General features: G+C 68.4%; 54 protein-coding genes and 1 pseudogene. 28 read left to right on the forward strand and 27 right to left on the reverse strand.

The window, feature by feature from the left end; all coding sequences use genetic code 11:
• Positions 1 to 311: pseudogene (locus MKK84_RS28615) on the reverse strand (porin family protein); the annotation flags it as partial.
• A gap of 281 nt (positions 312 to 592) precedes the next feature.
• Entirely contained in the window at positions 593 to 1,363 is a 771-nt protein-coding gene (pgeF, locus tag MKK84_RS28620; RefSeq protein WP_243925682.1) for a peptidoglycan editing factor PgeF, read from the reverse strand.
• Between the two features lie 88 nt (positions 1,364 to 1,451).
• On the opposite strand from pgeF, the gene MKK84_RS28625 reads away from it, so the two are divergent.
• Positions 1,452 to 1,730, forward strand: coding sequence for a fibronectin-attachment protein (FAP) (locus MKK84_RS28625; RefSeq protein WP_243925461.1), 279 nt, complete (start codon positions 1,452 to 1,454; stop codon positions 1,728 to 1,730).
• Positions 1,731 to 1,742: 12 nt separating this feature from the next.
• Here MKK84_RS28625 and MKK84_RS28630 read toward each other — a convergent pair whose 3' ends face one another.
• The 9 genes from MKK84_RS28630 to paoA form a co-directional block, all read right to left on the reverse strand.
• On the reverse strand, positions 1,743 to 2,813 hold the full coding sequence (locus tag MKK84_RS28630) for a class I SAM-dependent methyltransferase (RefSeq protein WP_243925463.1): 1,071 nt from the start codon (positions 2,811 to 2,813) through the stop codon (positions 1,743 to 1,745).
• Positions 2,810 to 3,712: a prolipoprotein diacylglyceryl transferase gene (gene lgt / locus MKK84_RS28635; RefSeq protein WP_243925466.1), complete on the reverse strand. Its 903-nt coding sequence runs from the start codon at positions 3,710 to 3,712 to the stop codon at positions 2,810 to 2,812. Before lgt ends, MKK84_RS28630 begins: the two co-directional genes overlap by 4 nt.
• 83 nt (positions 3,713 to 3,795) lie before the next feature.
• Positions 3,796 to 4,692, reverse strand: coding sequence for a VOC family protein (locus MKK84_RS28640; protein ID WP_243925468.1), 897 nt, complete (start codon positions 4,690 to 4,692; stop codon positions 3,796 to 3,798).
• Complete coding sequence (locus MKK84_RS28645) at positions 4,689 to 5,591, reverse strand: SMP-30/gluconolactonase/LRE family protein (RefSeq protein ID WP_243925469.1); 903 nt, start codon at positions 5,589 to 5,591, stop codon at positions 4,689 to 4,691. The genes MKK84_RS28640 and MKK84_RS28645 overlap by 4 nt, the downstream gene beginning before the upstream one ends.
• A 9-nt stretch (positions 5,592 to 5,600) precedes the next feature.
• Positions 5,601 to 6,050, reverse strand: a complete 450-nt coding sequence (locus tag MKK84_RS28650; RefSeq protein ID WP_243925471.1) for a cupin domain-containing protein — start codon at positions 6,048 to 6,050, stop codon at positions 5,601 to 5,603.
• Positions 6,051 to 6,144: 94 nt separating this feature from the next.
• Positions 6,145 to 7,632 (reverse strand): replicative DNA helicase, encoded by a 1,488-nt coding sequence (locus MKK84_RS28655; RefSeq protein WP_243925472.1) that lies wholly within the window; start codon positions 7,630 to 7,632, stop codon positions 6,145 to 6,147.
• A gap of 269 nt (positions 7,633 to 7,901) precedes the next feature.
• Entirely contained in the window at positions 7,902 to 10,124 is a 2,223-nt protein-coding gene (locus tag MKK84_RS28660; protein ID WP_243925474.1) for a xanthine dehydrogenase family protein molybdopterin-binding subunit, read from the reverse strand.
• A gap of 21 nt (positions 10,125 to 10,145) precedes the next feature.
• Complete coding sequence (locus MKK84_RS28665; protein WP_243925476.1) at positions 10,146 to 11,120, reverse strand: FAD binding domain-containing protein; 975 nt, start codon at positions 11,118 to 11,120, stop codon at positions 10,146 to 10,148.
• Positions 11,121 to 11,130: 10 nt separating this feature from the next.
• Positions 11,131 to 11,781 carry an aldehyde dehydrogenase iron-sulfur subunit PaoA gene (paoA, locus tag MKK84_RS28670; protein WP_243925478.1) on the reverse strand — a complete coding sequence of 217 codons (651 nt, stop codon included), beginning with the start codon at positions 11,779 to 11,781 and terminating at the stop codon, positions 11,131 to 11,133.
• A 256-nt stretch (positions 11,782 to 12,037) separates the two neighbouring features.
• Here paoA and MKK84_RS28675 point away from each other — a divergent pair, with 256 nt between their 5' ends.
• The 9 genes from MKK84_RS28675 to lptB all read left to right on the forward strand — a co-directional run bounded on the left by MKK84_RS28675 (position 12,038) and on the right by lptB (position 22,972).
• Entirely contained in the window at positions 12,038 to 12,868 is an 831-nt protein-coding gene (locus MKK84_RS28675) for an aldo/keto reductase (RefSeq protein WP_243925480.1), read from the forward strand.
• 137 nt (positions 12,869 to 13,005) lie between these two features.
• Positions 13,006 to 14,022 carry a quinolinate synthase NadA gene (gene nadA, locus MKK84_RS28680; protein ID WP_243925483.1) on the forward strand — a complete coding sequence of 339 codons (1,017 nt, stop codon included), beginning with the start codon at positions 13,006 to 13,008 and terminating at the stop codon, positions 14,020 to 14,022.
• Positions 14,019 to 15,542, forward strand: a complete 1,524-nt coding sequence (locus MKK84_RS28685; RefSeq protein WP_243925484.1) for an L-aspartate oxidase — start codon at positions 14,019 to 14,021, stop codon at positions 15,540 to 15,542. The genes nadA and MKK84_RS28685 overlap by 4 nt, the downstream gene beginning before the upstream one ends.
• Complete coding sequence (nadC, locus tag MKK84_RS28690; RefSeq protein ID WP_243925486.1) at positions 15,539 to 16,411, forward strand: carboxylating nicotinate-nucleotide diphosphorylase; 873 nt, start codon at positions 15,539 to 15,541, stop codon at positions 16,409 to 16,411. Before MKK84_RS28685 ends, nadC begins: the two co-directional genes overlap by 4 nt.
• A 160-nt stretch (positions 16,412 to 16,571) precedes the next feature.
• The gene (locus tag MKK84_RS28695; RefSeq protein WP_409566555.1) at positions 16,572 to 18,560 is read left to right on the forward strand and encodes a potassium transporter Kup; all 1,989 of its coding nucleotides are present in this window, start codon (positions 16,572 to 16,574) and stop codon (positions 18,558 to 18,560) included.
• A gap of 109 nt (positions 18,561 to 18,669) precedes the next feature.
• A complete protein-coding gene (gene htpG / locus MKK84_RS28700) occupies positions 18,670 to 20,502 on the forward strand; it encodes a molecular chaperone HtpG (protein ID WP_243925488.1) in 1,833 nt (610 codons plus the stop codon).
• A gap of 213 nt (positions 20,503 to 20,715) precedes the next feature.
• A complete protein-coding gene (gene lptC, locus MKK84_RS28705) occupies positions 20,716 to 21,435 on the forward strand; it encodes an LPS export ABC transporter periplasmic protein LptC (protein ID WP_243925490.1) in 720 nt (239 codons plus the stop codon).
• 2 nt (positions 21,436 to 21,437) lie between these two features.
• Positions 21,438 to 22,112, forward strand: a complete 675-nt coding sequence (locus MKK84_RS28710; RefSeq protein WP_409566556.1) for an LptA/OstA family protein — start codon at positions 21,438 to 21,440, stop codon at positions 22,110 to 22,112.
• Between the two features lie 8 nt (positions 22,113 to 22,120).
• A complete protein-coding gene (gene lptB / locus MKK84_RS28715; protein ID WP_243925494.1) occupies positions 22,121 to 22,972 on the forward strand; it encodes an LPS export ABC transporter ATP-binding protein in 852 nt (283 codons plus the stop codon).
• Here lptB and MKK84_RS28720 read toward each other — a convergent pair.
• Both MKK84_RS28720 and MKK84_RS28725 read right to left on the reverse strand, forming a co-directional pair.
• The gene (locus MKK84_RS28720) at positions 22,867 to 23,439 is read right to left on the reverse strand and encodes a hypothetical protein (RefSeq protein ID WP_243925496.1); all 573 of its coding nucleotides are present in this window, start codon (positions 23,437 to 23,439) and stop codon (positions 22,867 to 22,869) included. The two genes, lptB and MKK84_RS28720, sit on opposite strands and share 106 nt — an antisense overlap.
• On the reverse strand, positions 23,436 to 24,161 hold the full coding sequence (locus MKK84_RS28725) for an MFS transporter (RefSeq protein WP_243925498.1): 726 nt from the start codon (positions 24,159 to 24,161) through the stop codon (positions 23,436 to 23,438). Before MKK84_RS28725 ends, MKK84_RS28720 begins: the two co-directional genes overlap by 4 nt.
• Before the next feature lie 129 nt (positions 24,162 to 24,290).
• Between MKK84_RS28725 and MKK84_RS28730 the strand changes: the two genes are divergently transcribed.
• Together MKK84_RS28730 and MKK84_RS28735 are read left to right on the forward strand one after the other, a co-directional pair.
• The gene (locus MKK84_RS28730; RefSeq protein ID WP_243925500.1) at positions 24,291 to 24,569 is read left to right on the forward strand and encodes a DUF4258 domain-containing protein; all 279 of its coding nucleotides are present in this window, start codon (positions 24,291 to 24,293) and stop codon (positions 24,567 to 24,569) included.
• A complete protein-coding gene (locus MKK84_RS28735; protein WP_243925502.1) occupies positions 24,566 to 24,763 on the forward strand; it encodes a DUF2283 domain-containing protein in 198 nt (65 codons plus the stop codon). The genes MKK84_RS28730 and MKK84_RS28735 overlap by 4 nt, the downstream gene beginning before the upstream one ends.
• 96 nt (positions 24,764 to 24,859) lie before the next feature.
• Here the strand turns inward: MKK84_RS28735 and MKK84_RS28740 are convergent, their stop codons facing one another.
• Positions 24,860 to 26,011 (reverse strand): dimethylmenaquinone methyltransferase, encoded by a 1,152-nt coding sequence (locus MKK84_RS28740; RefSeq protein WP_243925503.1) that lies wholly within the window; start codon positions 26,009 to 26,011, stop codon positions 24,860 to 24,862.
• Positions 26,012 to 26,193: 182 nt separating this feature from the next.
• Here MKK84_RS28740 and MKK84_RS28745 point away from each other — a divergent pair, with 182 nt between their 5' ends.
• The 5 genes from MKK84_RS28745 (at position 26,194) to MKK84_RS28765 (ending at position 31,095) form a co-directional block, all read left to right on the forward strand.
• Positions 26,194 to 27,507, forward strand: coding sequence for an MFS transporter (locus MKK84_RS28745; protein ID WP_243925505.1), 1,314 nt, complete (start codon positions 26,194 to 26,196; stop codon positions 27,505 to 27,507).
• A 600-nt stretch (positions 27,508 to 28,107) separates the two neighbouring features.
• Positions 28,108 to 29,211 carry a helix-turn-helix transcriptional regulator gene (locus MKK84_RS28750; RefSeq protein WP_243925507.1) on the forward strand — a complete coding sequence of 368 codons (1,104 nt, stop codon included), beginning with the start codon at positions 28,108 to 28,110 and terminating at the stop codon, positions 29,209 to 29,211.
• Positions 29,212 to 29,307: 96 nt separating this feature from the next.
• Positions 29,308 to 29,508 (forward strand): hypothetical protein, encoded by a 201-nt coding sequence (locus MKK84_RS28755; protein ID WP_243925508.1) that lies wholly within the window; start codon positions 29,308 to 29,310, stop codon positions 29,506 to 29,508.
• Between the two features lie 237 nt (positions 29,509 to 29,745).
• Positions 29,746 to 30,276: a GNAT family N-acetyltransferase gene (locus tag MKK84_RS28760; RefSeq protein ID WP_243925510.1), complete on the forward strand. Its 531-nt coding sequence runs from the start codon at positions 29,746 to 29,748 to the stop codon at positions 30,274 to 30,276.
• Positions 30,277 to 30,474: 198 nt separating this feature from the next.
• Complete coding sequence (locus MKK84_RS28765) at positions 30,475 to 31,095, forward strand: DUF2147 domain-containing protein (RefSeq protein WP_243925512.1); 621 nt, start codon at positions 30,475 to 30,477, stop codon at positions 31,093 to 31,095.
• A 7-nt stretch (positions 31,096 to 31,102) separates the two neighbouring features.
• Here MKK84_RS28765 and MKK84_RS28770 read toward each other — a convergent pair whose 3' ends face one another.
• Together MKK84_RS28770 and MKK84_RS28775 are read right to left on the reverse strand one after the other, a co-directional pair.
• Positions 31,103 to 32,326, reverse strand: coding sequence for a serine hydrolase domain-containing protein (locus MKK84_RS28770; protein WP_243925514.1), 1,224 nt, complete (start codon positions 32,324 to 32,326; stop codon positions 31,103 to 31,105).
• Between the two features lie 52 nt (positions 32,327 to 32,378).
• Positions 32,379 to 32,888 carry a DUF427 domain-containing protein gene (locus MKK84_RS28775; protein ID WP_243925516.1) on the reverse strand — a complete coding sequence of 170 codons (510 nt, stop codon included), beginning with the start codon at positions 32,886 to 32,888 and terminating at the stop codon, positions 32,379 to 32,381.
• Positions 32,889 to 33,001: 113 nt separating this feature from the next.
• Between MKK84_RS28775 and otsB the strand changes: the two genes are divergently transcribed.
• The 3 genes from otsB to MKK84_RS28790 all read left to right on the forward strand — a co-directional run bounded on the left by otsB (position 33,002) and on the right by MKK84_RS28790 (position 35,386).
• The gene (gene otsB, locus MKK84_RS28780) at positions 33,002 to 33,745 is read left to right on the forward strand and encodes a trehalose-phosphatase (protein ID WP_243925518.1); all 744 of its coding nucleotides are present in this window, start codon (positions 33,002 to 33,004) and stop codon (positions 33,743 to 33,745) included.
• Positions 33,746 to 33,785: 40 nt separating this feature from the next.
• A complete protein-coding gene (locus MKK84_RS28785) occupies positions 33,786 to 34,190 on the forward strand; it encodes a DUF4260 domain-containing protein (protein ID WP_243925519.1) in 405 nt (134 codons plus the stop codon).
• A gap of 191 nt (positions 34,191 to 34,381) precedes the next feature.
• Entirely contained in the window at positions 34,382 to 35,386 is a 1,005-nt protein-coding gene (locus MKK84_RS28790) for a glucokinase (RefSeq protein ID WP_243925521.1), read from the forward strand.
• A gap of 53 nt (positions 35,387 to 35,439) precedes the next feature.
• Here the strand turns inward: MKK84_RS28790 and MKK84_RS28795 are convergent, their stop codons facing one another.
• Complete coding sequence (locus MKK84_RS28795) at positions 35,440 to 36,912, reverse strand: MFS transporter (RefSeq protein ID WP_243925523.1); 1,473 nt, start codon at positions 36,910 to 36,912, stop codon at positions 35,440 to 35,442.
• A gap of 157 nt (positions 36,913 to 37,069) precedes the next feature.
• On the opposite strand from MKK84_RS28795, the gene MKK84_RS28800 reads away from it, so the two are divergent.
• From MKK84_RS28800 to MKK84_RS28815, 4 genes are all read left to right on the forward strand, one after another.
• The gene (locus MKK84_RS28800) at positions 37,070 to 37,357 is read left to right on the forward strand and encodes a hypothetical protein (RefSeq protein ID WP_243925526.1); all 288 of its coding nucleotides are present in this window, start codon (positions 37,070 to 37,072) and stop codon (positions 37,355 to 37,357) included.
• Between the two features lie 93 nt (positions 37,358 to 37,450).
• Positions 37,451 to 38,392 carry a 2-hydroxyacid dehydrogenase gene (locus MKK84_RS28805; RefSeq protein WP_243925528.1) on the forward strand — a complete coding sequence of 314 codons (942 nt, stop codon included), beginning with the start codon at positions 37,451 to 37,453 and terminating at the stop codon, positions 38,390 to 38,392.
• A gap of 105 nt (positions 38,393 to 38,497) precedes the next feature.
• Positions 38,498 to 40,459, forward strand: a complete 1,962-nt coding sequence (locus MKK84_RS28810) for a cytochrome C oxidase Cbb3 (protein ID WP_243925530.1) — start codon at positions 38,498 to 38,500, stop codon at positions 40,457 to 40,459.
• 11 nt (positions 40,460 to 40,470) lie between these two features.
• On the forward strand, positions 40,471 to 41,319 hold the full coding sequence (locus MKK84_RS28815; RefSeq protein WP_243925532.1) for an oxidoreductase: 849 nt from the start codon (positions 40,471 to 40,473) through the stop codon (positions 41,317 to 41,319).
• A 47-nt stretch (positions 41,320 to 41,366) separates the two neighbouring features.
• Here MKK84_RS28815 and MKK84_RS28820 read toward each other — a convergent pair whose 3' ends face one another.
• The 10 genes from MKK84_RS28820 to urtA all read right to left on the reverse strand — a co-directional run bounded on the left by MKK84_RS28820 (position 41,367) and on the right by urtA (position 50,977).
• The gene (locus MKK84_RS28820; RefSeq protein WP_243925534.1) at positions 41,367 to 41,936 is read right to left on the reverse strand and encodes a ClpP family protease; all 570 of its coding nucleotides are present in this window, start codon (positions 41,934 to 41,936) and stop codon (positions 41,367 to 41,369) included.
• A gap of 50 nt (positions 41,937 to 41,986) precedes the next feature.
• Complete coding sequence (locus MKK84_RS28825) at positions 41,987 to 43,042, reverse strand: aliphatic amidase (protein WP_243925536.1); 1,056 nt, start codon at positions 43,040 to 43,042, stop codon at positions 41,987 to 41,989.
• A gap of 46 nt (positions 43,043 to 43,088) precedes the next feature.
• Positions 43,089 to 43,406, reverse strand: a complete 318-nt coding sequence (locus MKK84_RS28830; RefSeq protein ID WP_243925538.1) for an FmdB family zinc ribbon protein — start codon at positions 43,404 to 43,406, stop codon at positions 43,089 to 43,091.
• Between the two features lie 149 nt (positions 43,407 to 43,555).
• Positions 43,556 to 44,785 (reverse strand): formamidase, encoded by a 1,230-nt coding sequence (gene fmdA, locus MKK84_RS28835; protein WP_243925540.1) that lies wholly within the window; start codon positions 44,783 to 44,785, stop codon positions 43,556 to 43,558.
• Between the two features lie 62 nt (positions 44,786 to 44,847).
• Positions 44,848 to 45,867, reverse strand: coding sequence for an alpha/beta fold hydrolase (locus MKK84_RS28840; protein ID WP_243925542.1), 1,020 nt, complete (start codon positions 45,865 to 45,867; stop codon positions 44,848 to 44,850).
• A gap of 9 nt (positions 45,868 to 45,876) precedes the next feature.
• Positions 45,877 to 46,641 (reverse strand): urea ABC transporter ATP-binding subunit UrtE, encoded by a 765-nt coding sequence (gene urtE / locus MKK84_RS28845; protein ID WP_243925544.1) that lies wholly within the window; start codon positions 46,639 to 46,641, stop codon positions 45,877 to 45,879.
• 2 nt (positions 46,642 to 46,643) lie between these two features.
• Positions 46,644 to 47,429 (reverse strand): urea ABC transporter ATP-binding protein UrtD, encoded by a 786-nt coding sequence (gene urtD, locus MKK84_RS28850; protein WP_091712405.1) that lies wholly within the window; start codon positions 47,427 to 47,429, stop codon positions 46,644 to 46,646.
• Positions 47,430 to 47,436: 7 nt separating this feature from the next.
• Entirely contained in the window at positions 47,437 to 48,621 is a 1,185-nt protein-coding gene (gene urtC, locus MKK84_RS28855) for an urea ABC transporter permease subunit UrtC (RefSeq protein WP_243925546.1), read from the reverse strand.
• A gap of 14 nt (positions 48,622 to 48,635) precedes the next feature.
• Positions 48,636 to 49,562: an urea ABC transporter permease subunit UrtB gene (gene urtB / locus MKK84_RS28860; RefSeq protein WP_243925548.1), complete on the reverse strand. Its 927-nt coding sequence runs from the start codon at positions 49,560 to 49,562 to the stop codon at positions 48,636 to 48,638.
• A gap of 158 nt (positions 49,563 to 49,720) precedes the next feature.
• Entirely contained in the window at positions 49,721 to 50,977 is a 1,257-nt protein-coding gene (gene urtA, locus MKK84_RS28865) for an urea ABC transporter substrate-binding protein (RefSeq protein ID WP_243925550.1), read from the reverse strand.
• 229 nt (positions 50,978 to 51,206) lie between these two features.
• On the opposite strand from urtA, the gene MKK84_RS28870 reads away from it, so the two are divergent.
• From MKK84_RS28870 to MKK84_RS28885, 4 genes are all read left to right on the forward strand, one after another.
• Positions 51,207 to 54,566 carry an ATP-binding protein gene (locus tag MKK84_RS28870; protein ID WP_243925552.1) on the forward strand — a complete coding sequence of 1,120 codons (3,360 nt, stop codon included), beginning with the start codon at positions 51,207 to 51,209 and terminating at the stop codon, positions 54,564 to 54,566.
• Complete coding sequence (locus MKK84_RS28875; RefSeq protein WP_243925554.1) at positions 54,559 to 55,473, forward strand: DNA-binding response regulator; 915 nt, start codon at positions 54,559 to 54,561, stop codon at positions 55,471 to 55,473. Before MKK84_RS28870 ends, MKK84_RS28875 begins: the two co-directional genes overlap by 8 nt.
• A 111-nt stretch (positions 55,474 to 55,584) precedes the next feature.
• Positions 55,585 to 55,797, forward strand: a complete 213-nt coding sequence (locus MKK84_RS28880; RefSeq protein ID WP_409566557.1) for a hypothetical protein — start codon at positions 55,585 to 55,587, stop codon at positions 55,795 to 55,797.
• Between the two features lie 31 nt (positions 55,798 to 55,828).
• Positions 55,829 to 56,218 carry a DUF6894 family protein gene (locus MKK84_RS28885; protein ID WP_243925555.1) on the forward strand — a complete coding sequence of 130 codons (390 nt, stop codon included), beginning with the start codon at positions 55,829 to 55,831 and terminating at the stop codon, positions 56,216 to 56,218.
• Positions 56,219 to 56,289: the final 71 nt, after the last annotated feature.

Below are 56,289 nucleotides of genomic sequence, written 5' to 3' on the forward strand. Positions count from 1 at the left end.
CCCGGGGTCAGCTGGAAGTTGTAGCCGATCTGGGCGCCGCCGGAGAAGCCGTCCTGGCTGTTGTTGCGGAAGGTGGCGACGGTGCCGGGGGTGGCGTAGGGGAAGGGCACGCCGAAGCTGTTGCCGGTGGAGCGGCTGGAAGCGTCGAAGGCGTAGCCGGCGTTGATACCGAAGTAGGCGCCGGTCCAGGTGAACACCGGCACGGGGGTGAACACGGGCGGCGGGGCGGCGCGGCGTGGCAGGTCGGCGGCCGAAGCGGCGCCGGTCAGGAGAGCCGTGGCGGCGCTCGCGAGAAGAAGCTTCTTGATCATCTGGTCCTCACTGGTCGTCCCGCACCGGCCGAGAGCGGACGGACGCAGGACATGGATCGGGTTGCGTTCCAGCGGTTCCAGGGTTGCTTTGCGCTCTGCGGTGTCGCCGACCGCTCACGCGGCCCCTTATGGCAACCCGCCGTTTTTCCCCGGCACCTTGACCCCACAACGCACTTGAATTGCCAAGGTTCAGTTACGGCTACGCTTTTTCTCGAGCCGGCCGATCGACAAATTGTCGCACCCCCTTTCCAGTTCCGGCCAAGCTCCCGAACCGGCGTATTTCAGGGTGCGAGCGTGATGGCGGAGATCAGGCGTCCGTAATCCGGCTCGCCCCGGTGCGTCGCCCGGCGATAGCTGTAGAAGCGTTCGGCGTCCGCGTAGGTGCAGAGGTTCAGGGCTGCGGCCTCGGCCACCTCGGCCTCGGCGAGCCGGGCCAGGATGAAGCCCGGCAGGTCGAACTGGGCATGATCCGCGCGGGCGCCGGTGCCGAGGAAGCGGTCCATTCCCGGGGCCTCGTTCCGGAAGCGTGCGATGAAATCCGGGCCAACCTCATAGGAGCGCTGGCTGATCGTCGGTCCGAGCACCGCGACGATCCGATGCCGCCGGGCGCCCAGGGCCTCCATGGCGGTCACCGTCGCTTCGATCACCCCGGTCAGCGCGCCCTTCCAGCCGGCATGGGCAGCCCCGACCACCCCCTCTGCGGGATCGGCGAACAGGATCGGGCCACAATCGGCGGTGGCGATGCCGAGCGCCAGCCCCTCCATACGCGTCACCATGGCGTCCGCCCGGGGCCGTTCGGTCGGCGCGAAGGGCGCCTCGACGGTGACGGCCTCGGCCGAGTGAACTTGGTACAGACTCACGAGCCGGTCGGCCGGCAGCCCGAGCTGCGCGCACATCCGCGCCCGGTTCTCGATCACGTGCTCCGGCGCGTCCTGAGAGCCGAGACCTCCGTTCAAGGAGGTATAGTTGCCCTCCGATACGCCGCCGCGGCGGGTGAAGAAGGCATGGCGGATGCCTGCGCACGCGGAGAGTTCCGGCGCTTCGATCAACAGGCCTGCGGTCACGGTCGATCCTCCATGAGTCCGGACGAGCGTCCGGACCGGCTCCGGGGTGGCGCTCCGATAGCGCACGGGCGGCCCCTTGACGATGTCGCTCAGACGTCAGATTCTTGCTGCAATGCAATATGAGGCCGGCACCGGCCTCATGCTGAGAAGGATCGCAATGACGCACGGGATCGAGTCCGAAGCCCTGAAGGACACGTCCAAGCCGGTGGCCGAAGCGCCCCGCAGCCCGAACCCGCCCGCGCATTCCGTCACGCGCGAGCCTGCCGCTTTCGACCCGAACGATCCGAACCCGCCGGCTCCGCCGAGCCCGCGGCCGGCAAACCAGACCGATTCCGGTTTCGGTTCGTTCGGCTGAACGCCTCCGACGTCACGGATCCGGAAAACCCGGGAGCGGCCCCAGATCCGGGCCGCTCACCGCCAGAACCTTGAACAGGCTGCCCATCCCGGTCCGTCCGGGATCCGTCAGCCGCGCGACCGCCGCGTCGATCTGCGCGGCCTGGCTTGCCGTGGCGCGGGCCTTGAGCCGCTCCGCGCGTTGACGCAGGCCGAGGCTCAGCAGGAACTCGCCCTGATCGACCGGTCCATGGGCCCGGGCGCCGGCACTTACGGCCGCTTTGGACAGGGCGGCGAAATCGACATGGTGCGTCAGATCGGCCTCGCCGGGCGCCGCCAACGGATCGGTAAAGCCGTGTCGGGTCATCGCCTGGAGCGTGTCGCCGAAGCCGGGGCGGACATGGCCGTAATCGAGCATCAGCAACGCGCCGCCCGCCGTGCGAAACCGCTGCGCCAGCGCGCGGATGACGGCGAGGCCCGCGCTCGGCACGCTGAGCAGCGCGCCCTCCGGCCCATCGGCGTCGAGGCCCGGAGTTGGCTCCGGCGCGAGCCCGAAGGTGAAGCCGCCCTGCACGTCGAGGCCGACCTGACGCGCGTGCCATCCCGCTGGCCCCCGCACGAACTGGAGGACCGGCAGGCAGTCGAAGAACTCGTTGGCCAGGATGATCGCGGGTCCTACAGGGAGGGACTCGAGGCCGTCGTGCCAATGCGCGCCCGTGCCGGCGAGGGTTCGTTCCTGCACCGCCCGCAGCACCGGGCTGGTCTCGACGAGGTGGGGCGCGACGCGCAAGCCCGGCGCGGCGGCCCGGAGCGTGCGTAGGGCATCCGCCATCAGCGTGCCGCGGCCGGGGCCGAGTTCGATCAGAGCCAGGGGATCCGGCCGACCCATCAATCCGTGCACGTAGGCGGTCCAGGCCCCGATCAACTCGCCGAACATCTGGCTGATCTCGGGCGCCGTCGTGAAGTCGCCCTGCGCACCCAGGGGATCGCGGGTGCGGTAATAGCCATGGACCGGGTGGCCCAGGCAGAGCGCCATGTAGCGGTCGATGCCGATCGGACCGTTCTGGCGGATCAGCGCTGCGATCTCCGCCGCCAGCGGCGTCACGCCCCGACGGGCGCCTTGCGCGCCTCCTCGGCGACCGGCGCCTCGACCGGGTGACGCGGGCGCGTCCGGCCGGTTGCCGCCAGCACGATGTAGGTGAGGCCGACGATCATCATCGGCACGCAGAGCAGCATGCCCATGGTCACGCCGCCCCCCATGGGCCCGAGATGGTCACCGAACAGGAAGCCGAGCTGCCGGTCCGGCTCGCGGAAGAATTCGCAGACCGTCCGGGCCAGGGCGTAGCCCAGGACGAAGATGCCGCCGAGCAGCCCGGGCTTGCGAAAGCCGAACCGGCGGACGCTGATCGCCATCACGATGAACAGCAGCAGGCCCTCGGTGGCCGCCTCGTAGAGCTGGCTCGGATGGCGCGGGAGCGGCCCGCCGCTTGGAAACACGATTGCGTAGGGGAAGTCGGGCGCGACGCGGCCCCAGAGCTCGCCGTTCACGAAATTGGCAATGCGGCCGAAGAACAGGCCGATCGGGACGACCACGGCGCCGATATCGAGCAGCGTGTAGCCGTTCAGACCCTTGGATCGGGCGAACAGCAGGAAGGCAAGGATTGCCCCGATGAACCCGCCGTGAAACGACATGCCGCCATTGCGGATCGCCAGGATCTCCCACGGATCGGCGATGTACATCGGCAGGTTGTAGAACAGGACGTAGCCGATCCGCCCGCCCAGCACGACGCCGAGCGCCACCCAGACGACGAGATCGTCGATATCTACCACCTGCGGGCGTTTCACCACGCCCCAGAGACTGTCCACCATGACGAGGCGGCGTGCGTAATACCAGCCGCCGATCAAGCCGGCGATGTAGGCGAGCGCGTACCATTTGATTGTGATCGGCCCGATCGCGAGCGCCACCGGATCGATGGCCGGAAAGGGCAGGGCGAGGAACGGCATCGGTCTCACCTCCGGGGCGGCCGGATTGGACGCCGGAGGGGCGGCGCGTCAAGCCCACATGAAGCTTTGCCGGAGGCGAGGCATCAGGCCGGCAAGAACAGGAAGCCGTGTCCGTCCGGTCCGGCGCAATAGATTGCTGCGCCGTCCGCGGAAGCCCGTGGCGACAGTCCGGCCTCGCCCAGGCGTCGCACGAGGCCTTTCGGGTCGGCCGTCGAGAAAACGGTGTGGGTCGCGGCGCGGTCGGCGGGGCCGTACAAGTTCTGCCGCTGCGTGGCTGGCGCGCGGTAATGCAGCAGCTCCACGTGCGGCGCCGGTTCCGGCGGCTCCAGCGCAATCACGTCGACCTTCGGATCGTCCACGCCGTCGAGGCGCGCCTGCTCCGGGCCCTGGTTCAGCCCGCGCTGCGCTACCGTGAGGCCCAGCGGTCCGGTCAGAAAGGCGAGGGCGGCGTCGAGGTCGGTGATGGTGATCGCCGAATGGTCGATGCCGAGGAACAGGCCAGGCGCGTCCCGCCAGCGCGCGGCCGGCGGCCCGTCCGGGAACTCAATCAGCTCCAGCGGATGCCCGTCTGGGTCTCGGAACTTGTAGGCGGCCACGCCCCCCGAGGAGGCTGGCAGGCGCTGAGCGCCGTCGCGGCTGATCGGCGTTGGGCCGACCTGGGCGAGCTGTGCCATCGCGGCATCCATGTTGCGGACGGGGATCGCGAAGTGCTGGAAGAACGGGTCGGTCGCCGCGGCATCGGCCGGGTAGGGCGCGCCGGGCGGATCGACCGTGAGGAAGGTCACGCTCTGCGCCCCGAGCCGCATGCGCAGCTGCGTCGGCCGGCGATCTGAGAGACCCATCGCTTCCGCCTGGGCGACCGGCACAGGCTCCGGCGGGGCGACCCGCGCGAATCCGAGCGCGTCCCGATAGAACGCCTCCGTGGCCGCAAGGTCCGCGACGGTACGGCCGAATCCGACGATCGCGCGCACGCCGGTCACAGAAGCGATGCTCCGCGGACATTGACGTAGATCGCGTAGAGCGCTTGCGAGGCGCATAGGAACAGCCGGCTGTTGTTGCGGCCGCCGAAGGCGAGATTGGCCACCGTCGAGGGAACCAGGATCTTGCCGACCAGCGCGCCGCCGGGATCGATGCAATGGACCCCGTCACCGGCGCTCGACCAGATATTGCCGTGCTCGTCGCAGCGGATCCCGTCAGCATTGCCTGGCGCGATCTTGAAGAGCACGTCGCCCCCGCACAAGCCGCCATCGTCATCCACGTCGAAGGCGCGCACGTGCTGCACCGGGTCGGGCGCGAATTGCAGCCCCGTCTCCACGATGTAGAGCTGGCGCTCGTCGGGGGAGAAACACAGACCGTTCGGCCCCTGGAAATCATCCGCCGCCACCCGCAGCGAGCCGTCCCGCGGGTCGAACCGATAGAGTGCGGCAGGCAGCTCGGATTCCTGCTTGCCGCCCTCGTAGTCGGTCTGGATGCCGTAGGGCGGATCGGAGAACCAGATCGTCCCGTCCGACTTGCAGACGATGTCGTTGGGCGAGTTCAGGCGCCGCCCCTGGTAGCGCTCGACAAGGCCGGTGATGCTGCCGTCGAGCTCGGTCCGATGGATGCGCCGGCCGCGATGCGAGCAGGACAACAGTCGGCCCTGCCGGTCGCGGGCATGGCCGTTCTCGAAGTCGCCGGCCTCGCGGTAGACGCTGAGGCCCGCCGAGGCGGCCCAACGCATCACCCGGTTGTTGGGCAGATCGGAGAAGAGCAATTCGTCCCGGTCGCCGAAGAAGACCGGCCCCTCGGTCCAGCGTAAACCGTCGGCGAGTTTCTCCAGGGGCGCATTGGGCAGAACGTAGGCCTTGAAGCGTGGCTGCGTGAACTCGAACCCGTCCATGGCGCGGCCCTACTTGAAGCGACCCGGTTGATTCACCGTCGGCTCGACCTGAAGGCCGGTTACGATCATCGTGCAGGGTTCGTCGCCGACCGTGCCGGACAGGTGACCCTTCCGGCCATCGCGCGCCTTCGTGTTCTGATCCTCGCCCATCATCAGCTCGCCCGGGCCCATCTCGACCCGGTGGCCATCCATGGTCTCCACGAACCAGCGGCCGGAGAGGATCGCGATCCATTGCGGGCGCGGGTTCTCATGCCATTCACCGACCCAGCCCACCGGCAGGACCGTGAAGGTAACGACGGAGGGGGCGGGATCCATCTTGTCGTTCCACTGCGGCGCGGTTTCGGGGTTGATGCCCTCGAACTTGAACCGTTCGAGGTGGAACAGCTCCTGGCGGCTCACCCCTTCCGCGTCGGTGTAGACGTGCCAATAGGGCATCTTCGGAGGGGTCGGCTCGCTCATCGTCGCTCCTGCGGCGGCGGGACAATCGTCCTCGCTCAACGAGCGGATTCGGCGATGGTTCGCGTTAGGGCGTTCGGTGCCGCCTCGGGGGCGCTTACATCTGTTCGGGGATCCGATCCGTCTGCGCGAGGTTCGAGAACCGGGTAATGTTGGCGTCGAACTGCAATTCCACCGTACCGGTCGGGCCGTGACGCTGCTTGCCGAGGATCACCTCGGCCTTGCCGTGGACGCGCTGCATCTCTGCTTCCCAGGCGAAGAACTCCTCCGTGCCTTCGCGGGGCTTCTTGTTGCCGACGTAATATTCCTCGCGGAACACGAACATCACCACGTCGGCGTCCTGCTCGATCGAGCCCGATTCACGCAGGTCCGAGAGCTGGGGACGCTTGTCGTCGCGGTTCTCGACCTGACGGGAGAGCTGCGACAGGCCGATCACCGGCACCGCCAGCTCCTTGGCCAGCGCCTTCATGCCGGTGGTGATCTCGGTCATCTCCTGCACGCGGTTGTCGCTGCGCTTGCCGGAGCCCGAGAGCAGCTGCAGATAATCCACGATCAGCAGGTCGAGGCCCTTCTGCCGCTTCAGGCGCCGGGCGCGCGCGGAAAGCTGGGCGATCGAGATGCCGCCGCTCTGGTCGATGTAGAACGGGATCGTCTGCATGTCCCGGGCGGCATCGGTGATCTTGTAGAAGTCCTCGGGCCGGATGTCGCCGCGGCGGATCTTGTAGGAAGGCACGCCCGATTGCTCGGCGATGATACGGGTCGCCAGCTGCTCAGCCGACATTTCGAGCGAGAAGAAGCCCACGATGCCGCCGTTCACGGTCTTGGTCGTGCCGTCCGGCTGCTTCTCGCCACGATAGGCCTTGGCGATGTTGAAGGCGATGTTGGTCACCAGCGAGGTCTTGCCCATCGCCGGACGGCCCGCCAGGATGATCAGATCGGACGGCTGCAGGCCGCCCATCTTGGCGTCGAGGTCGGACAGGCCCGTGGCGATGCCCGAGAGCTTGCCGTCGCGCTGATAGGCTTTGGCGGCCATGTCGACCGCGGCGGTCAGCGCGTCCGAGAATTTCTGGAAGCCGCCGTCGTAGCGTCCGGCCTCAGCGAGTTCGTAGAGCCGCCGCTCGGTCTCCTCGATCTGCTCCCGCGGCGCCTGCTCGACCGGGGCCTCGTAGGCGCCGTTGACCAGATCCTCGCCGATCGTGATCAGGCGCCGGCGGATCGCGAGATCGTAGATCGCGCGGCCGTAATCGCCCGCGTTGATCACCGTGGTGGCGTCGGCGGCGAGCCGGGCGAGGTATTGCATCACCGTCTGGCCGCCGAAATCGGCGTCGCCCAGATAGGTCTTCATGGTGATGGGCGTGGCGAGCTTGCCGGCCCGAATCAGCGAGGCCGCCACCGTGTAGATCTGCTGGTGGGCATCCTCCATGAAATGCTCAGGCAGCAGGAAGTCCGACACCCGATAATAGGCGTCGTTGTTCACCAGGATCGCGCCCAGCAGCGCCTGCTCCGCATCGATGTTGTGCGGGGCGACGCGGTACTCGGCCTGGACCGTTTCGAGCTTGGCCGTGAGCGCATTGGGCAGGGCCATCGGCGGACGACTCCGTATCAAGCGCCGCGGCGGGCGCACCAGGATCACACCGCACGACCTTGGCCACGGTATGGTTACCGAAGCTTAGCCGACGGCCGCTTCTCCCGGGCCGAGGCACGGAAAAGCGGACGCCCGCCGACTCGCATGAGTGGCGGGCGTCCATGCTGGAACAAAACTGGAACATGTCAAGTCTCGGAGACGATCATCCCCATTGTCCACCGCTATACAGCCCACGGGACCACTACCCTGTGGTCCCGCAGTAAAGCGCCTCACGTCCGCCGCTGGGCCTGGCCCTCCTGCTCCTCGAAGCCCTTGAGCATCTTGTCGAGCGTCAGCGGGTACTCGCGCACGCGGATCCCGGTCGCATTGTAGATCGCATTCGCGAGCGAGGCCCCGGCACCGCAGATGCCGAGCTCGCCGAGACCCTTGCTCTTCAGCGGGTTGGTCTTGTCGTCGAGCTCCGGCAGGAACACCGCGTCGATCTCCGGAATGTCGGCGTGGACCGGCACATGGTACTCGGCGAGGTCGTGGTTGACGAAGTAGCTGTAGCGTGGATCGACCACCGCATCTTCCATCAAGGCCGCGCCGACCCCGAAGGTCATGCCGCCGATCGCCTGGCTGCGGGCCGTCTTGGCGTTGAGGATGCGTCCGCCGGTGAACACGCCGAGCATCCGCCGCAGCCGGATCTCACCGGTATCGACGTCGACACCCACCTCGGCGAAATGCGCGCCGTAGGAATACTGCGAGAATTTCTCCTTCATCTCGCCCGGCTTGATCTCGCCGGACGCTTCGAGCCCCGATCCGGCGAGGTCGGTCAGCGCCTCGGTGCGGTTGCCCGACGTGACGGCCCCGTCCCGGAACGTCGCCCCGTCGGCATTGAGGTCGCCGGCCTTGAGCAGAGCCTGCCGGAGGTTGTCGCAGGCGACGTAGAGCGCGGAGCCCGCCGAGGCTGCGCCGAACGAACCGCCTGACCCAGAAGCCATCGGGAAATTCGTGTCGCCGATCTCGACCCGCACGCGCTCGGGCGGCAGGCCCAGCATTTCGCCGGCGATCTGGGTGAGGATCGTGTAGGTGCCGGTGCCGGGATCGGTCATCGCCATCTGCACGACCAGCACGCCGTCCGACCCGAGCCGGACCTTGGCGGCGGACGGCATCAGCGGGTTGAGACGGGCGGCGGCCGACATGCCCATGCCGACGAGCCAGTTGCCCTCGCGCCGGCTGCCTGTCGCTTGCCGCTTGTCCCAACCGAACAGGCGGGCACCCTCGCGCATGCAGGGCACGAGCTGCCGGGTCGAGAACGGCACCTTCTTCTCGGGATCCTCGGCCGGCTCGTTGCGCACCCGCAGCTCGACCGGATCGATCTTCAGCTGCTCGGCCAGCTCATCCATGGCGCATTCGAAGGCAAGCTGGCCGACGGCCTCGCCAGGCGCGCGCATCGAGGAGGCGATCGGCATGTTGAGGTTCACAAGCCGGTGGCGCGTGACCCGGTTCTGCGCCGCGTAGAGCGACCGAGTGACGTTGGCCGAGGTCTCGAAGAAGCCGTCGCCTTCAGCGGTGTCGGACCACGATTCATGGCCGATCGCCGAGAGGCGCCCATCCTTATCGGCACCCAGCCGGATGCGTTGGATCGTGTCGGTTCGGTGGGTGGCGACGTGAAATTCCTGCTGGCGGGTCAGTGCAACCTTCACAGGGCGCTTCACGACCTTCGAGGCCAGGATCGCCAGCGTCGCCTCCGGCTGGACCTGCAGCTTCGCGCCGAATCCGCCGCCGATATAGGGGCTGACGATCCGCACCTTCTCGGGTGGCAGCTTCAGCACCGAGCCCAGTGCCTTCTGGCCGCGATTCGGCATCTGGTTGGCGGTGTAGAGCACCACGCCATCGCCCTCCCACGACGCGACGGTGGCATGGGGCTCCATCTGCGCGTGGATCTGGTTCGGCGTGACGTATTCCACATCGAGCTTCACGGGCGCCGCCGCGAAGGCCGTGTCGAAATCGCCGAGCTTGGAATCGGGCGGCGAGTTGCCCGGCTTCGGCTCGTAGGCCGAGGCCAAGCTGTCCTTCAGCAGCCCCTTGGGTTTGGCCACCTCGTACCGCACCTTGACCATCATCGCCGCGGCGCGGGCCTGCTCGAAGGTCTCCGCCACCACGAAGGCGACCGGCTGCCCGTAGAACTTCACCGCCGTGCCCTGGAGCTGCGGCCAGACCTGCTCCTTCTTCCCGCCCTGCTCGGGCACGTTCTCATGGGTCAGGACCAGGATCGTGCCCGGCGCCTTGCGCGCGGCGTCGGCGTCGATCGACCGGATCGTGCCGGACGCGATCGTCGCCGGCACGATGTAGCCGTAGGCGGGGTTCTTGAGCGCCCGGGTCTCGTACGCGTAGGGCACGTGGCCCATGACCTTGAGCTTGCCTTCGACCCGGCTGAGCGGCTTGCCGACGAGGCCGTCGGGACGGTCGTCGAGCGGCGTCAGGCCGATCGGCTGATTCATCTCCATGGGAACGGTCCTTGCCGGGATTTAAGCGCGGGTCGCCTGCGCCACGACGGCGCGCAGGGTCCGACGGGTCAGCGGGATCTTGAAGTCGTTGCTGCCGTAGCCGCGGGCGCCTTTGAGCACCGCGTCGGCGGCGGCGTCCGCCGAACCGGTCTGCACCAGAGCCGTCTCGGCCTTGGCCACCCGCCAGGGCTTGTGCGCCAGCCCGCCGAAGGCGAGGCGCGCGGCCTGCGGCTTGCCGCCTTCGGCCCCTGCGATCACGGCGGCCACCGAGACGGTGGCGAAGGCGTAGGACGCCCGATCGCGGACCTTCCGGTAGATGTGCAGGCCGGCCACCGGCTTCGGCAGCGTCACGGCGGTGATGATCTCGCCCTTGCGCAGCTCGGTCTCGATCTGCGGGGTGTCGCCCGGGAGCTTGTGGAAGTCGGCGATCGGGATGCTGCGCGCCGCACCGTCAGGGTTCATCGTCTCGACGGTGGCGTCCAGCGCCCGCATGGCGACCGCCATGTCGGACGGGTTGGTGGCGATGCAGGCTTCACTTGCGCCGACGATCGCCATGATCCGGTTGAAACCGCCGATCGCCGAGCAGCCGGAGCCGGGCTCGCGCTTATTGCAGGGCATCGCCGTGTCGTAGAAGTAGTAGCAGCGGGTCCGCTGGAGCAGGTTGCCGGCGGTGGTCGCCTTGTTGCGCAGCTGCCCCGAGGCGCCGGCCAGCAGCGCCTTGGCGAGAACCGCGTAGTCCTTCCGGACCCGCGGGTCGGCCGCGAGGTCGGAGTTGCGCACCAGGGCGCCGATGCGCAACCCGCCATCCTGTGTGGCCTCGACCGTGCCGAGAGGCAGCCGGTTGACGTCGATCAGGGTCGCCGGGGTCTCGATCTGGAGCTTCATCAGGTCGAGGAGGTTGGTACCGCCCGCGATGAACTTGGCGTTCGGCCGCTCGGCCGCGAGCTTGGCGGCATCCTGCACAGTCGTGGGACGCTCGTACGTGAAGGCCTTCATGTCCGGCCCCTCAGAGGTTGCTGGCGGCGGTGTCGCGGATCGCCGCGACGATGTTCGGGTAGGCGCTGCAGCGGCAGAGATTGCCGCTCATCCGCTCGCGGATCTCGGCGTCGCTGAGCGTCGGGGTCGCGGCGACATCCTCGGTGACGTGGCTCGGCCAGCCGGCCTTGGCCTCGCTGAGCATGCCGACCGAGGAGCAGATCTGGCCCGGCGTGCAGTAGCCGCACTGGAACCCGTCATGCTCCAGGAAGGCGGCCTGCATCGGGTGCAGCTGATCGCCTGTCGCCAACCCCTCGATCGTGGTGACCTGATCGCCCTCGTGCATCGCCGCGAGCGTCAGGCAGGAATTGATGCGTCGTCCGTCGACCAGCACCGTGCAGGCGCCGCACTGGCCGTGGTCGCAGCCTTTCTTCGTGCCGGTGAGCGCCAGATGCTCGCGCAGCGCGTCGAGCAGGGTGGTGCGCGTATCGAGGACGAGGTCGTGCGGCTGGCCGTTGACGGTAAGCCGCATCGGCATGGTCTGGGGCACAGGGTCGCCCGGCGCGGCGAGGGCGGTTGCCGGACGGAAGCCCAGGGCGCCGAGCGCCCCGGCCGCGGCGCAGCCCTCCACAAGGGCGCGCCGCGTCAGTGTGAACGGCGCCTTCGGGGTCTCGTCGGTCATGCTGCTATCCCGCCCGGGCGCAGCGCGTCACAGCGCGGCGCAGCCTGGTATCCAGCGTGCCAACGCCGCGCTCGACGGATTAGATCCGGTCCAGACTGCGCCCGTTCAACGCGGGCAGGCGGCTTCTCAGAACCCGATCGGATGACACGGATCGGCCGTCCCCCATCGCTTCACTGCGCGCCGGGACGAGGTTGCTTCGGAACGTCTCACGCCACCATCATTTGGCCAGATCGAGACTCATCCGCGAGATCCCAGCATGGCCGAGACCGTCCCGACCCTTGTCCTCAATGACGGGCGCCGCATCCCGCAGATCGGCTACGGCTGCTGGCAGCTCTCCGATGCGCAGGCGCCCGACCTTGTCGGCAAGGCGCTCAAGGCCGGCTACCGCCTGATCGACACCGCGGCGGCCTACGGCAACGAGGCCGGCGTCGGCCGCGCTGTCCGCGACACACAGGTTTCGCGCGACGAGATCGTCCTCACCACCAAGCTCTGGAACGATCGCCAGGGCCGCGACGAAGCGCGGCGGGCTTTCGACGAGAGCCTGAAACGCCTCGGTCTGCCCTATGTCGATCTTTACCTGATCCACTGGCCGTGCCCGCAGCGGCGCCTGTTCGTCGAGACCTGGAAGACCCTGATCGAGCTTCAGAAGGAGGGCCGCGCGAAGTCGATCGGCGTCTCGAACTTCACGCCCGAGCACCTCGCCACGCTCGTCGCTGAGACTGGCGTCACCCCGGCGGTGAATCAAATCGAGCTGCACCCGCATTTTCAGCGCAAGGCGCCGCGAACTGAGGATGCCCGTCACGGGATCGTGACTGAATCCTGGAGTCCGCTCGGCCAGGGCAAGGAGCTGAACGACCCGGCCATTCTCGCGATCGCGAAGGCGCATGGAAAGACCGCCGCCCAGGTGGTCCTGCGCTGGCAGGTGCAGATCGGCTGCGTCGCGATCCCGAAGACGGCGCGGCCCGAGCGCATCATCGAGAACATCGCGCTGTTCGATTTCGAACTCTCCACCCAGGAGATGGATCAGATCACTGCCCTCGACCGGCCCGACGGCCGCATCGGGCCCGATCCCGCGACCTTCTGCTGAGTCGATCGCCTTCCGCGGCGCACCATGACACCGCGCCGCAAAAGATTTATGCTCAGAGCTAGCATATCTAGACAGGCGTCCTCCGCCCCCATAAGTTAGGCGGCACAATGCTCAAACTGAGCATAATGGAGGACGCCATGGCGGCGACCGTTGCACCCGTCTCGCGCACGCCCATCCAGGGCCTGCCGCTGCCCGACCTCTACGCGCGCGTCAGCCGGCACGTCCCGGCGATCGAGTGGCCGGCGCTCGCCCCGGACATCGAGGCGATCCTGCGCCTGAAGCGGGAGCGCAACGCCGTGATTCTGGCGCACAACTACCAAGCGCCGGAGATCTTCCACACGGTGGCCGACATCGTGGGCGACAGCCTCGCGCTCGCCCGTGAGGCCGTGACCGTCGATGCCGACGTGATCGTCCTGGCGGGCGTCCACTTCATGGCCGAGACCGCCAAGCTCCTGAACCCGAGCAAGACCGTTCTGATCCCCGACATGGGCGCGGGCTGCTCGCTGGCCGATTCGATCACCGCCGCCGACGTGCGTGGCCTGCGCGCCAAGTACCCGGGCGTTCCGATCGTGACCTACGTGAACACGTCGGCGGCCGTGAAGGCCGAATCGGACCTGTGCTGCACCTCCGGCAACGCTGTCGCAGTTGTGCGGTCGCTGAACGCTCCCCGGGTTCTGATGATCCCGGACGAGTTCCTGGCGCAGAACGTCCAGGCCGAGGTGCCGGAGGTCGAGATCCTGACCTGGGCCGGTCACTGCGAGGTGCACGAGCGCTTCACCCCGGCCGATATCCGCGACGTTCGCGACAGCTATCCCGGCGTCACCGTCATCGCCCACCCCGAATGCCCGCCTGATGTGGTGGCCGAGTCCGATTTCTCCGGCTCGACCGCGATGATGATGGACTTCGTGTTGCAGAAGCGCCCGAGCCAGGTGGTTCTTGTGACCGAGTGCTCGATGGCCGACAACATCGCGGCGGCGAACCCCGATATCGAGTTCATCAAGCCCTGCAACATGTGCCCGCACATGAAGCGGATGAGCCTGTCGAACATCCGCCGCGCGCTCGAGACGATGACCCACGAGGTCACGGTCGATCCGGCTTTGGCCGACCGTGCCCGGGCCGCAGTCGAGCGCATGCTCGAGGTGCGCACGCGATGAACGCCATCTCCCCCAACAATGGCGACCGCGTGATCGTGGTCGGCGGCGGCGTCGCGGGCCTCAGCGTCGCGCTACGCCTCGCGCCCCGCCCGGTGACGCTGATCACCGCCTTGGCGCTCGGCTTCGGCACGGCCACCGGCTGGGCCCAGGGCGGCATCGCCGCCGCAGTCGGCGCCGACGACGCGGCGGCGCTCCACGCCGCCGACACGGAAGCTGCAGGCGCCGGGCTCACCGAGCCCGAGGTCGCGCTCCGGGTCGCGCAGGAAGGGCCGGCGCTGATCGAGTGGCTGGTACGCCTCGGCGTTCCGTTCGACCGGACCGGGGATGCCGCGCTCGCCCTCGGGCTGGAGGCGGCGCATGGCCGTCGTCGCATCGTCCGCTCCGGCGGCGACGCCACCGGCGCCCGCGTGCTCGAAGGGTTGGTGCGGGCCGTGTTGTCCGCGCCGTCCGTGGAGGTCATCGAGGCGCGTGCCTGCGACCTGTTGCGGGATACGAACGGGTCCGTGGCCGGTATCGTCGCCGAGCGCGACGGCGCCCTGTTCCGCATCCCGGCCCGCGCGGTGGTGCTTGCCACCGGTGGAGTCGGCGCGCTCTACGCGGCGACGACGAATCCGACGGGTGCCGTCGGCCGCGGTCTGGCGCTCGCCGCCCGCGCCGGCGCGGTGATGCGCGACATGGAGTTCGTGCAGTTCCACCCCACCGCCATCGCGGCCGGCGCCGATCCGATGCCGCTCGCCACCGAGGCCCTGCGCGGGGAGGGTGCCCGGTTGATCGACGAGGCGGGCGCTCCCGTGATGGCCGGTATCGCGGGTGGCGATCTCGCGCCTCGTGACGTGGTCGCGCGCGGCATCTTCCAGGCGCTGCAACGGGGCCGCACGGTCTATCTCGATGCCCGTGGGGCGCTCGGCGCTTCGATGCCGACACGCTTCCCGACCGTGGCAGGCCTCTGCGCCGCCGCCGGCATCGACCCGGCCGTCCAGCCCATTCCGGTCCGCCCGGCCGCGCACTACCACATGGGCGGCGTGAAGGTGGATGCCTATGGTGCCACCTCGGTTCCGGGCCTCTATGCCTGTGGCGAGGTGTCCTCGACGGGGCTGCACGGCGCCAACCGGCTCGCCAGCAATTCCCTGCTGGAGGGCTTGGCCTACGCACGCTTCATCGCCGATGGACTCGACGCGCCACCCCCCGCTGCCATCGTGCCCGAGGCCGTGACCCTGCGGACTGTCAGCGACCTGCCGGCACTGCGGGGGCTGATGGAGAGCAAGGTCGGGGTCGTGCGCGATGCCGCCGGGCTCGCCGAGGCCGTCGCCATCCTCGAGCCGACGGCGGAAGGCTGCGACGCCGCCCTGGTGGCGCTGCTCATCGCCCGCGGCGCGCTGGCGCGCCAGGAGAGCCGCGGCGCCCATTGGCGCGGCGATTTCCCCCACCTCGCCCCGGCTGCCCACACCGAGACCACGCTGGCCGAGTTGACCGCCGCGCCCCGCACGATCCCGTCCGCCGAGGAGGCACTGACGTCATGATTCAGTCGGTCCTCTCCGATGAGATCTTGCCCCTGCCGCGCCTCCTCGTGGAGCCGGTGGTTCGCGCCGCCCTCCTCGAGGATCTGGGCCGCGCGGGCGACATCACCACCGATGCCATCGTGCCCCCGGGCGAGCGGATGCGCGGGGTGATCGCGTCGCGGCAGGACGGCGTCATTTCGGGCACCGACGCCGCCGCCATCGCGTTCGCGCTGGTGGATCCGGCCGTGATCGTCACGGTCGAGCGCGGCGATGGCGCTCGCGTGGTGCCCGGCGACGTGGTGCTGCGCCTCGAAGGTCCGGCCCGGGCGATCCTGACGGCCGAACGCGTCGCCCTCAACCTGCTCTGTCGGATGTCGGGTGTGGCCACGGCCACCCACGGTCTCGTTGAGGCGGCGCGCCCACACGGCAAGGCCTCTATCGTCTGCACGCGCAAGACCACGCCGGGCCTGCGCGCCCTGGAGAAGCACGCGGTGCGCGCCGGCGGCGGCTCCAACCACCGATTCGGCCTCGACGACGCGGTGCTCATTAAGGACAACCACGTGGCGGTGGCGGGCGGTATCGTCCCGGCGATCCAGCGCGCCCGCTCCCGGGCCGGCCACCTCGTGAAGATCGAGTGCGAGGTCGACAGCCTGGAGCAGCTGGCGGAAGCGCTCTCGGTCGGTATCGACGCGGTGCTCCTCGACAACATGAGCCCCGATCAGCTCGCCCGCGCGGTGGCGATGATCGACGGGCGGGCGCTCTCCGAGGCCTCGGGCCGGATCACGCGCGACACCGTTGGAGCGGTGGCGGCCTCCGGTGTCGACTTGATCTCGTGCGGCTGGATCACCCACTCGGCGGCGATCATCGATCTGGGCCTGGACGCGGCCTGAGCCGCTGTTCTCCTGGGCCTCGTCGGGCGGACACGCCACTGTCATCACGTTCGGGTGACAAGTTTTGGCTCCGATCGCCTCTCAGTTGATCGGAGTCTATCGCCGCAGAGCCGACGCGCTATGGTTTCGCCAATAGCGACGCCATCGCCGGGACCCGCCCGTGAGCCAAGCCTTGAACCCTGCGGCAGCCCCAGCGGTCGATCTGCCGGCCGCGCGCGTGCCGCGCAAGCCCGGCGCGGTCCGGCACGGCCCCGGCACGGCACTGATGCTCGGCGCCCTCGGCGTCGTCTACGGCGATATCGGCACGAGCCCGCTCTACGCGTTCAAGGAGGCCGTGAAGGCCGCCACAAGCGGCGGCGCCTCGGTGCCGGCGGCGGCCACCGGCGCGGTGTCGCTGATCCTGTGGTCGCTGATCCTGATCGTCTCGCTGAAATACGCGGTGCTGATCCTGCGGGCCGACAACCGGGGCGAGGGTGGCATCGTCGCCATGCTGGCGCTGCTCGGCGCACGCCAAGCGCGGCCGGGCTCGTGGAAGGCGTTGCTCCTCGTGGTCGGGCTGGTCGGGGCGGCGCTGCTCTACGGTGACGGGGCGATCACGCCGGCGATCTCGGTGCTCTCGGCCGTCGAGGGCTTGAAGGTCGATGCGCCGTCGCTCGGGCCCTACGTGGTGCCGATCACGCTCGTGATTCTGGTTGGGCTGTTCATGGTCCAGCACAAGGGCGTGGCCGCCATCGGCCGGGTGTTCGGGCCGGTCATGCTGGTCTGGTTCGTGGTGCTGGTGCTGCTCGCGATTCCGAGCATCCTGCACGCACCTCAGATCCTCGCGGCGGCCAATCCCTGGCGGGCCGTCGACTTCCTGATCCACGCGGGCTGGCACGTCAGCTTCCTGATGCTCGGCGCGGCGTTCCTGGCGGTGACGGGCGGCGAGGCGATGTATGCCGATCTCGGCCATTTCGGCGCCCCGGCGATCCGCATCGCGTGGTTCGCGCTCGTCCTGCCCGCCCTGCTGATCCACTATTGCGGGCAGGGCGCCCTGCTCATCGCGGACCCGGGTGCGATCGAGAACCCATTCTACTTGTTGGCGCCGGATTGGGCGCATTATCCGTTGGTCGCGCTTGCCACCATGGCGACGGTCATCGCCTCGCAGGCCGTGATCTCGGGCGTCTATTCGCTGACCCAGCAATCGATCCAGCTCGGCTTCATGCCGATGATGCGGGTGGTCCACACCGATCAGGACGAGCGTGGCCAGATCTACGTGCCGGCGGTGAACTGGCTGCTCGCCATCGCGACGCTCACCGCGGTCGTGGTGTTCGGCTCATCGGACGCGCTGGCCGGGGCCTACGGCATCGCGGTCTCGGCGCTGATGGGCATCACCACGCTGCTCGCGGCCTTGATCGCGCTGCGCTGGGGCTACAATCCCATTCTGGTCTTCGCGGTGAACGGCTTCTTCCTCGCCATCGACCTCGTCTTCTTCGCGGCCAACAGCGTGAAGCTGTTCGAGGGTGGCTGGTTTCCGTTGCTGCTCGCCGGGGCGGTCGCTTTCCTGATGCTGACGTGGATGAAGGGCAACCACGTCCTCGAAAATGTCCGGCAGACCATGCGCATGTCGGAGGCGACGTTCCTGTCCCGCCTCGGCTCGCACCCGCCGGTGACGCTGCCCGGGACCGCCGCCTTCCTCACCGCCGCCACCGAGGGCATCCCGATGGCGCTCGGCCGGCTGATCGAGCGCAGCCGGTGCCTGCACGAGCGGATCCTGCTGATCACCGTGATCTACGAGGAGGAGCCGGTCATTCCCGCGAGCGAGCGGGCGCAGGTGACCCTGGTGGCGCAGGGGATCCGCAAGGCGATCTCGAAATACACGCCCGGCATGGAGCGCGTGGTCCTGCGCTACGGCTTCATGCAGACCGCCTCGATCCCGGAGGGGCTGCACTGCGCCGTGGCGAGTGGCTTGCTGCCGCCGGAATATCTGGAGGACATGACCTACTTCGTCGGCCACGAGGTGGTGATCCCGTCGCCGACTCATCCCGGCATGGCGCCGTGGCGGGAGGGCCTGTTCGCGTTCATGAAGCGCAACGCCGAGCGCACCGGTGCCCATTTCGGATTGCCGACTCGGCAGATCGTGGAGGTGGGGACCGAGATCGAGATCTGATCGGACGCGGCGCGTCGAAGGCCGAAGCCGACCGTCTTTCACATTGAAAACGGCCGCGTTCGCAAGCATATCGCCACCGCGCATTTTCCCTACAGCGGAGGCATCACCCGTGAGCGAGACGATCGAGCGGCATGAATTCGGGGCGGAGGTGGGACGCCTCCTCGACCTCGTCGTGCACGCGCTCTACTCCGACCGCGAGATCTTCCTGCGCGAACTCGTGGCCAACGCCGCCGACGCCATGGACCGGCGGCGGTTCGAGGCCCTGACCTCGGCGGCAAGCGCCCTGCCGCCGGACGCAAAGGTCCGGATCGCGCCCGACAAGGAGGCGCGGACCTTGACGGTCTCGGATGCCGGCATCGGCATGACCAAGGAGGATCTCGCCGCCAACCTCGGCACCATCGCGCGCTCCGGCACGCGAGCCTTCTCGCAGACGCTCGAAGCAGCCAAGGCCGAGGACCGGCCGAGCCTGATCGGCCAGTTCGGCGTCGGCTTCTACTCGGCCTTCATGGTGGCCGACCGGGTCACGGTCACGTCGCGCCGCGCCGGCAGCGACGAGGCCTGGACCTGGGCCTCGGAAGGGCAGGGCAATTACACGCTGGAGCCGGCCACGCGCTCTGAACCCGGCAGCGATATCGTCCTGCACCTCAAGGCGGATGCCGACGAGTATCTGGAGCCCTACCGGCTCGACCACCTCGTGCGGAAATGGGCCGACTTCATCACCGTGCCGATCGCGATCGTGCGCGACGGCAAGGAAGAATCGGCCAACCAGGGCACCGCCCTCTGGCGCAAGGCCAAGTCCGAGGTGACCGAGGAGCAGTACGAGGAGTTCTACCGCTCGCTGGGCATGAACTTCGACAAGCCCTGGGCGACGCTGCACTGGCGCGCCGAGGGGCAGCTCGACTTCTCCGCGCTGCTGTTCATCCCGGGTTCCAAACCGTTCCAGGCGCTCGAGAACGAGCGGCAGAGCAAGGTCCGCCTGCATGTGCGGCGGATGTTCATCACCGACGAGGCCGAATTGCTGCCGCCGTGGCTGCGCTTCGTCCAGGGCGTGGTCGATACCGAGGACCTGCCGCTCAACGTCTCGCGCGAGATGCTCCAATCGACCCCGGCGCTGGCCCGGATCCGGCGGGCGGTGACCGGCCGCGTCGTGTCGGAACTCACCAACCGGGCCAAGGATGCCGAGGGCTACCAGCCGTTCTGGGAGAATTTCGGCCCCGTCCTGAAGGAGGGCATCTACGAGGACTTCGAGCGCCGAGGCGAGATCGCCCCGCTGCTGCGCTTCCGCTCCTCGGCGGTGGAGGGCTGGACCTCGCTGGCCGACTACGTGTCCCGGATGAAGGACGGGCAGGAGGCGATCTACTACCTCGTCGCCGACGATGCCGAGGCGCTGAAATCGTCGCCCCAGCTTGAGGGCTTCAAGGCCCGCGGCCTCGAGGTGCTGCTCCTCTCGGATCACGTCGATGCCTTCTGGCCGGACCAGCTCGGTACGTTCGACGAGAAGCCGCTCCGCTCGATCACCAAGGGTGGGCTCGACCTGTCGAAGTTCGCGCTCGAAGGTGAGCAGCCAGAGGCGCCCGAGGGCATCGATACCTTCGTGGCGGCCGTGAAGACGGCGCTCGGCACCGAGGTCTCGGACGTCCGCACCACCGACCGGCTGGTCGATTCGGCGGTGGTGCTCTCGGCCGGCAGCGGTGGGCCCGATCTGCAGATGCAGCGCCTGATGCGCCGGGCGGGACGCGCCGGCGCAGGTCAACCGGTGCTGGAGATCAATCCGCGTCACCCGCTGATTCGTGCGCTCGCTGCCGCGCCCGAATCGGAGGTGCCGCAGGCGGCCGGCACGCTGCTCGACCTCGCCCGCATCCAGGATGGCGACAGCCCGCGCGATCCGGCGGGCTTCGCGCGCACGGTGGCGGCGGCGCTCGCGGCAGCGCACACCGCGTAGGTGGGGCAGGACAAAGCGCGGGCCTAGCGGCGTGTGTCTACGCACATGCCGCGAGGACATTGATAAGTTCGGTTGATCAAACGGAAATGGTCAAGCCATAACTTCGCCACTGGCCGGGAGCATTGCCCGGTCGCTGGCGCGGGCGCGGTGGGGGCCGCAGGCGTCTGATCCGATCCCTTTCGCGCGCGGCCCGCCGCGCCTCACGGACGCTGCATGAACCCGGTCGAGGCTGAAGCCGGCACCAGACAGGCGGTCGCGGCGGCGCGAACCCGGGCTCACGCCCGGGCGTACCGCCACAGCGGCCGCGTGCGCACGATGCGCCGCCTGATCCCGGTGGCCGCCGGCGGCGCGGTGGCGCTGCTGCTGGCCTACCTGTTCAATCCTTTCGCGGCCCACCTGCCCGGCGTCTCGGTTGGCGCCGTGACGCTCGCCGGCTCAAAGGTGCGCATGGAGAATCCGCGGCTCGCGGGGTTCCGCCAGGGCACCCGCGGCTACGAGGTGACGGCGGACGCCGCCCTGCAGGATGTGCGCAAGCCGAGCCTGATCGAACTGCAGCATATGCGCGGCCACATCGCCACTGACGACCAGGGCGGCATCGCCCGCCTGTCGGCTGCCTCCGGCCTGTTCGACAGCGCCCGCGAGGCCCTCGATCTCAAGGACGACATCCGGATCTGGACAGACAAGGGCGAGGAGGCGCGGCTGCGCTCGGCCGCCGTGACGTTCAAGACCGGCGCGATCACGTCGCAGGAGCCGGTGACCGTGTCGAGTTCGCGCGCCACCGTCAACGCCGATTCCCTCGACGTGGTCGAGAGCGGTAAGCGGATCTCGTTCGTCGGCAACGTCCACGTGGTCATCGTGAACGAGGATCAGGCCGACAAGGCCCCACTGCGCATCCAGACGTCGGATGCGCGGCCGGCGGAGGATGCCCGGTGAGCGTGCTCCGCATTCTCTTCGCCGTCCTGGCGTCCGGGCTGGTCCTGGGCGGTCCGGCGCTGGCCGAGAAGCCGGCGGCGCGCAAGGATTCGCCGTTCGGCAATATCGGCGGCAGCGGCAAGGATCCGATCAAGATCGACGCCGATCGGCTCGACGTGTTCGACCGGGAGAACAAGGCGGTCTTCGCCGGCAACGTCGTGGCCGTTCAGGGCGACAGCACGATCCGGTGCTCGACCATGACGGTCACGTACAAGCGTGGCAAGGATACGCCTGGGAAGGATACGCCCGGCAAGGACGCCAAGGGTGCGCCCAAGGACGAGGGCGCCGAGGCGGCAGCCCCGCGGAACCCGGCGGAGAACGGGATCCAGAAGGTCGACTGCGCCGGCCCGGTGACGGTGGTGCAGAAGGATCAGGTCGCCACCGGCGACCACGCGGTGTTCGATCAGGATGCCAAGCGCATCGTGCTGACCGGCAACGTCGTGCTGAGCCAGTGCCAGAACGTCACCCGCGGCCAGCGGCTGGTCTACGACATGAATAGCGGCCGGGCCAACATGGACCCGGTCGCGGGCGGTCGGGTCTCGGCTCTGTTCGTGCCGGGCGAGAAGGCCGACGGCAAGGACGGCAAGGCGAAGGGCTGCGCGCAGCCGCCGCCCAAGCCGAAGGCGCAGGTCGATTGAGCGGCGCCGTGGCGTTCCAGGCCGGTCCGCAGGAGCCGGCGACCCGTGCCGGCTGGCTCGGGCGCCTGTTCGGTCGACGGGCGCGCCAGCCGGAGGACGCCGGGCCCGCGGACCGGTCCGCAGTGGATGACGGCGGCCCCGGCATCCTCTGCGTGCGCGGCCTGCGCAAGAGCTACGGTGCCCGAACCGTGGTGCACGAGGCAGGGCTCACCGTCCGCACCGGCGAGGCGGTCGGGCTGCTCGGACCGAACGGCGCCGGCAAGACCACGATCTTCTACATGATCACCGGGCTGGTGGCGGCCGATCGCGGCGACATCACCCTGGACGGCCTGCCGATCACCCATCTGCCGATGTACCAGCGGGCGCGGCTCGGCATCGGCTACCTGCCGCAGGAGGCCTCGATCTTCCGGGGCCTGAGCGTCGAGGACAACATCCGCGCCGTGCTGGAGGTGGCCGAGCCCGACCGCAAGGAGCGGGCGCGCAAGCTCGATTCCCTGCTGGAGGAGTTCGACATCGCCCGCCTGCGCAAGTCGCCCTCGATCGCGCTCTCGGGTGGCGAACGGCGGCGCTGCGAGATCGCCCGGGCGCTCGCCTCCTCGCCGACCTTCATGCTGCTGGATGAGCCCTTCGCCGGCATCGACCCGATCGCTGTGGGCGATATCCAGGATCTGGTGAAGCACCTGAAGCAGCGCGGAATCGGCGTGCTGATCACCGACCACAACGTCCGCGAGACGCTGGGCCTGATCGACCGCGCCTACATCGCCCATTCCGGCCGCATCCTCACCGAGGGCACGCCCGAGGAGATCGTGGCGAACCCCGAGGCGCGGCGGCTGTATCTCGGCGAGGACTTCAAGCTCTGAGGGCCAGCTTGGCCCCCGCCGGGGCGGCGGCGCGTCAGCGCTAGGAACGTCGCCGTTGCGGTCAGCACGCATCCAGCCGCCAGCAGGAGGACGGCCTCGCAGCCGAACGTCGTCAGGACCGTCGCCAGGATCGGCGGGGCGACCGCCGTCACGAGGTTCAGGGGAAGCGCGATGCGCTTGGCGGCGCGCGCATAGGCGGACTTGTCGTAGAAGGCGCGCGGCAGGGTCGCATGTACGACCGCCAGAATGCCGCTGCCGAGACCGTAGATCAGGATGAAAACCATGACCGCGCCTGCGGTCCCGCTGTCTGCAGCGAGCAGAAGCAGCGCCGTCACCACGAGAACGCCGGCGAACACGCCGCTGATCAGCCCGTCCCTTCGGCGGCCGCCCAGGAAGTCGATGCCCCGCGCACCGACCTGGACGATACCCAGCATCGAGCCGTAGCCGACGGCATCAGGCCGGCTCAAGCCCCCGGGGCGACGAGCAACTCGATCAGCGTGGCGCTAAGACCGAAGGTAACGAACGCGTTCAGGGTGATCCCGCAGGCGATCAGCCAGAACGTGCTTGTCCGCGGTTGCGGCTCGGGTGCAGCCGGTAGCGGCTCGATCCCGGCGGCGGGCTCCGCGCGCGGTGGCAGGCCCCACCGATACAGGGGCAGGCAGACAAACCACATCGCCGCCGCGTAGACGAAACAGGTGCCGCGCCAGCCGCCGAGACCGGTCAGGAAGGCTGTGGTTGGCCAGAACAGGCTGCTCGACAGGCCGGTCGCCAGCATCAAAGCCGCGATGGCCCGCCGGGCGCCGGGCCCGGCGATCTCATTCAGTAGGATGTTGGCCGCGTTGGTCAGCGTCGCGCTGCCGGCCACGACGAGGACGATCCAGGCCGCACAATACGAGACCGGACCGTTTGCCAGGGCCAGCCCGACGAAGCCCGGACCTGCCAGCGCGCGTCCGGCCATCATGACAGTCCTGGCCCCGTACCGGACGAAGGCACGCCCGAGGATCGGCGCGGACACGCCCATGGTGGCGTAGAGAATTGCGTTTCCGGCGAAGACCGAGGGCACATCCATTCCGAGATCGGCCACGACCTGGGGGGCGACGACCGCCGTGAGGCCGACGCTGCCCCAGCCAATGATTTGCGCAACCGCGAGGATGATCAGGACGCGGAGGCTCGCACGGTTGGGGTGCATGGGCGATGGTGTCTCTTGTGCCGGACAGTGGCCACGCTCGGCGAGGGCTGTGGATACGTTCGGATTGGCGCGCGACAGGAGAATGTTGGAGGGCCAAGAAACCGCGTTCGCGGTGCGAGGGGGACGGCCGTGGAAACGGTTCGTGTACACTGGAGCGATCATGCGCTCGGACGCATGCGGCTGCGTGCGATCGAACCGCTTTGGGTCGAGCGGGTTTTGGCGGATCCGGAACTCGTCGAAGTGGATCCCGATTACCCCGGGCGTCTCCGCGCCTTCGGTCGCGTGCCCGAACGCGACGATCGTGTGCTGCGCGTGGTATATGAGCCGCTTCAGGACGGCGCGGAAGCCTTGATCGTTACGGCTTTGCTTGATCGAGGTCGTACGCGCGACTGGAGGAAGACGCGATGAAATCCGAGTACGACCCCGTCGTTGACGCGCTGTATATTCGCCTCGCCGAGACGTGCGTGGTCGAGAGTGAGGAAATCCGCCCCGGTTTCATTGTAGATCTGGATGCGGACGGCCGCATCGTCGGCGTCGAGATCCTCGACGCCAGCAAGCAGGTGGCGCCCGGGGCTGTGTTGGAACAGCCTCACGCGGCGTGAGCCGATTGCGAAGCGTCCCTTCTCTACGGCGTTCCGCCCACCCTCATGACGGGAGCAGCAAGCGCTCCTCTGAATGGGCGGCCAACGCCGCCGACATCAGCCTTTCCAATTCTTCAGCGCCGCGAACGGGCTATCCGCGCCCGCGGGCTTCTCCGGATTCAGCACCGGCTCCACCTGCGCGATGGCATCCGCCATCGAGAAAGCCGAGCCGTTCTGAAGCCGGCCGCCCGCGGCGTCCCGGTGGCCGCCGCCGCGGAACAGGCGGGCGCCATCGAGCGCCGTGCCGTTGTTGGAGCGGAACGACAGCGTGCCCATCCGCTGGACGTTGACCACGCGCGTCGCCCGGCCGGCATCCATGATCAGGTCGGAGACCCGCTGGAAGGTCCCGGAATCGAGGGCGAAGGACAGGAGCGTGCCGTCCTTCAGCGGGCGGAACAGCGCGTCCGAACGGGCGAGTGCCCGGGCGAGGCGCATGCGCGTGGTGAGTGCGGGATCGTCGTCCGGCGCGTCGCGCAACAGGGCCTCGACCACGCCGGTGCGGATCGCGGTGGCGCGCTGTTCGAGCTCGGCCGGGCTCGCCCCCGTCCGCAGGGTCTCGGCCGCAGCGAGCAGGATGTCGGACACGAACCGGTCGTGCCAGGGATGCCCCACCGGCACGAAGCTCGACACCGCCTCCCAGAACATCTCGTCGAGCGCCAAACCGCCCCGGAAGGCGGGACTGTCCTTGCGCCAGATATCGACGGCGTCGATCGCAGCGAGCAGGCTGGTCAGGTCGGTCTGGGGCTCATGGGTCGCGAACAGGGCCCGATGCTCGAAGGTCATCCGCGTGGCGCAGATGTCCTCCTCGATCAGAATCGCGATCTCCGGATCCTCCATGTCGACCCGGTTGAGGCCCGGCCGTCCCGCGTCGGCGGACGGGTCCAGCCCGAGACGGCGCAACTGGTCGAGGGACGAGGCGTGATGGTCGAGGACGACGAGGCGGTGCTTGCGACCCTCCTCGCGGCGCCGGTTCAGCGCGGCGAACTTCTTGAGGCCCGCGATGGTCTGCTCCTCCAGGCCGAGGTCGGTCATCAGCAGGGTCTCGCCCTCGGCCGCCCGGCCGAGGCGCTTGACCTCGTCCTCCAGGACCGGGCCGACATCGCTGTAGCGCGGCACATGGATGACGCGCTCAACTGTGGCGCAGGCGGCCGCCACCGTCGAGGCGCCGTAGCCGTCGAGGTCGTGATGGGTGATCTGGGTCAGGCGCACGCGGAGCTGTCTCGGACGGTGACGGAGGAGGACGGTCTACGACGACAGGCTCCCCGAGGCGAGGGGTGACGGCTCTTCCGTCCGGCGGCGTTCGATGCAGAATGCGTGTGGGCCGTCATTGAGTCGCAAATGACCGGACGGCCCCGGAGCCCCGAACGGGCCCGTCATTCGGGAGAAACGCCATGGCCCTGGCCGCTTCACCGCGCGTCAAGCGCATCCAGACCGTCTCGCTCGCGCTGCTGGTGACGGCCGGGGTCGTCAACTACGTCGACCGTGCGACGCTGGCGGTCGCCAATCCGCTGATCCGGGCGGATCTCGGCCTGTCGATCCCCGACATGGGCCTGCTTCTCTCGTCCTTCCTGTGGGCCTACGCCTTCGCGCAACTCCCGGCCGGTGCCCTGGCGGACCGGCTCGGCCCGCGCCTGACGCTCACCCTCGGCCTGACCTGCTGGTCGCTGGGCCAGATGCTGGGCGGCGCCGTGACCTCGTTCTGGCAGTTCGTGAGCGCGCGCATCGTGCTCGGCATCGGCGAGGCGCCGCATTTCCCGACCTGCGCCCGGGTCTCCCGCGACTGGTTCAACATTCGCCAGCGCGGCACCGCCACGGGGATCTGGAACTGTGCCTCCTCGCTCGGCACGTTCCTGGCCCTGCCGCTGTTGACCTTCCTGATGGTCAGCTTCGGCTGGCGCGCGATGTTCGTGATCATGGGCGGGGCGGGGCTCATGCTCGCCGCTCTCGTCTATGCGGTTTTCCGCAACCCGCGCGAGTCGAACCTGACCCCGGCCGAGCGCGCCTTCCTGGAGGAGGGCGACGCGCCGAACGCGAGCCGCTCCGTCACCTGGAGCGCGTGGCGGCGGCTGTTCGGCTTCCGCACCAGCTGGGGCATGATCGTCGGCTATTTCGGCTGCATCTACATGACGTGGCTCTACACCGCGTGGCTGCCGAGCTACCTGGAGATCGAGCGCCACTTCACCCTGCAGAAGACCGGGCTCATCGGCTCGATTCCGTTCGCGTTCGGCGTCATGGGCGGCATCCTGGGCGGCCGCGTCGTGGACATGCTGGTGCGCCGCGGCGTCGATCCGATCCGCAGCCGCAAGATCCCGATGGCCGCGTCCCTGGTGGCGACGGCGTTCTTCACCGTGGTGGCAGCCCTGACCCCGAGCGACACGCTGGCCATCGCCAGCATCTCGGCCTCGCTGTTCCTCGTCTACATGAGCTCGTCGGCCGCTTGGGCGATGGCCTCGGTGGCCGCCCCGGCGAGCTGCACCGCCTCGCTGGGCGCGATGCAGAATTTCGGCGGCTACATCGGCGGCGCCCTGGCGCCGATGGTGACCGGGTTCATCGTGGGCGGGACGGGCCACTTTTCCATGGCCTTCATCACCGGCGCAGTGATCGCCCTGGTGGCGGCGCTCGGGTACTGGACGCTGATTCAGGAGCCGATCACCGAAGAGGCTCCGACGAACGGCTTCGTCGGCGGCCTGCACCCCGCCGAGTAGGCCAGCGTCGGCGAACGGGCCGCGCCGCGCGCCCTCTGGCGAAATCGCCAACAGCTCGGCGCGCGCCGACGGGTAATAGGCTCAAATTCAAGCCCTTTTCCCTCCCCCTTGTGGGGAGGGGCAGGGGTGGGGGTGGTGCAGGATCGAGCCGTCCGGTGCCTCCTGCGCCACCCCCAACTCCAACTCCTCCCCACAAGGGGGAGGAAAGCGCGGCGGCGCATTGATGTGACCGTCTTTGCACGCATTCCGTGAGGATCTCGCCCGCACTCTCGGATGAAGGTGATGGGATTTTCGGATGGCTTGGCCATACGGTGCCGTTGCGTCGCCGCCACGTCCGACGTCCGCCCCGTGATGCGCCAATTCGCCGGTCCAATCCGGTATCGAAATCCCCAACGGGGATCGGGCAGCAATCAAGGGGGAAAGCCGCGCATCTTCTTTCCTTCGCGTTGCCCAATATCGGTATCCGTTCAATCCGATACTGTAATAACGTCGCGATCGAGGGGATAGTATATAAATTTTGATGGATATCAGATTTTGAGTGTGTACATTTGTATCTGGAGCGTCGGGCTCGTAGAATAAGTGTCCCTGGAGGCCGGTCAAATGTCTGGCCTGGAACGCGATTACGTCCCCCGATTGCGGGACGATCTGGAGTCGAGATTCCAGGAGGATCTCGAGGAAGCGGTCCTCGATGCGAGCCGCTGGCCCGACCTGATCGAGCGGGCCGCGCGCAGCTCCGGCAGCGCCGGAGCGCTGCTCCTGCGTACGGACCGGACGGGACTCGACGCGCTGTGCACCCAATCGCTGGCCGAGCCCGCGCGCCGCTATTTCGATGAGGGTTGGCATCGGGAGGATCATCGCCTGCGCGGCCTGCCGACGCTGCGAACGCGCGGCGTCACGGTCGATCTGGATTTCACCTCCCCCGACGAGATCGCGCGGCTACCCTACTATCAGGATCTGCTCGGCTCCTGCGGCCTGCGCTGGTTCGCGGGCGTCGGGTTCGAGGTGAAAGGTCGGCTCTGGTGCCTGTCGCTGCAGCGGACGGTGGCGCAGGGGCCCTATGAGGCGCATGAGCAGCAGCGGCTGGCGACCCTGTCGCCGCTTCTGCGACGGGCGGGCCTGTTGACCCTGATGGTCGAGAAGGCGCGGCTCGCCGGCCTGAACCAGGCCTTCGACGTGATCGAGCGCGCCGCTTTGGTCCTCGATTCCGAGGGGAAGGCGTTGTGCTGGAATGCGGCGTTCACGGCGCTGCTCGGCCGCGATCTGAAACTCGCCTGTGGACGCCTCGTCGCCGAGGATCCGGAGGCGGCGCGGCAGCTGGAGGCTCTGACACGTCCGTGCGGGCGGGCGCCGATCTCGGCCGTCGTGGTGGCGCGCCGGGATGCGGAGCCGGTTGTGATCCACGTCGTGCCGCTGGTCGGGCCGAGCCGGGGCCTGTTCGCGGGGGGCCGGACGCTGCTCCTGTGCCGCGAGGCCGGGACGATGCCGGTCCCGGCCTCGGCAATTCTTCAAGGCGCCTATCGGCTGACACCCGCGGAGGCGCGCCTGGCGCAGGCCCTGTCCGGGGGGGAGTCCCTCGCGGAGGCGGCGTCCCGGTTCGCCATCGCGGCGGCGACCGCCCGCTCACAGCTGAAGGCGATCTTCGCCAAGACCGGTGCGACCCGGCAGGCGGATCTCGTCCGGCTGGTGGCAGGGCTCGCGCGCTGATCGCTACGCCCGTCGGGCGGGGCGTGCCGCGCGGTCGAGGACGGAACGGGCCTGCCCGCTGCGCCGTTGCAACATCGACGTTTAGGAGAAACCTCGATGACCCATCGGATCGCACTGATTTCTGCCCTGACCATCGGCGCCGTGCTGGCTGGCGCGCCGGCCGAGGCGAAGGGCTGCCTCAAGGGCGCGGTGGTCGGCGGCGTCGCCGGGCATGTGGCCGGACACGGCAAGATGGGCGCCGCTGCGGGCTGCGCCATCGGCCACCACAACGCCAACAAGAAGGCCAAGCAGGGCTGAGCCCGAAGTCCTCCGGTTCGCAGCGCATTCGAGCTGCGAACCGGACGCGATCCGCCTTTGCCGCATCCGACCGGTATCGGCACGCGCTACGGTGCTTGACAGCAAGGCCCTGGGGCGAACGACGCGGTGTGTAAGCGTAGTGCGATTGATCTGTGCGTCGCCAACGGCGCAGGTCTTGCAAATGTCATGTGCAACCCTTCGCCTTGCCGGTACGCTTTCGGACCAGGCTGATTCCGTATGACCGTTGCGATACGCCCCGCCACTGAAGCCGATCTGCCGAGCATCACGGCAATCTACGGCGACGCCGTCACCACCAGCACGGCCAGTTTCGAGACGGATCCGCCCACGCTCGACGAGATGACCCGGCGCTTCACCGTCCTGCGCGACGGCGGTTATCCCTATCTGGTCGCCGTCCGGGACGGGGCGGTCGCCGGCTATGCCTATGCCGGCCCCTATCACCAGCGCGCGGCCTACCGGTCCACCGTCGAGGATTCGATCTACGTGGCGCGGACGGCCCGGGGCGGCGGAATTGGCCGCTCCCTGCTCGAAGCCCTCATTGCCGAATGCGAGCGCATCGATTGCCGGGCCATCGTCGCGATCATCGCCGAAAGCGGCTCGACTGCCTCAACGGCCCTGCATGCGCGCCTCGGGTTCAGGCCGGTCGGCACGTTGGAGGCGGTCGGGTACAAGCACGGGCGCTGGCTCGATGTCACGCTCATGCAGCGGCCGCTCGGCCCGGCTCGCGACACACCGCCGACGCGCGCGTAGAAGCGACATCTCGCTCGGCGCCTTCAGCCTTGGGCTGTCCTGTCATGATGCGGACAACTTCGCGCGGGACAGGGCGGGTCAGAGGCGCATGCCATCCGGCGTTCGGCCCGGTGCGCGCGCGATGACGTGAGGGGAGAGCCTTCCCTCACGCAAGCGGTCCGGATCTGACGGCGGCCCGCGGTATAGAGGAGTTCGGGAATGCGGTTTTCATCGATCGGTCGCCGGGTTGCGCCGCTCGCGATCCTGGCGCTGTCCGCGCTCGCAGGCGCTGCGCAGGCCGCGACCCCGGCCGATCCGAGCGGCACGTATCTCACCGAGGACGGGCGCGCCCGCGTTCGCCTGGAGAAGTGCGGGACGGCGGCGGACCGCCTGTGCGGCTACGTGGTCTGGCTGAAGGTTCCGCTCAACGACAAGGGCGAGCCGCGGATCGACTTCAAGAACCCAGATCCGAAGAAGCAGGCGCGGCCCTCGCTCGGCCACCAGCTGATCCTGGGCTTGAAGCCGAACGCCGACGCCCATTACGAGGGCAAGATCTATAATTCGGAGGACGGCAAATCGTACGACGTCACCATCTGGACGGATGCGCCGGGTGAGCTGACGGTCCGCGGCTGCCTGATCGCCTTCCTGTGCAAGTCGCAGACCTGGACCAAGGTGACCGATCTCTTGCCGGGTCAGCTCCCCGGGCCGACCAACGGTCCGAACGGCCCGCACAGCGACCCGGAATACGCGACCTCCGCCGCCGGCGCGAAACCGACCGCGAAGGCGGGCGCAAAACCTGCAGCCCCGAAGCCCGCGGCTGGGGCGCCGGCTCAGGAGTGAGCCGGCCTCACGCGGCCAGGGCCGCGTAGGTCAGGACGCGCAGTTCGCGCCGGATCGGCAGCGCCGAGGACGGCACCAGCTGCGTCATGAGCACGACCGACAGATCCTCGGCGGGGTCGATCCAGAACGCCGTCGAGGCCAGTCCGCCCCAGGCGACCTCGCCGGCGCTGCCGAGGATCTGGGCGCGAGCCGGATCGAGCATCACCGAGAAGCCGAGGCCGAAGCCGATCCCGGTATAGGAGGTCTCGGCGAAGCGCGGGGTGCCCATCGCGGCGAGATCGCCCGGCAGATGGTTCGCCAGCATCAGCGCGACACTCTTGCGGCCGAGCAGCCGCTGACCGTCGAGGGTGCCGCGGTTGAGGATCATCCGGCAGAAGCGCTGGTAATCGGCGCTCGTCGAAACCAGACCGCCCCCGCCCGAGGCGATGGCCGGCGGGTGCGCGAACGCCGTTTCCACGGAATCGTCGAACAGACGCAGCCGGCGTTCCCGATCGTACGCGTAGGTGGCGCAGAAGCGCGGCATCAGCGCGGGCGAAACGTGGAAATCGGTATCGACCATGCCGAGCGGCTTGATCACGAACTCGCGGAGATAGTCGGCGAAGGGCCGACCGCTGACCACCGCCACGTATTGGCCGAGCACGTCGGCGGCGACGCTGTAGTTCCAGGCGCTGCCGGGCTGGGCGAGGAGCGGCAGCTTCGCCACCCGGGCAGTCATCTCGGCGAGCGTGCCCTCCCGCGCCAGGAAGTCGATCCCGTGCTCGCGATACTGCGCGTCGACCAGGGTCGCCTCCATGAAGCCGTAGGTCAGGCCGGCCGTATGGGTGAGGAGATCCCGCACGGTGATCGGCCGACGCGCCGGTTCGGTCTCGATCTTCGCGCGGTTGCCGCCGACCGCAACGCGCATCTCCGAGAATTCCGGCAGGACGCGCGCGATCGGATCGTCGAGCTGGAACAGGCCCTGCTCGTAGAGCTGCATGACCGCCACCGAGGTCAGCGGCTTGGTCATCGAGTAGATCCGCGCCACCGTGTCGAGGGTGAACGGCGTCCCGCGAACGAGGTCGGCCTGGCCGCAGGCCCGCGCGAAGGCGGGCCGCCCCCGGCGCGTCACGGTGACCGACAGGCCGGCGAGCCGTCCCTCCGCCACGAGGCGGTCCATCCAGGGCTCGATCCGGGCGAGACCCGCGGGATCGAAGCCGGCAGCCTTCGGGTCGGTTTCGGTCAGCGCGCTCATGGCGTCTCCACGACGATTCAGGCGGAAAGCGTAAGGGGACGGACGACGAAAATCACCAGCCCATCGTCCCCGGCGGCCCCTTGAACGGGCCGACGATGCCAGGGGTGATCCAGCCGCCGTAGAAGCTGCCGGGCTGCGGCGTGACCGGATCGCCGCCGACGAAGCAGGCATCCATCGGCTCTGCGTAGAACGCGACGTAGCCGGCGATCGCGCGGAAATCCGGGGTCGGATCCGGATAGGTCCAGGCGGCTCCGGGGACCATCCTGCCGCCGCCCTGTACGTCGAACAGCCGCGCTTGGCCCTTCCACTCGCAGATGCCGGCGCGCCGTGGGCTTACGAGCGTACCACCGGCGATATCGCCCGGCGGCAGGTAGTAGGTCGGCGGATGAGACGTCTCCAGCACCCGGAAGCCAGCCTCGGTCTCGGCGATCACGGCACCGCCCAACACCACGCGCAGCCGCTGCCGCACCGGCTCCAGCCGTGGCGGGCGCGGGTAATCCCAGACGCTCTCCTCGCCCGGCTTGATCGGATCCGGTGTCGGATGAGTCGGCAGCCTGATCATGTGGATCCCCGTGCAGAGCATGCGCGGGCGATATAGGGCGCTCACGTGGCCGTTTGTCGGGAGGCCGGCCCATGCTAGCCCAGAGCCGACATTCAAGCCCGGGATCACCCGCGATGGACATCGCCCTCTTCCTCGACTTCGACGGCACGCTGGCCGAGATCGCGCCGCGCCCGGATGCGGTCGTGGTGGAGCCCGGCCTCGTGGAGACGCTGCAGCGGCTGCGCGAACGCCTCGGGGGCGCACTGGCGATCGTGACCGGCCGGCCGGTCGCGGTGATCGATGGCTTCCTGGCGCCCGCGCGCCTCGATGCCGCCGGGCTGCACGGCGTCGAGCGCAGGCTCGGTGGTGCCCTCAGCGGCAGCCGGGCGGAGGATCATCCGGATCTGCGCCGGCAGGTCGCGCGACTCGAAGCCGAGAGCGCCGCGTTGCCGAACGTCCTGATCGAGGACAAGGGCGCATCCGTGGCGGTGCATTGGCGGCTCGCGGGCGCCGGTGATGCGGCGCGCGCCGAGGCGCTGGTCAAGGCGGCCGCCGAAGCGCTCGGCGCGGAGTATCGGCTGCAGCTCGGCAAGGCGGTCGGTGAGATCGTCCCGGCGCAGGCCACCAAGGCCCATGCGATCCGCGCCATCATGGAACAATCCCCTTATCGCGGTCGGGTACCGGTCTTTTTTGGCGACGACCGGACGGACGAGATCGCCTTCGCGTCGGTCAACGCGGATGGCGGTATCGCCGTCCGGGTCGGTGACGGCGAGACCGTCGCGCGCCATCGCCTGCCCGATCCGGCCGCGATCCGGGCGCTGCTGCAAGACTGGGCCGCGGGCGGTACCATCGATCCGGCGGCGCTGCCGCTGGCCTGAGACTATTGCCTGAGCCAAGCGGCGTCTGGGGAAAATCGGCATGTCCGACGGCTTCGTGGGCGGCGGCCCCCGGATCATCCTGCGGATCGAGGCGGCGTGCCTGCTCGCCTGTTCGGTCGGCGCCTATGCCTGGCTCGGGCAGTCCTGGTGGATGTTCGCCGCCTTTCTGTTCGTCCCCGATCTCAGCATGCTGGGCTACGCCGCCGGCCCCGGCCCGGGCGCCATCGCGTACAACGCGGTGCATACGGTGACGCCGCCCCTGATCGGCCTGTGCGTGGCTGTGGTGCTCGCTCAGCCTTACCTCGCCGGGCTGGCCCTGATCTGGCTTGCCCATATCGGGCTTGATCGGACGCTCGGATACGGCCTCAAATACGCTCGCGGGTTCGGCGATACGCATCTCGGCCCGATCGGCCGGGATCGGATGACGGCGAAGGCAACCCGATAGGGCGATTCCGTCGTCGGTGGGGCTTGCTCAATCGGGGATGTGCGGCGAATGAACGAGAGCGCTCTCCGCCGAAGTGGACACCGGTTCGGCGCCAGAGCGCGCGTCACGACAAAGGCTTTGAGCCGCGCTCGATTGCACCGCGATCGGGCACGGTTCTAACGCGAAGGTTCAGCGAGCAGAGGCCCCTTGCAATGTTCGAGTTTCCGGTCCTGGTCGGCGACATCGGCGGCACGAATGCCCGGTTCGGCCTGATCGAGGCGCAGGGGCAACAGCCCCGGCTCCTGTCGCACGAGGCGACCGCGGACCATCCCGATCCGTCGAGCGCCATCCGGGCGTCCCTCGCCAAGGCCGGCGATCGCAAGCCGCCGCGCTCGACGATCCTGGCGATTGCCGGGCGGGTCGACGGGCCTGAGATTCAGCTGACGAACGCGCATTGGAAGATCGCCGGTCAGCGCATCGCCGAGGATTTCGGTTTGTCCACCGCCGTGGTGGTCAACGATTACGTGCCGGTGGCGGCCGGTGCCGCCGGCATCGCGCCGCACGATCTCACGCCGGTCGGGCCCTGCCCACCGATCTCCGGCGGTGCGCGGGTCGTGCTAGGACCGGGCACGGGGTTCGGCGCCGCGGCCCTGGTGCCGTACTCGACGCAACTCGCGATCGTCTCCACCGAGGCCGGCCACACCGATTTCGGTCCGGGCGACGCGTTCGAGGAGAAGGTCTGGCACGCGCTGGAGCGGGTCGAGGATCGGATCACCGTGGAAGCCATCCTGTCCGGCCCCGGCCTCGCCCGGCTGCACGCGGCGGTGGCGCATGTCCGCACCGGTCGGCCGCACGAGAAGATCGAGCCCGCAGCCGTAACCGAGACGGGGCTCGACGCATCCGACCCCCACGCCGCCGAGACGCTGGAGCTGTTCGGCCGGCTGCTCGGCCGCGTCTGCGGCGACCTCGCACTGACCTTCCTGGCCACCAGCGGCGTCTATATCGGCGGCGGCATCGCGCCCCGGATCGTCCGGGTGCTGCAGGAGAGCGGGTTTCGCGAAGCCTTCGAGCGGAAGGCCCCCTTCACCGGGATGATGCGTAAGATCCCCACCAGCGTCATCACCGTACAGGACCCAGCCTTCCAGGGCCTCGCCGCTCTGGCCAACGAGAGCGGAACATTCGTCTACCACGGGCAGGTGTGGCGGAAGGGGGCGTAACAGCCCCCCTCTGCCTCCAGCCGCACTAGAGACCAGGGACTTCGCCCCCGGCCTTACGCAGCCGCCAACGGCCTCGATACCTCCTCCAGCGACTTGCCTTCTGCCGCCGTGCCCCAGATCCCGCCGACCACGGCGGCGATCAGCATCAGCACGGCGCCCAGCCCGTAGCCGAACAGGACCCAGTCCCGCGAGCCGGTCTCGACCAGCGTGCCAAACAGCAACGGCCCCGAGACGCCGCCGATGCCGGTGCCAACCGCGTAGAAGGCCGCGATGGCGAGCGCCCGGATCTCCAGCGGGAAGGTTTCCGAGACGGTGAGATAGGCCGAACTCGCCGCCGCGGAGGCGAAGAAGAATACCACCATCCAGGCACCGGTCTGACCGACCGGCCCGAGCACGTCGAGGCGGAACAGCACGCCGACACCGGCGAGCAGCACCGCCGAGATACCGTACGTGAAGGCGATCATCTGGCGCCGGCCGATCGTGTCGAACAGCCGCCCGAGGAGCAGCGGGCCGAGGAACGAGCCGAGCGCGAAGGGCAGCAGGTACCAGCCGACGCTGTTGCCCGGCACCTGATAGAACCGCTCCAGCACCAGCGCATAGGTGAAGAACAGCGCGTTGTAGAAGAAAGCCTGCGCGATCATCAGCGCGAGGCCGACCATGGTCGCCTTCCGGTTGGTGACGAACAGCGCCTTGAAGACTTCCGAGAGCGGGGTGCGGTCGCGGGTGCGGACCTTCATGCGCTTGCTCTCGTCCACCGGCGGCAGGGTCACGCCCTCGTCGGTGAAGCGCTTCTCGATGCCGGTGACGACCCGGTCGGCCTCCGTGGCGTAGCCGTGCGTGGCGAGCCAGCGCGGGCTCTCGGGGATCCAGGTCCGCAGCAGCAGGATCACGAGGCCAATGGCGCCCCCCGTGAAGAAGGCCACCCGCCAGCCCCAGGCCGGGTCGATCACCTCGGGCTTCAGCAGCACGATCGACATGAACGAGCCGATCGCCGCGCCGATCCAGAACGAGCCGTTGATCACGAGGTTGGTCCAGCCCCGGACCCGGGCCGGGACCAGTTCCTGGATGGTCGAGTTGATCGCGGTGTACTCGCCGCCGATCCCCGCGCCGGTGAAGAACCGGAAGATGCAGAAGCTCCAGACATTCCACGACAGGCCGGTCGCCGCTGTGGCGATGAGGTAGAGGGCGAGCGTGATGAAGAACAGCTTCTTGCGCCCGATCCGATCGGTGAGCCAGCCGAAGCCGATCGCGCCCGTGACCGCGCCCACGAGGTAGCAGGAGGCGGCGAGCCCCACGTCGAATTCGGAGAACGACATCGGCGGTTGACGCAGGGCGCCCACCAAGGAGCCGGCCAGCGTCACCTCGAGCCCGTCGAGCACCCAGGTGATCCCAAGCGCCACGATGACGAGGACGTGGAATCGGCCCCAGGGCAGCCGATCGAGGCGCGCCGAAATATCGGTATCGATCACTTGGCCGATCTGCGCCCGTTCGGGCGTTCCGGAGGTCCCCTCGACCTTGGTCGTCATGTGCGCATGTCCTCCGAACGGGCCGTTTGCCGTGCCTGACCAGCCCGCATTTACCGAAACACCAGACAGGTGTTGGGAACGGGTTGGGAATCGATTCGGTTCGAACCCGTTTTCATTTGATCCGCGCAGAGAGGAGGCATCCACGCGGTGCCCCCTCATGTCATTCCGTTCTGCCTCCCCCCGTCGCCGCCTCGGTCGCCTCGCGCTGCTCAGCCTGATGACCCTGGCGGGCCTCGCGACCGTCCCGTCGAAGGGCGCCGACGCGCATCTCGAACGGCCGAAGCCTCGCGTCCCGATGCCGGTTGCCGACCGGTGGCGGCTGCGTCCGACCGAATCGGCGGTGCCGAGCACGACCGGCAGCATCCGCGGCCGCATCGAGACGCCGATTCCGTTAAGCCGCCGCCGCGTCCGCCTCGTCTATCCAGCGCTGATCGAGGCGCGCTGAACCCGCCGCGGGTTTGGCGAACCGCGTCGGCTCGGGCACAGCGCCTGCTTGGTGCGTCGCAGCCCTTGCGGCTGGATTCGAGCGGAGTCGGGAATGGCAGAGGCGATCGCCCTCATCGGGTGCAAGGGCCGGACGCAGGAGGCGGATCATCTCGCGGTGCTTTCGACCGCGATGCCCGAGGAGCGGATCGTCCCGTTCCGCCTGATGGACGATGCGGAGCGCGCGGCAGCCCAGGTCGCCATCGTGGCCAATCCCGATCCCGCGGAGGTCGCGGCGCTGCCGAACCTCGTCTGGGTGCAAAGCCTCTGGGCCGGCGTCGAGCGGCTGGTCGGGGCCTTCGACCGGCCGTTGCCGATCGTGCGGCTGGTCGATCGCGAGATGGCCCGCACCATGGCGGAGGCAGTGCTGGCCTGGACCTACTACCTTCAGAGGGACATGCCCATCTACGCACGCCAGCAGCGTGCGGGTATCTGGCGGCCCCACCCCTATCGGAAACCCGCCGACACGACGGTCGGCGTGCTGGGACTCGGCGCTCTCGGGGTCGCGGCCGCGGACAGGCTCCTCGGCGCAGGCTTTCGCGTGGTCGGATGGAGCCGCAGCCCGAAATCCGTCCCCGGCCTCGAGGCGGAGCACGGGCTTGAGGCGCTCCCGGCGATGCTGGCCCGATGCGACATCCTCGTCTGCCTCGTGCCGCTGACGACGGAGACGCGCGGCCTCGTCAACGCCGAGCGTCTGGCGGCGCTGAAGCCCGGCGCGGCACTGATCAACTTCGCCCGCGGCCCGATCGTCGTGACGGCAGACCTGATCGCTGCGCTGGACAGCGGCCACCTCGCGCACGCGGTGCTCGACGTCTTCGAAACCGAACCCTTGCCCGCCGAAGACACCCTCTGGTCCCATCCAGGCGTGACCGTGCTGCCACATGTCTCCGGCCCGACCGATCTGCCCTCCGCGGGGGCGACGGTGGCGGCGAACCTGCGCGATTTCCGGCGGACCGGGCAGCCGCCGCAGGGCATCGATAAGAGCCGGGGCTACTGACGCGACACCCGGTCCTGCCGGCGGCCGTGAACCCTGGCCGTATCGGCGTGTTTATGCCCGACCGCCGCGCTTGCGCCGGCGGATCCGGAAGGATTCTGACACATCATGGGTTGGCCACGCCGCTTTCTGATCGGTACCGGCGTCGTGGCCGTTGCGGTCGGCGCCACCGCGAGCCTCGGGCGATTCAGCTACGCGCCGCTGCCAGACCGGGCGGACCTGCTCAACGCCGACCGCTACCCGATCCAGACCGCCTTCGACATCCTCGGACGCCGGGTTTCGCGGGCGGAGGCGGATCGCCTCAACGCCACGGCGAGTGGCCGTACGGAATTGGCGCGGGGTGGGACTGCGGTTGCGATCGATCCCGCCATGGTCGAGCGCGGGCGGCAGGCCTTCTATCAGGAGACGTTCGGGAACGAGGTCTTCCTGACCGACGTCATGGGCATGCTGGACGGCGGTCTGACGCCGACGCAGGTCGCCCTCGCTGTGGCAAAGCTTGGCGGGCAGGGCACCACCAATCTCCAGGTCGCCATGGCCAGTGACATGCGCGTCGGCGACCGCGTCTATAAGGCGGGCGAACTGGTCCCGACCGGGCTCGACGTGCCGAAGGGCGGCGCTTTCATCATCGGGATCAAGACGTTCTACGATCGCGGCCACCTGCGCATGGGCATCACCTGCGCGCTCTGCCACGCCGCGGTCGATCCCGGGACCGGCAAGGTGGTGGAGGGCGCCCCGAACATCGATCTTAACGCCGGGCTGCTGATGGCACTGGCCAAGAACTCGTCAGCCTACTTCATGCACGCCAGCGTGCCGGAGGCCGATGCCCGGCCGACGGCCGACCCGCAGCACACGGGCTCGACCACGACAGGTCCGGCGCTGCCGGACGCGGCGGCCGTGGAGGCGGCGACCAAGGTGCAGGTCGCGAGTTGGCCGCCCGGCAGCTTCGACTCGTCGGCGGATCGGGTCACCAACCCGACCTCGATCCCGTCGAGCTTTTCGGCCTACGGCGAGCCCTACAGCTGGAGCGGGCGCGAGGCGATCGGCCCCTTCTCGGGCCTATCGTCGCTCAACAACAACGTGCATGCGGCCAATTCCGACACGACCCAACTCGCGGCGGCCGCGCCCTGGCTGTTCGGTATGGATCCCGAGACCTATCTCGGCATCGTTCTGCGCGGGTCGGCCACCGAGGCGTTCCGCTACAAGCCGGACGGCAGTCGGAGCCCGTCCGCGGTGCTGCAGAACGTCGACCCGACGCCGGCCTCGCCGGGCCTGAACAGCTACGCGGTGCTGCCGACCTATCCGGCGACCAACTACGTCACCGACAACGGCCTGTTCACCTCGGTGGCCGGTGAGCCGGTGAACCACGCCAACAACGCGATGTCGGCCTTTCAGAACCTGCTGCATCCGCCGGCCGGCGGTCAGGATGCCGACAAGGTCCGGGCCGGCCGGGCCGTGTTCGAGAAGGCGGGCTGCGGCGCCTGCCATTCCGGCCCGGCGCTGACCAACCACCGGGTCATCCCGGAGGCCGAGATCGGCACGGAACCGACCCGGGCCCGCGCCGGCGCGAAGATGGAGGCGCGCCTGTCGCCGCCGACGATGTTCGCCGTCGGCACGCCGTTCCCGCTGACCGATACGCCGGCGATCGTGCCGGTGCCGCTCGCGGGCGATGCCATGGCGCAGGTTCAACTCGCTTGGGGGCAGGGCGGAACGGAGGGTGGCTACAAGGTCCCGAACCTCGTCGGCCTCGCCTGGACGGCGCCGTACCTGCACGATTCCGGTGTCGCGGTCGGGACCGACACGGAGCGCCAGCTCGGCGTCCCGGGCACACTCTACAAGGGCGTGGCGCCGGATCCCGCCAACAGCCTGCGGGCGCTCGTCGACCGGGATCTCCGCGCCAAGGTCGTGGCCGCGAACGCGGCCTCGGATACGGCACGCATTGCCCGGGTTACCGGAAAGGGGCACGCCTTCTGGGCGGATGCCGGCGCGGGTGTCTCGCCCGATGAGCAGACGGCGTTGATCGCCTACCTGCTCTCGGTCGATCGCCTGACGGAGCCGGCCGCAACGCCCTGACGGGATACGCCATGACGCACAACACCGATCCGGTCTGGTTCATCACCGGTTGCTCGACCGGCTTCGGCCGAGAGCTCGCCAAATTGGTCATCGCTCGGGGCTGGCGCGCGGTGGTCACGGCGCGCGACCGCGCCAAGGTCGCCGATCTCGCCCAGGGGGCCGAGGATCGCGTCCTGCCCCTGTCGCTCGACGTGACCGGGGCGGACCAGATCGCCAAGTCCGTGCGCGCCGCGCAAGACAGGTTCGGGCGGATCGACGTGCTCGTGAACAATGCGGGCTACGGCTATCAATCTTCGATCGAGGAGGGTGAGGACGACAAGATCCGCGCCCAGTTCGACGCCAACGTGTTCGGCCTGTTTGCGCTGACCCGGGCGGTGCTGCCGGTGATGCGGGGGCAGGCATCCGGCCATATCCTCAACATCACGTCGGTGGCGGGCTTCGTGGGTTTCCCCGCCTCTGGCTACTACGCCGCCAGCAAGCACGCCGTCGAAGGGTTCTCGGATTCCCTGGCGGCCGAGGCCGGGCCGCTCGGGATCCGCGTAACCTGCATCGAGCCGGGGCCGTTCCGCACGGATTGGGCCGGACGCTCGCTGATCCAGACGCCGAATGCGATTCCCGACTACGCCACGACGGCCGGTGCCCGCCTCACGGCCACGGCGGAGAAGAGCGGCACCCAGGCCGGCGACCCGGTGCGCGCCGGCGAGGCGATGATCCAGGTGACCGAGATGGAGGATCCGCCACGCCACCTCGTGCTCGGTGCCTGGGGGTACGACGCGGTGACGACCCGGCTGAAGCAGCGTCTCGCCGAGATCGAGGCGTGGCGGGAGACGAGCCTCGGCGCCGATTACCCGGTGGCGTGAGTTCCGCTCTCCGCGGCCCTCACGTCACCGCGCAGCGATAACGGGGCTTAGATCACGCCCTCGATCAAGCCTCGCCGTTTGGCCTCCTCGGCCTCCAAGTACCAGTTCGACGGCGCCTTCTCGAGCACCTCCTCCAGGGTCACATCCGAGCCCTGGATAAGGTTCGAAAACCCCTCGTTCTGGATCTCGATCGAGCACAGGATCTCGTTGAGCGTCGCCTTCACGGAGGCGATGCAGGTCGTGAGCGGCCCCTGGACGTGGAGCTGCTTGTCCATCTTGCGCTCATGGATCATCAGCCGCGTGCCGCAGGTCAGGTAGCGGTTCGGCCGGGCGAAGAAGCTCATGAACGTGGTGCCGGCCGAATAGATCGCCGCCTTGCCGAGGAACACGAACCGCCGGTTCGGGTCCATGGCGCTGTTGAAGCGGATGTCCTCGCCCATCATCCGGGCGACCTCCGGATCGCCACCAAGCGTCGTCAATTCGATGACGACGATCTCGCGGTCCCCCGCCGCGCCGAGCTGGCGGCGGAAGTCCTTGTACATGTCGTAATCGACCGCGCCCGAAAGCAGCACCGCGGGGGCGCGGAAGGCAGTGGGGTCGAGGGGAGTCGTGTCCATGGTTCTCCTGGTCGAACGGCCTGCGCGCGCCAGTGGAGCTGGAGGCAGCTTCAGCGCACTGGATCGGGCGCACCTTCACCCTTGCCGACGAACGGGATACCCTCGATCGGGCATTCCTCGGTGCCGACGCTCTGACGAGTAATGGCCCTTACGGCGTCGCGGGTTCCGTCGGGATCCTCGATCCAGCGCCGGTAAAATTCGTAGGGGCATTCCGACATCCCATGCCGGTTCTCCTTCGAGTTGATCATGCCGGTGTAGCCGCGGTGCAGGAGCTTGAAGAGGTGGTTCTCCGACTGGCCGTGGGCGCGGAAATCCCGGATCAGGAATTTCGATAGGGCGGCGTACTGGATGCCCATCTCCTCCTCGCCGCATTCGCCGAGCGTGCGGCCGTCGAAGCCGATGATCGCCGAGTGGCCGAAATACGTGTAGACGCCGTCGAAGCCGGCAGCATTCGAGACCGCCACGTAGACGTTGTTGGCAAACGCCATCGCCTTCGAGATGACGATCTGCTGTTCCTTGGCCGGGTACATGTAGCCCTGGCAGCGGATGATCAGCTCGGCGCCCCGCATGGCGCAGTCGCGCCAGATCTCGGGGTAATTGCCGTCGTCGCAGATGATCAGGCTGATCTTCAGCCCCTTCGGCCCGTCCGACACGTAGGTGCGGTCGCCCGGATACCAGCCCTCGATCGGGGTCCAGGGCATGATCTTGCGGTACTTCTGGACGATCTCGCCCTGATCGTTCATCAGGATCAGGGTGTTGTAGGGCGCCTTGTTGGGGTGCTCCTCGTGGCGCTCACCGGTCAGCGAGAACACGCCCCAGACCTTGGCCTCCCGGCAGGCGGCGGCGAACACCTCGGTCTCCGCGCCCGGGACCGTCGAGGCGGTCTCGTACATCTCGGCGGCGTCGTACATGATGCCGTGGGTCGAGTATTCGGGGAAGATCACGAGGTCGAGGCCGGGCAGGCCGGTGTTCATCCCGATGATCATCTTACCGATCGCCTTGGCGTTCTCCAGCACCTCCGCGCGGGTGTGCAGGCGCGGCATCTTGTAGTTCACGACGGCGACGCCGACGCTGTCCTGGCTGGACGAGATGTCTCCGTGCATCATGGCGTTGGGTCCTTCTGACCTTGATCGTCCCCTGGTCGAGCGCGGCTCAATGGCTGATCATCCAGGGCCGCGCGCTCGGAAAGCTCTTCGCAGCCGCGGGCGCAGCGGCTGCCTTCTTCGGCGAGCAACAGCCGCAGCCGGCCCCGTGGCTGCCCGAGCGCTTCGGCGCGTGGCGGCTGCGCTCGTTGGTGGCGTGGGCGGCCCGCAGCCCCGCGTCCATGCCGGCGATGCGCGGCGCGGTCAGGAAGGCCCGCTGGCTCGCGCCCCCGCAATCCGGGCAGGCATGCGGATCGCGGAACTCCGCCATCGGCCGCATTACCGTGAAGGGGCCGCAGGCCTCGCAGGCGTAGTCGTAGACAGGCATCGGAGCCTCCGGTGACGGAATTGCGCGCGGGTTTTCAGGAGCCTCAAGTCCCCTCTCCTGGAGGGAGAGGGACAGGGTGAGGGGTGTGACGTCTCCGGCGCGTTCTCGTCCCTCACCCCAACCCTCACCCGCACGGGAGAGGGAGCAAGTCACAGATCCGGCGAGAGCGGCATCTGGATCGAGCCGTCGAGGAACTTCGTCGGTCCGTCGGCGCCGGGATTGATGTCGAACTCGAAAATCTTGGTCGGGATCCAGAGCGTGGCGCAGGCGTTCGGGATGTCGACGACACCCGAGATGTGGCCCTGCACCGGTGCCGTACCGAGGATCGAGTAGGCCTGGGCGCCCGAATAGCCGAACTTCTTCAGGTATTCGATCGCGTTGAGGCAGGCCTGCCGGTAGGCGATGTGCACGTCCAAGTAATGCTGGCCGCCGTGCTCGTCGACCGAGATCCCCTCGAAGATCAGGTGGTCGTCGAATTTCGGTGTGATCGGCGACGGCTTGAAGATCGGGTTCTTGATCCCGTACTTCGCCATGCCGTCCTTGATCAGCTCGACCTTGAGATGGACCCAGCCGGCCATCTCGATGGCGCCGCAGAAGGTGATCTCGCCGTCGCCCTGGCTGAAATGCAGGTCGCCCATCGAGAGTCCGGCGCCGGGCACGTAGACCGGGAAGTAGATTTTTGAGCCGCGCGATAGATCCTTGATGTCGCAATTGCCGCCGTGCTCGCGGGGCGGGACCGTGCGGGCGCCGGTTGCTGCGGCTGCGTCCTTAGCCTCGCCCTTGAGCCGGCCCATATGGGCGGTTGGGCCGAACGGGAGGGTGGCCAGCGCAGGCACGCGCTCCGGGTTCGTGTCGTAGAGCGCCTTCTCGCGGGTGTTCCAGGTCTCCAGCATCTTCGGATCGGGCAGGCAGCCGATCAGGCCGGGATGGATCAGGCCCGGGAAGCGCACGCCCGGGATGTGGCGGGACTTGGTGAACATGCCCTCGAAGTCCCAGATCGACTTCTGGGCCTGCGGGAAGTGCTCGTCGAGGAAGCCGCCGCCGTTCTTCTTCGAGAAGAAGCCGTTGAAGCCCCACTGGCTCTCGGGCTTGGCGCCGATGTCGAGCAGATCGACCACCAGCAGATCGCCGGGCTCGGCACCCTCGACGCCGATTGGACCTGAGAGGAAGTGGACGATCGACAGGTCGATGTCGCGCACGTCGTCGGCGGAATCGTTGTTCTTGATGAAGCCGCCGGTCCAGTCGTAGGTCTCGACGATGAAGTCCGCGCCCGGCTTCACATACGCCACCATCGGGATGTCGGGGTGCCAGCGGTTGTGCACTTTGTCGTTGTCGTAGGCCGATTGCGTGAGATCGACCTTGATCAGCGTCTCGGGCATCTCGTGTCTCCAGCTCCCTGACTCTCCGGGGCAAGCCCCGTCCGCGCGCCGATGCGCGTCTCTCACCCGCTCGCGAGCAGCTCTTTCAGCGCGTCGTCGAGGACCCTGATGTCGTCCGGGCTGGTGCCGGGCCCGCCCGCGAAGTGGCCCCACCACGTGTCGATCACGCGCAGTTCCGCGTTCGGCATGGCGGCCGCCTCGATGGCGTTGTCCTCGGGCGGGAAATACAGGTCGGTCGAGGCCGGCATCAGGATCGCCCTGGCGCGGATCGCGCCGAGCGCGGCCTTGACGTCGCCCCTGAAGGTGTCGTTGGCGCTGATGTCGCCGTGCTGCCACGTCCACAGCATGGCGAGCAGGTTGTTGGCGTCGCGCTGGTAGAACAGCCCTTCCCAGAACCCGATCAGGAAATCCTCCAGCGAGGCGTAGCCCATGTGGGTGATGTCGGCTTCGAGCCGGTAGAAGGTCTGCGACAGGCCCCAGCCCGCGTAGACCCGGCCGAAGGCACGCAGGCCCCGGGTCGGCGGGCTGGTGTACCAGCCCTCGGCCCAGGCGGCGTCGGCCTGGAGCGCGGCCTTGGCGCCTTCCAGGAACACGTAGTTGTGCCGGGAGCACTTGGCCGAACCCTGAAACGGCAGGATCTTCGGCACCATGTCGGGATACATCGACGCCCAGTGGTAGGTCTGGAGCGCGCCCATCGACCAGCCGGTGACGAGGACCAGTTTCTCGATGCCGAAATGCTCGGTGACGAGGCGGTGCTGGGCACGGACATTGTCGTAGGCGGTGACATTGGGGAAGCGCGGTCCGTTCCACGGAGCCGGCGTGTTGCTCGGTGAGGACGAAAGCCCGTTGCCGAACATGTTCGGGATGATGATGAAATACTTGTCCGGGTCGAGCGCCTTGCCGGGGCCGATCAGCCATTCGTTCTCGGTGTGCTGGCCCGAGTACCACGTCGGGTAGACGATGGCGTTGTCCTTGGCCGGGCTCAGTGTCCCGATGGTCTTGAAGGCGAGCTTGGCCGCGCGCAGCGTCTTGCCGCACTGAAGCACGAAGTCGCCCAGTTCGAAGATCTCATAATCGGCCATGCTGTGCCCCTAGACCGACAGGAACCGGGCGACCGCCGCCTCGTCGATCCCGTCGCGCGGGGCCTCGTGGACGATGGATCCGTTCTCCATGACGATCACCCGGTCGGCGACGTCGAGGGCGAAGCTCAAGACCTGCTCGGACACGACGATCGAAAGGCCGCGCGCGTCGCGGATATTCTTGAGCGTCCGGCCCATCTCGCGGATGATCGAGGGCTGGATGCCCTCGGTCGGCTCGTCCAGCAGCAGCACCTTCGGGCGGCTCGCGAGCGCCCGGGCGATGGCGAGCTGCTGCTGCTGCCCGCCCGAGAGGTTGCCACCGCGCCGGTCCTTCATCTCCCACAGGACCGGGAACATGTCGTAGAGGTCCTGCGGCACCTTGCGGGCGCCGGTGACCGTCAGGCCGGTCTCGATGTTCTCCTGGACCGTCATGGTCGAGAAGATCATCCGGCCCTGCGGGACGTAGGCGAGGCCTTTAACGACCCGGACGTGGCTCTTGAGCCCGGCCACGTCCGCGCCCTCCACCTGGATCGACCCGGACTTCACGGGCACGAGACCCATCAGGGTCTTCATCAGCGTGGTCTTGCCCATGCCGTTGCGGCCCATCACGGCGACGATCTCGCCCGGCGCCACCGAGAAGGTGAGCCCGTGGAGCACTTCGCTCTGGCCGTAGGCGGCGTGCAGGTCTTCGACGGCGAGCGCCGGCGTGGCGGATGGGATCGTGGCGAGCGGAGGCGCCTGGATGCCGGGCGCGCGCGCGGTCTGAAGCGACGCCATCGTCAATGTCCCAAATACACTTCGATGACCTTCGGGTCGTTCTTGACCCGCTCCATCGAACCCTCAGACAGCACCTTGCCCTGGTGCAGGACGGTCACCCGGTGGGCGATGTCCTCGACGAACTTCATGTCGTGCTCGATCACCAGCACCGAGCGGCCCTTGATGATCTGGTTGAGCAGTTCGGCGGTCTTGATCCGCTCGCCGACGCTCATCCCGGCCACCGGCTCGTCGAGCATCAGCAGTTCCGGGTCTTGGATCAGCAGCATGCCGATCTCCAGCCATTGCTTCTGGCCGTGGCTCAGGAACTCGGCCCGTTCCTTGAGCTGATCCTTCAGGAAGATCGTCTCGGCGATGGCGTGGATGCGGTCGCGGACTTCCGCATCGCGCTTGAACGTCAGGGCGCCGAAGACCGAGCGCCCGCGAGGGAACGAGATCTCCAGATTCTCGAAAACCGTCAGGTCATCGTAGATCGACGGCGTCTGGAACTTGCGGCCGACCCCCGCCTGAACGATTGCGCTCTCGGAGAGCTTGGTCAGCTCCTGGCCCTTGTACTTGATCGAGCCGGCGCTGGCCCGGGTGCGCCCGCAGATCAGGTCCAGGACCGTGGTCTTGCCGGCGCCGTTCGGGCCGATGATCACCCGGATCTCGTCGGGCTCGACGTAGAACGACACGTCGTTCACTGCCTTGAACCCATCGAACGAGACCGTCAGCGCCTCGACGGCGAGGAGGTGATCGGGCGGGGCAGCCTCGGCGCCGACCACGGGGGAGGAGAGGATCGCGGCGTTCATGGGATCCTCACTCGGCCGGGGCGCCAACGGGCGCACTTGGGGGCGGGACGATGGCGGGCGGCGGCGCGCGCAGGCTCTTCACCCGGCGGGTGAGACGCGGCTCGATGTGCTCGCGCCAGATGCCGGCGAGACCGTTCGGGAAGGCCAGAACCACCGCGATGAACAGGGCGCCGAGGCCGAACAGCCAGAGATCCGGGAAGCTCTCCGAGAAGCTGGTCTTGGCCCAGTTGACCAGCAACGTGCCCCAGACCGCGCCGAACAGCGACAGGCGCCCGCCGACGGCGGCGTAAATCACCATCTCGATCGAAGGCACGATGCCCACGAAGGAGGGCGACATGAACCCGACCTGCAGGGTGAACATCGCTCCGCCGATCGCCGCCAAGCCGGCGGCGAAGCAGAAGGCGAAGACCTTGAACCCCGCCACCGAGTAACCGGAGAAGCGGACCCGATCCTCCTTGTCGCGCATGGCGACGAGGATGCGGCCCAGCTTGGACTTCTTCACGTATTGGGCCGCCAGGATGCAGCCGATCAGCAGGCCGCCATTGACGAAGTACAGGATGGTCTTCGCGCTATCGGTGCGGATGTCCCAGCCGTGGAGGGTGCGCAGGTCGGTGATGCCGTTTATGCCGCCAGTATAGCCCTGCTGGCCGACGATCAGGATCGTCAGGATCGCCGCGATGGCTTGCGTGATGATCGCGAAGTACGTGCCGCCCACACGGCGCTTGAACATCGCGAAGGAGATCAGCATCGCGAACAGGACCGGGATCGCGACGACCAAGATCAGAGTCAGCGGCAGGCTCTTGAACGGTTGCCAGAACCACGGGATCGCGGTGATCTGGTTCCAGTCCATGAAATCGGGGATCCCCGGCGTCGACTGGATCTTCGTATTCGCGACGCTCGAAGCTTCGAGCTTCAGATACATCGCCATGCAGTAGCCGCCGAGCCCGAAGAAGCAGCCCTGGCCGAGCGACAGGATGCCGGCGTAGCCCCAGCAGATCACCAGCCCGAGGGCTACGAACGCGTAGGTCAGGTACTTGCCGACGAGGTTGAGGCGGAAGCTGTCGAGGACGATCGGCAGGACAACCAGGATCACCCCGGCGAGCAGGAGCAGGCTGAGCCACTCCACCGGCTTCATGAACGGGTTGTCGTTCACGGTGACAGATTTGGTCAGGGTCTGGACGGGGTTGGTCATCTTGAAAAAGATCCTCAGCGTCGGACCTTGAGGGTGAAGAGACCCTGGGGCCTCAACATCAGGATGCCGACCACCGCGAGCAGGGTGATCACCTTGGCCATCGATCCGGAGAGGAAGAACTCCAGGGTCGACTGGGTCTGGGAGATCGAGAAGGCCGACGCGATGGTACCAAGCAGACTGGCGGCGCCGCCGAACACGACGATCAGGAAGGTATCGACGATGTAGAGCTGGCCCGAGGTCGGCCCCGTGGACCCGATCATCGTGAAGGCCGAGCCGGCGATACCCGCGATGCCGCAGCCGAGGCCGAAGGTGTAGCGGTCGACCTTCTCGGTATCGATGCCGACCGCCCCTGCCATGGCGCGGTTGGCCATCACGGCCCGGACCTGCTGGCCGAAGCGCGAGCGGTAGATCAACAGGGCGACGCTGACGGTGATCAGGATGGTGATCGCCATCACGAACAGGCCGTTGACCGGGATCTCGATCGTGTCGGTGACCTGCACCGAGCCGATCAGCCAGGACGGCAATTCGACGCCGACCTCGCGGGCTCCGAAGATCGACCGGTAGGCCTGCTGGAGGATCAACGACAGGCCCCAGGTTGCGAGCAGCGTGTCGAGCGGGCGCTTGTAGAGGAACCGGATCAGGCTCCACTCCACCAGCATGCCGAGCGCCCCGGAGGCCAGGAACGCCAGCCCCATCGCGACGAAGAAGTAGACCGGGAACAGCACCGGCACGTAGGTCTGGCAGAAGGCCGAGCACAGATAGGTGACGTAGGCGCCGAGGATCATGAACTCCCCGTGGGCCATGTTGATCACGCCCATCTGGCCGAAGATGATCGCGAGTCCGAGCGCCATCAGCAGGTAGACGGAAAACAGGATCAGGCCGGCGAAGCCCTGCATGGCGAAGATGGCGCCGAGATCGCTGAAGGAATAATCGCCGAGCATTGTTTCGGTCTTCCGCTAAAGTTCGGGCGGAGGGCGAGCGTCCTCCGAGCGGATTGTTCGGTGCTAGTTTTGAAGGTCGCGACAGACCCCCCTCCCGTACGGGAAAGGGGACCCGCGCCTGATCCGCTAAGCAAAGCGGACCAATCTCGAGCGCGCGACTACTGGTACCCTTTCGGAAACGGGTCCGGCTTGATCAGCTCAAGGCTGGTGTAGACGATCTCGAACTGGCCATCCGGCTTGGCCTTGCCGACCCGGGTCTTCGACCAGAGGTGATGGTTCTCGTCGATCCGGACGTAGCCTTCCGGCGCGCCCTTGAACTCGATGCCCGGCGAGGCTGCGACCACCTTGTCGACGTCGAACGAGCCGGCCTTCTCGCAGGCCATCTTCCACAGGAACGGGCCGAGATAGGCCGCCTGCGTCACGTCGCCGATGACGGTCTTCTCGCCCCACATCTTCTTGAACGCAGCCACGAAGGCCTTGTTGTTCTCGTTCTCGATCGACTGGAAATACTTCATGCACGCATAGGCCCCGGCGATGTTCTCGCCACCGATGCCGTCGATTTCGTCCTCGGTGACCGAGATCGTCATCAGCACCTGCTTCGACAGGTCGATGCCGGCCGCCTTGAGCTGCTTGTAGAACGCCACGTTCGAGCCGCCGACCACGTCGGCGAAGATCACCTTCGGCTTGGTCAGCTTGATCTTGTTGATCACCGAGTTGAACTGGGTGTGGCCGAGCGGGAAGTATTCCTCGCCGACCACTTTGCCCTTCAGCACGTTCTCCACGTGCTTGCGCGCGATCTTGTTGGAGGTGCGCGGCCAGATGTAATCCGAGCCGATGAAGTAGAAGCTGTCGCCGCCCTTCTCCTTGTGCACCCAGTCGAGCCCGGCGAGGATCTGCTGCGTCGCCTCCTGGCCGGTGTAGAAGACGTTCTTGGATTGCTCCAGGCCTTCGTAGAAGGTCGGGTAGTAGAGTAGGCCGTTATATTGCTCGAAGACCGGCAGCACCGCCTTGCGCGAGGCCGAGGTCCAGCAGCCCATAACGGCGGCGCAATGGTCGTTGACGAGGAGCTTCTTGGCCTTCTCGGCGAAGGTCGGCCAGTCGGAGGCACCGTCCTCCTGGATGATCTTGATCTTGCGGCCGAGCACGCCGCCGGCCTCGTTGATCTGGGCGATCGCGAGTTTCTCCGCTTCCTGCGCACCCGTCTCGGAGATCGCCATCGTGCCGGTGATCGAGTGCAGGATGCCGACCGTCACCTCGGTGTCGGTCACGGCGAGACCGGTGGTGTTGACCGTCGCGGTCGGCGCCGCGGCCCAGGCCGTGCGCGGCATCAGCGCCAGCGCCGGTGCGCCGGCCAGCCCCATGAGCAGCCTGCGCCGCAGCGGGGAGCGCAAGCCGTGATCGGTGTCGTCTGCCATCTGCCTGACCCTGTGGGCGTCCGGGCCTTCAGAGGCGGCCCGGATCGACAGGCGCAGGCTAGGTCTGCTGTTGCGCCGCGGCCTATACGCGATTTTGCGTATGGCGATACTCTTGCATGCGCTGCACCATCGCGGCGGAACAGTGTGAGGTCATGCCGGTCTTGGGCGCGAGCGACATGAGTGCCGCCCGAATACGGGGGTGTTCGCGCGCGCGCGGGTTCGCGGCGCCATGACCGGTGTGCAGCGCATCATCCCGATCCGTCGGGATTACAACCGCTTCGTCGCCGACGAGACCCTGGAAGATTATGCGCTGCGCTTCACCGCCAAGAAGGCGCGGCGCTGGACCGGGTTCGAGGTGGCGCAGACGGCGCTGGGCTCGGTCTCCTTCCTGGCGCTGGAGGCGATCGGCGGCACGCTCGCGCTGACTGCGGGCTTCCCCAACACGCTTGCGGCGGTGCTGCTCGTCGGCCTGATCATCTTCGCCACGGCTGTTCCCATCACGGTCTACGCTGCACGCTACGGCGTCGACATGGATCTGCTGACCCGCGGCGCCGGGTTCGGCTATCTCGGCTCGACGGTCACGTCGCTGATCTACGCGAGCTTCACGTTCCTGTTCTTCGCCATCGAGGCGGCGATCATGGCGCTGGCGATGCAGCTCTGCTTCGGGCTGCCCCTCGGTATCGGCTACCTGCTCTGCGCGGGCGCCGTGATTCCCCTGGTGGTCTACGGGATCCGCCTGATCAGCCGGTTCCAGATCTGGTCGCAGCCGCTCTGGATCGCCCTCAGCCTGCTGCCGCTCGTGTTTGTGGCCGCGCAGGGGGCGGAGCCGCTGCGCGCACTCGTGCGCTTCCCGGGCCTCGACGGCGCTGTCGGCTTCGATCTCGCCCGGTTCGGGCTCGCCACCGGCGTCCTGCTGGCGCTCCTCGCGCAGGTCGGCGAGCAGGTCGACTTTTTGCGATTTGTCCCCGAACCGAAGGATCGGCGCGATCGTCGCTGGTGGCTCGCGGTGCTCTCCGGCGGTGCCGGCTGGATCCTGCCGGGGATGCTCAAGATCCTGCTGGGCGCCGCGCTGGCGGTGCTCGCGCTCGGCCACGGCGTACCGCCCGAGCACGCCGCCGAGCCGACCCGCATGTACGCAATCGCCTTCGGCTACCTGACCGGGGAGGGGAGCCGGGCGGCGCTGCTGCTGACCGGACTGTTCGTGCTGGTCTCGCAGCTCAAGATCAACCTGACCAACGCCTATGCCGGCTCGATCGCGTGGTCGAACTTCTTCTCGCGGCTGACCCATAGCCATCCTGGGCGGGTGGTGTGGCTGGTCTTCAACGTCGCCATCGCCCTGCTGCTGATGGAACTCGGGATCGACAAGACGATCGAGAGCACGCTGCCGCTCTATGCCGCGGTGGTTTCGGCCTGGGTCGGGGCTCTCGCCGCCGACCTTGCGGTGAACAAGCCGCTCGGGCTCTCGCCGCCCGGCATCGAATTCAAGCGGGCGCATCTCTACGCGGTGAACCCCGTGGGCACCGGTGCGATGGTGCTGGCGCTGTCATGCGGCGGACTCGCCTATACCGGTCTCCTCGGCCAAACGCTCCAGCCCTTCGCACCGCTGCTCACGCTCGCGACGGCCTTCGCCGCCGCCCCGGCCATCGCGTGGGCCACGGCGGGTCGCTGGTATCTCGCCCGCACGCCGCAGACCGACTGGCCTTCGTCGGAAGTGGTCTGCCGGGTCTGCGAACTGCCCTTCGAGGGCGAGGACATGGCCCATTGCCCGGCCTATGACGCGCCGATCTGCTCCCTGTGCTGCTCGCTCGATGCCCGCTGCGGCGACCTGTGCAAGCCGCATGGCCGGCTGGAGGTGCAAGCGCAGGCGGCCGTTGCCCGGATCCTGCCCGGCCGTACCGCTGCCTGGATCGGCGCGCCGCTCGGCCGCTACCTCGCGGTGATGCTGACGCTCTGCGCGGTGATCGGCCTGATCCTCGGTATCGTCCATGCGAGCGCGACGATCGCGCATCCGGAGCACCGGGCGTTCCTGCGCGCCGCGCTGACCAGCGTGTTCTTCACCCTGGTGGTGATCCTCGGCGTGGTGGCGTGGCTGTTCGTGCTCGCGCAGGAAAGCCGTGGCGTCGCGCAGGCCGAGACCATGCGCCAGACCGCCCTCTACGAAGCCGAGATCGCCGCCCACAAGGTCACCGACGCCAAGCTGCAGGAGGCCAAGGAGCGGGCGGAAGCCGCCAACCAGGCCAAGAGCCGCTACGTCATCGGGATCAGCCATGAGCTGCGCACGCCGCTCTCCACCGTGCTGGGCTATGCCCAGCTCCTCGAATCCGATCCCGCGATTCCGGCCCATCGGCTCAATGCGATCCGGGTGATCCGGCGCAGCGGCCAGCACCTGTCCGGCCTGATCGACGGCCTCCTCGACATCTCCCGCATGGAAGCCGGCCGCCTCCAGATCCACCGCGACGAGGTCCGGCTCGCCGACTTCCTCGATCAGCTCGTCGACATGGTCCGCCTCCAGGCCCGGGAGGCCGGGCTTGAGTTCCGTTTCGCGCGGCCCGAGATCCTGCCGGCCGTCGTCGCCACGGACGAGAAGCGCCTGCGTCAGGTGCTGCTCAACCTCCTGTCGAACGCCATCAAGTTCACCGAGGCCGGCAGGGTCTCGCTGGACCTGAGCTATCGCAGCCAGATCGCCGTGTTCACGATCCGCGATACCGGCCCCGGCATCCCGGAGACGGATCTGGCGCGGATCTTCGAGCCGTTCGAGCGCGGCTCGACGCCAGCCGCCCGCAGCACGCCGGGGACGGGTTTGGGGCTGACCATCGCCAACCTGCTGGCGCAGCTGCTGGGCGGCGAGATCACTATCGCGGCGGCGCCCGGCGGCGGCACGCAGGCGCGGCTGCGGCTGATGCTCGCCTCGGTGGCCGAGCCCATGCCGATCAGCTTGCCCGCCCCCGCCGAGCCGCCGGAGCGGGCCTATGCGGGCGCCCGCCGAACTGTCCTCGTGGCCGACGACGACAGTGCGCACCGCGCCCTGATGCGCGCGATCCTGGAGCCGCACGGGATCGCAGTCCTGGAGGCCGGCTCCGGGCCAGAATGCCTGGCGGCGGTCGCGGCCGGGGGGATCGACCTGATCCTCCTCGACATCGCCATGCCGGGGATGAGCGGCTGGGCGGTCGCCGCGGCCCTGCGGGCCGCAGGCCATGCCGGCCCGATCGCCATGATGTCGGCCAATGTCCACGAGATCAGCCCAGTGCGCGGCGACGACGCGCCCCACGACGCGATCTTCGCCAAGCCCTTCGATCTGCGCGACGTGATGGAGCGCGTCGGTAAATTGCTGCGGCTGGAATGGACCGGCGCGGCCGCCCTTCCGCGCGAGCCCATCATGACCCTGGAGTCACCCGGGCCGGAGCAGATCGGCGAATTGCTGCGCCTCGGGCGGATCGGCCATATCCGGGCCATCGAGGCGACCTTGAGCCGAATGGAGGCGGAGGCGTCGGCACCCCCGGCCTTCGTGGCGCAGATGCGCGGGCTGGTGGAGGGCTACGACCTGCGCCGCTACCTGTCGGTGCTGCAGGGGCTCGCCCGCAATGGCTGAGGCGCCGAGCCGGGCAAACCGGGACGTTGTCCTCGTGGTCGACGATTCCCCGGACACGTTGAGCTTCCTCACCGAGGCGATCGAACGGTCGGGCGCTACTGTGCTTGTCGCGGTGGGCGGCGACCTCGCCCTGGCGCTGGTGGACGAGATCACCCCCGACGTGATCCTGCTCGATGCCGTGATGCCGGGTCTCGACGGGTTCGAGACCTGCCGCCGGCTCAAGGCCAAGCCGCAACTCGCGGGCGTGCCGGTGATCTTCATGACGGGTTTGAGCGAGACCGAGCACATCGTGCAGGGCTTGAGCGCGGGCGGGATCGACTACGTCACCAAGCCGATCGCCCCGGACGAGATCCTGGCCCGGATCCGGGTGCATCTGGCGAGCGCCCGCGCCGCGCAGAGCGCCCGGGCGGCCCTCGACACCGCGGGTCGGACGCTGTTCGCCGTTGCGGAGAACGGGACCGTGCTGTGGTCGACGCCGCAGGCCGGGCGGCTGCTCGCCGGTCTCGTCGCCGATCCCTCGGGCGTCTTCGTCCTGCCCCTGCGGGCCCGCGACTGGCTGCGGGGCTGCCTCGACGGGGTGGCCGCGCCCTTGACGCTGACCGATCGCGACGGGGCGGCCATCGCCCTGAGCTTCATCGGCCGCACGCCGGACGAGGTCCTGCTCCGGCTGTCGCGGGAGGAGCCCGCCCTGGGGGTCGAGCGGCTTCGGGCGCGCCTGCCGATCACCGGCCGGGAGGCGGAGGTGCTCCTCTGGCTCGCGCGCGGCAAATCGAGCCGCGATATCGGTGAGATCCTGGGGTTGAGCCACCGGACCGTCACCAAGCATCTCGAAGGCATTTACGCCAAGCTCGGCGTGGAGAACCGGACTGCGGCCTCGATCATCGCGGCCCGCCATCTTCAGGATTGAGCGGTGCCGTGATCCCCATCTTGTCCACAGGCGTCGCGCCCCGGCGAAACGCCTTGGTAAGCGCGGGCGCGGCAGGGTCCCCGCTCAGATCGACCAGCCGAGCCGGATGCGATGATGACCTGCCAGCAACTCGCCGAGGAACTGAAGCGGATCGCCACCACGCAGGTCAGCGACATCACCCGGGCGGTCAAGGAAGGCCAGAAGTCGATCGCGCTGAACGAGGTGCGCGACATGGCCCGCCGCCTCGAACTCCTGGCTGAGGCCTTCGATCCGAAACCGGCCGCCGAGGTCGCCGAGCCCGCCGAAGGCGCGCAGGCGGCCTGACGCGCAGATTCGTCCCTCTCCGGGAACCCCCATGATCCACGCTCATTTCACGATTCGTTTCGGGCAATCCTCGCTGCCGGCCTCAGCCGTGCAATGGGTCGCCGACACGGAGGCCGCCCGGGCCGCTGCCCGCACCGTCGTGCAGGGCCTGATGCGCCAGCACGGCGGCGATCCGCGGCTGCTCGCAGCCACCATGGTGATCACCGACGCGGCCGGTTCGACGCTCCTGGAGATCCCGTTCTTCGACGCGCTGTACATGCCGGTCGAGCCGGTGGCCGATTCGGATCGGCGGACGCGGCGCATCGCCCCGCCGTCGCGCCTCGGCGCGGCCCTGCGCCCGCTCCGAAGGCTCGCTGGCGCGATCGGCGCACGCCTGCAGCCATCGCACGGGTCTTCGGTGGATTCGCGCTTCTCGGCGTGAGAGCGGGCACGCACCGCTTTGGATCTCCCTTTACCGCAGCTATTATAGTCACAGATCGCAGTCCGGCCGCG

The sequence above is a fragment of the Methylobacterium sp. E-065 genome (assembly GCF_022829605.1).
Classification (GTDB): domain Bacteria; phylum Pseudomonadota; class Alphaproteobacteria; order Rhizobiales; family Beijerinckiaceae; genus Methylobacterium.

Coding starts and splice junctions, on each gene's coding strand:
- MKK84_RS28665 (WP_243925476.1), bottom strand. CDS start 11,120: ATGAAGGCCTTCACGTACGAGCGTCCCACGACTGTGCAGGATGCCGCC.
- nadC (WP_243925486.1), top strand. CDS start 15,539: ATGATTCAGTCGGTCCTCTCCGATGAGATCTTGCCCCTGCCGCGCCTC.
- MKK84_RS28775 (WP_243925516.1), bottom strand. CDS start 32,888: ATGATCAGGCTGCCGACTCATCCGACACCGGATCCGATCAAGCCGGGC.
- MKK84_RS28685 (WP_243925484.1), top strand. CDS start 14,019: ATGAACGCCATCTCCCCCAACAATGGCGACCGCGTGATCGTGGTCGGC.
- urtA (WP_243925550.1), bottom strand. CDS start 50,977: ATGGCAGACGACACCGATCACGGCTTGCGCTCCCCGCTGCGGCGCAGG.
- MKK84_RS28725 (WP_243925498.1), bottom strand. CDS start 24,161: ATGCACCCCAACCGTGCGAGCCTCCGCGTCCTGATCATCCTCGCGGTT.
- lgt (WP_243925466.1), bottom strand. CDS start 3,712: ATGCCGTTCCTCGCCCTGCCCTTTCCGGCCATCGATCCGGTGGCGCTC.
- MKK84_RS28880 (WP_409566557.1), top strand. CDS start 55,585: ATGATGACCTGCCAGCAACTCGCCGAGGAACTGAAGCGGATCGCCACC.
- MKK84_RS28830 (WP_243925538.1), bottom strand. CDS start 43,406: ATGCCTGTCTACGACTACGCCTGCGAGGCCTGCGGCCCCTTCACGGTA.
- MKK84_RS28800 (WP_243925526.1), top strand. CDS start 37,070: ATGTCATTCCGTTCTGCCTCCCCCCGTCGCCGCCTCGGTCGCCTCGCG.
- nadA (WP_243925483.1), top strand. CDS start 13,006: ATGGCGGCGACCGTTGCACCCGTCTCGCGCACGCCCATCCAGGGCCTG.
- fmdA (WP_243925540.1), bottom strand. CDS start 44,785: ATGCCCGAGACGCTGATCAAGGTCGATCTCACGCAATCGGCCTACGAC.
- MKK84_RS28825 (WP_243925536.1), bottom strand. CDS start 43,042: ATGATGCACGGAGACATCTCGTCCAGCCAGGACAGCGTCGGCGTCGCC.
- MKK84_RS28795 (WP_243925523.1), bottom strand. CDS start 36,912: ATGACGACCAAGGTCGAGGGGACCTCCGGAACGCCCGAACGGGCGCAG.
- urtB (WP_243925548.1), bottom strand. CDS start 49,562: ATGCTCGGCGATTATTCCTTCAGCGATCTCGGCGCCATCTTCGCCATG.
- urtC (WP_243925546.1), bottom strand. CDS start 48,621: ATGACCAACCCCGTCCAGACCCTGACCAAATCTGTCACCGTGAACGAC.
- urtD (WP_091712405.1), bottom strand. CDS start 47,429: ATGAACGCCGCGATCCTCTCCTCCCCCGTGGTCGGCGCCGAGGCTGCC.
- urtE (WP_243925544.1), bottom strand. CDS start 46,641: ATGGCGTCGCTTCAGACCGCGCGCGCGCCCGGCATCCAGGCGCCTCCG.
- MKK84_RS28875 (WP_243925554.1), top strand. CDS start 54,559: ATGGCTGAGGCGCCGAGCCGGGCAAACCGGGACGTTGTCCTCGTGGTC.
- MKK84_RS28655 (WP_243925472.1), bottom strand. CDS start 7,632: ATGGCCCTGCCCAATGCGCTCACGGCCAAGCTCGAAACGGTCCAGGCC.
- otsB (WP_243925518.1), top strand. CDS start 33,002: ATGGACATCGCCCTCTTCCTCGACTTCGACGGCACGCTGGCCGAGATC.
- MKK84_RS28885 (WP_243925555.1), top strand. CDS start 55,829: ATGATCCACGCTCATTTCACGATTCGTTTCGGGCAATCCTCGCTGCCG.
- MKK84_RS28765 (WP_243925512.1), top strand. CDS start 30,475: ATGCGGTTTTCATCGATCGGTCGCCGGGTTGCGCCGCTCGCGATCCTG.
- paoA (WP_243925478.1), bottom strand. CDS start 11,781: ATGACCGACGAGACCCCGAAGGCGCCGTTCACACTGACGCGGCGCGCC.
- MKK84_RS28820 (WP_243925534.1), bottom strand. CDS start 41,936: ATGGACACGACTCCCCTCGACCCCACTGCCTTCCGCGCCCCCGCGGTG.
- MKK84_RS28750 (WP_243925507.1), top strand. CDS start 28,108: ATGTCTGGCCTGGAACGCGATTACGTCCCCCGATTGCGGGACGATCTG.
- MKK84_RS28645 (WP_243925469.1), bottom strand. CDS start 5,591: ATGGACGGGTTCGAGTTCACGCAGCCACGCTTCAAGGCCTACGTTCTG.
- lptC (WP_243925490.1), top strand. CDS start 20,716: ATGAACCCGGTCGAGGCTGAAGCCGGCACCAGACAGGCGGTCGCGGCG.
- MKK84_RS28805 (WP_243925528.1), top strand. CDS start 37,451: ATGGCAGAGGCGATCGCCCTCATCGGGTGCAAGGGCCGGACGCAGGAG.
- MKK84_RS28660 (WP_243925474.1), bottom strand. CDS start 10,124: ATGGAGATGAATCAGCCGATCGGCCTGACGCCGCTCGACGACCGTCCC.
- MKK84_RS28840 (WP_243925542.1), bottom strand. CDS start 45,867: ATGGCCGATTATGAGATCTTCGAACTGGGCGACTTCGTGCTTCAGTGC.
- MKK84_RS28810 (WP_243925530.1), top strand. CDS start 38,498: ATGGGTTGGCCACGCCGCTTTCTGATCGGTACCGGCGTCGTGGCCGTT.
- MKK84_RS28675 (WP_243925480.1), top strand. CDS start 12,038: ATGGCCGAGACCGTCCCGACCCTTGTCCTCAATGACGGGCGCCGCATC.
- MKK84_RS28745 (WP_243925505.1), top strand. CDS start 26,194: ATGGCCCTGGCCGCTTCACCGCGCGTCAAGCGCATCCAGACCGTCTCG.
- MKK84_RS28770 (WP_243925514.1), bottom strand. CDS start 32,326: ATGAGCGCGCTGACCGAAACCGACCCGAAGGCTGCCGGCTTCGATCCC.
- MKK84_RS28650 (WP_243925471.1), bottom strand. CDS start 6,050: ATGAGCGAGCCGACCCCTCCGAAGATGCCCTATTGGCACGTCTACACC.
- MKK84_RS28790 (WP_243925521.1), top strand. CDS start 34,382: ATGTTCGAGTTTCCGGTCCTGGTCGGCGACATCGGCGGCACGAATGCC.
- MKK84_RS28760 (WP_243925510.1), top strand. CDS start 29,746: ATGACCGTTGCGATACGCCCCGCCACTGAAGCCGATCTGCCGAGCATC.
- MKK84_RS28755 (WP_243925508.1), top strand. CDS start 29,308: ATGACCCATCGGATCGCACTGATTTCTGCCCTGACCATCGGCGCCGTG.
- MKK84_RS28870 (WP_243925552.1), top strand. CDS start 51,207: ATGACCGGTGTGCAGCGCATCATCCCGATCCGTCGGGATTACAACCGC.
- MKK84_RS28815 (WP_243925532.1), top strand. CDS start 40,471: ATGACGCACAACACCGATCCGGTCTGGTTCATCACCGGTTGCTCGACC.
- MKK84_RS28785 (WP_243925519.1), top strand. CDS start 33,786: ATGTCCGACGGCTTCGTGGGCGGCGGCCCCCGGATCATCCTGCGGATC.
- MKK84_RS28735 (WP_243925502.1), top strand. CDS start 24,566: ATGAAATCCGAGTACGACCCCGTCGTTGACGCGCTGTATATTCGCCTC.